Annotated in this window: 55 protein-coding genes and 1 tRNA gene (2 of these 56 running past the window's edge); 19 read left to right on the top strand and 37 right to left on the bottom strand. The window is 70.2% G+C overall.

All coding sequences use genetic code 11. The features are described from left to right. Both LNW72_RS27345 and LNW72_RS27340 read left to right on the top strand, forming a co-directional pair. A protein-coding gene (locus LNW72_RS27345; protein ID WP_250980333.1) for an AIM24 family protein crosses the window boundary here: on the top strand, positions 1-316 show its final stretch. It extends 473 nt beyond the left edge of the window; 316 of the gene's 789 nt are visible here — the last part of the coding sequence; the start codon falls outside the window, past its left edge; it ends in the stop codon at positions 314-316. 92 nt (positions 317-408) lie between these two features. Continuing rightward, entirely contained in the window at positions 409-882 is a 474-nt protein-coding gene (locus LNW72_RS27340; protein ID WP_250977776.1) for a MarR family transcriptional regulator, read from the top strand. A 167-nt stretch (positions 883-1,049) separates the two neighbouring features. Here LNW72_RS27340 and meaB read toward each other — a convergent pair whose 3' ends face one another. Both meaB and LNW72_RS27330 read right to left on the bottom strand, forming a co-directional pair. After that, complete coding sequence (gene meaB, locus LNW72_RS27335) at positions 1,050-2,003, bottom strand: methylmalonyl Co-A mutase-associated GTPase MeaB (RefSeq protein ID WP_250977775.1); 954 nt, start codon at positions 2,001-2,003, stop codon at positions 1,050-1,052. 70 nt (positions 2,004-2,073) lie between these two features. Beyond that, positions 2,074-3,249, bottom strand: coding sequence for an acetyl-CoA C-acetyltransferase (locus LNW72_RS27330; protein ID WP_250980332.1), 1,176 nt, complete (start codon positions 3,247-3,249; stop codon positions 2,074-2,076). Between the two features lie 163 nt (positions 3,250-3,412). Here LNW72_RS27330 and mce point away from each other — a divergent pair, with 163 nt between their 5' ends. The 7 genes from mce to LNW72_RS27295 all read left to right on the top strand — a co-directional run bounded on the left by mce (position 3,413) and on the right by LNW72_RS27295 (position 12,837). Further along, entirely contained in the window at positions 3,413-3,841 is a 429-nt protein-coding gene (gene mce / locus LNW72_RS27325) for a methylmalonyl-CoA epimerase (protein ID WP_138357147.1), read from the top strand. 175 nt (positions 3,842-4,016) lie between these two features. Next, complete coding sequence (scy, locus tag LNW72_RS27320) at positions 4,017-7,568, top strand: polarized growth protein Scy (RefSeq protein ID WP_374117334.1); 3,552 nt, start codon at positions 4,017-4,019, stop codon at positions 7,566-7,568. 103 nt (positions 7,569-7,671) lie between these two features. Beyond that, complete coding sequence (locus LNW72_RS27315; protein ID WP_138357149.1) at positions 7,672-8,610, top strand: cellulose-binding protein; 939 nt, start codon at positions 7,672-7,674, stop codon at positions 8,608-8,610. A gap of 114 nt (positions 8,611-8,724) precedes the next feature. Continuing rightward, positions 8,725-9,744, top strand: coding sequence for an ABC transporter ATP-binding protein (locus LNW72_RS27310; RefSeq protein WP_250977774.1), 1,020 nt, complete (start codon positions 8,725-8,727; stop codon positions 9,742-9,744). A gap of 2 nt (positions 9,745-9,746) precedes the next feature. Further along, positions 9,747-10,517, top strand: a complete 771-nt coding sequence (locus LNW72_RS27305; RefSeq protein WP_250977773.1) for an ABC transporter permease — start codon at positions 9,747-9,749, stop codon at positions 10,515-10,517. Positions 10,518-10,627: 110 nt separating this feature from the next. Beyond that, positions 10,628-11,947 (top strand): ATP-binding cassette domain-containing protein, encoded by a 1,320-nt coding sequence (locus LNW72_RS27300; protein WP_250977772.1) that lies wholly within the window; start codon positions 10,628-10,630, stop codon positions 11,945-11,947. After that, a complete protein-coding gene (locus tag LNW72_RS27295; RefSeq protein ID WP_250989641.1) occupies positions 11,944-12,837 on the top strand; it encodes an ABC transporter permease in 894 nt (297 codons plus the stop codon). The genes LNW72_RS27300 and LNW72_RS27295 overlap by 4 nt, the downstream gene beginning before the upstream one ends. An 11-nt stretch (positions 12,838-12,848) precedes the next feature. Here LNW72_RS27295 and LNW72_RS27290 read toward each other — a convergent pair whose 3' ends face one another. Beyond that, positions 12,849-13,175, bottom strand: coding sequence for an ATP/GTP-binding protein (locus LNW72_RS27290; RefSeq protein ID WP_250977771.1), 327 nt, complete (start codon positions 13,173-13,175; stop codon positions 12,849-12,851). Between the two features lie 195 nt (positions 13,176-13,370). Here LNW72_RS27290 and LNW72_RS27285 point away from each other — a divergent pair, with 195 nt between their 5' ends. Continuing rightward, positions 13,371-14,399 carry an LLM class flavin-dependent oxidoreductase gene (locus tag LNW72_RS27285; RefSeq protein ID WP_250977770.1) on the top strand — a complete coding sequence of 343 codons (1,029 nt, stop codon included), beginning with the start codon at positions 13,371-13,373 and terminating at the stop codon, positions 14,397-14,399. Between the two features lie 39 nt (positions 14,400-14,438). Here the strand turns inward: LNW72_RS27285 and LNW72_RS27280 are convergent, their stop codons facing one another. Beyond that, on the bottom strand, positions 14,439-14,831 hold the full coding sequence (locus LNW72_RS27280) for an SCO5389 family protein (RefSeq protein ID WP_138357354.1): 393 nt from the start codon (positions 14,829-14,831) through the stop codon (positions 14,439-14,441). A gap of 224 nt (positions 14,832-15,055) precedes the next feature. On the opposite strand from LNW72_RS27280, the gene nucS reads away from it, so the two are divergent. Continuing rightward, positions 15,056-15,718, top strand: coding sequence for an endonuclease NucS (nucS, locus tag LNW72_RS27275; protein ID WP_198357678.1), 663 nt, complete (start codon positions 15,056-15,058; stop codon positions 15,716-15,718). Between the two features lie 85 nt (positions 15,719-15,803). Here nucS and LNW72_RS27270 read toward each other — a convergent pair whose 3' ends face one another. The 4 genes from LNW72_RS27270 to LNW72_RS27255 form a co-directional block, all read right to left on the bottom strand. Continuing rightward, a complete protein-coding gene (locus tag LNW72_RS27270; RefSeq protein WP_250977769.1) occupies positions 15,804-18,245 on the bottom strand; it encodes an ATP-binding protein in 2,442 nt (813 codons plus the stop codon). 171 nt (positions 18,246-18,416) lie between these two features. After that, entirely contained in the window at positions 18,417-18,716 is a 300-nt protein-coding gene (locus tag LNW72_RS27265; RefSeq protein WP_138355950.1) for an STAS domain-containing protein, read from the bottom strand. A gap of 130 nt (positions 18,717-18,846) precedes the next feature. Further along, positions 18,847-19,695 (bottom strand): 3-hydroxyacyl-CoA dehydrogenase family protein, encoded by an 849-nt coding sequence (locus LNW72_RS27260; protein ID WP_250977768.1) that lies wholly within the window; start codon positions 19,693-19,695, stop codon positions 18,847-18,849. Positions 19,696-19,775: 80 nt separating this feature from the next. Further along, a complete protein-coding gene (locus tag LNW72_RS27255; RefSeq protein WP_250977767.1) occupies positions 19,776-19,913 on the bottom strand; it encodes a hypothetical protein in 138 nt (45 codons plus the stop codon). 110 nt (positions 19,914-20,023) lie between these two features. Here LNW72_RS27255 and LNW72_RS27250 point away from each other — a divergent pair, with 110 nt between their 5' ends. Continuing rightward, positions 20,024-20,596 (top strand): cob(I)yrinic acid a,c-diamide adenosyltransferase, encoded by a 573-nt coding sequence (locus LNW72_RS27250; protein WP_250977766.1) that lies wholly within the window; start codon positions 20,024-20,026, stop codon positions 20,594-20,596. Between the two features lie 39 nt (positions 20,597-20,635). Here LNW72_RS27250 and LNW72_RS27245 read toward each other — a convergent pair whose 3' ends face one another. Then, positions 20,636-21,187, bottom strand: a complete 552-nt coding sequence (locus LNW72_RS27245) for a hypothetical protein (protein ID WP_250977765.1) — start codon at positions 21,185-21,187, stop codon at positions 20,636-20,638. A gap of 154 nt (positions 21,188-21,341) precedes the next feature. On the opposite strand from LNW72_RS27245, the gene LNW72_RS27240 reads away from it, so the two are divergent. The 3 genes from LNW72_RS27240 (at position 21,342) to LNW72_RS27230 (ending at position 25,375) form a co-directional block, all read left to right on the top strand. Beyond that, positions 21,342-22,553, top strand: coding sequence for a histidine kinase (locus LNW72_RS27240; protein ID WP_250977764.1), 1,212 nt, complete (start codon positions 21,342-21,344; stop codon positions 22,551-22,553). After that, complete coding sequence (locus LNW72_RS27235; RefSeq protein ID WP_250977763.1) at positions 22,550-23,200, top strand: response regulator transcription factor; 651 nt, start codon at positions 22,550-22,552, stop codon at positions 23,198-23,200. Before LNW72_RS27240 ends, LNW72_RS27235 begins: the two co-directional genes overlap by 4 nt. Positions 23,201-23,350: 150 nt before the next feature. After that, positions 23,351-25,375, top strand: a complete 2,025-nt coding sequence (locus LNW72_RS27230) for a glycoside hydrolase family 18 chitinase (protein WP_250977762.1) — start codon at positions 23,351-23,353, stop codon at positions 25,373-25,375. A gap of 111 nt (positions 25,376-25,486) precedes the next feature. Here the strand turns inward: LNW72_RS27230 and LNW72_RS27225 are convergent, their stop codons facing one another. The 20 genes from LNW72_RS27225 to thrB form a co-directional block, all read right to left on the bottom strand. Next, positions 25,487-25,939 (bottom strand): DUF2550 domain-containing protein, encoded by a 453-nt coding sequence (locus LNW72_RS27225; protein ID WP_250977761.1) that lies wholly within the window; start codon positions 25,937-25,939, stop codon positions 25,487-25,489. Between the two features lie 97 nt (positions 25,940-26,036). Next, entirely contained in the window at positions 26,037-26,411 is a 375-nt protein-coding gene (locus LNW72_RS27220; RefSeq protein WP_187145018.1) for a F0F1 ATP synthase subunit epsilon, read from the bottom strand. Between the two features lie 164 nt (positions 26,412-26,575). Continuing rightward, positions 26,576-28,018: a F0F1 ATP synthase subunit beta gene (gene atpD / locus LNW72_RS27215; protein ID WP_164293367.1), complete on the bottom strand. Its 1,443-nt coding sequence runs from the start codon at positions 28,016-28,018 to the stop codon at positions 26,576-26,578. Between the two features lie 5 nt (positions 28,019-28,023). Then, positions 28,024-28,950 carry a F0F1 ATP synthase subunit gamma gene (locus tag LNW72_RS27210; RefSeq protein ID WP_250977760.1) on the bottom strand — a complete coding sequence of 309 codons (927 nt, stop codon included), beginning with the start codon at positions 28,948-28,950 and terminating at the stop codon, positions 28,024-28,026. A 2-nt stretch (positions 28,951-28,952) separates the two neighbouring features. Further along, complete coding sequence (atpA, locus tag LNW72_RS27205) at positions 28,953-30,524, bottom strand: F0F1 ATP synthase subunit alpha (protein ID WP_250977759.1); 1,572 nt, start codon at positions 30,522-30,524, stop codon at positions 28,953-28,955. 123 nt (positions 30,525-30,647) lie between these two features. Further along, positions 30,648-31,463, bottom strand: a complete 816-nt coding sequence (locus LNW72_RS27200) for a F0F1 ATP synthase subunit delta (RefSeq protein ID WP_250977758.1) — start codon at positions 31,461-31,463, stop codon at positions 30,648-30,650. Further along, positions 31,460-32,005 carry a F0F1 ATP synthase subunit B gene (locus tag LNW72_RS27195; RefSeq protein ID WP_250977757.1) on the bottom strand — a complete coding sequence of 182 codons (546 nt, stop codon included), beginning with the start codon at positions 32,003-32,005 and terminating at the stop codon, positions 31,460-31,462. Before LNW72_RS27195 ends, LNW72_RS27200 begins: the two co-directional genes overlap by 4 nt. 36 nt (positions 32,006-32,041) lie before the next feature. After that, a complete protein-coding gene (locus tag LNW72_RS27190; protein ID WP_018535366.1) occupies positions 32,042-32,293 on the bottom strand; it encodes an ATP synthase subunit C in 252 nt (83 codons plus the stop codon). A 76-nt stretch (positions 32,294-32,369) separates the two neighbouring features. Next, positions 32,370-33,179 carry a F0F1 ATP synthase subunit A gene (atpB, locus tag LNW72_RS27185; RefSeq protein WP_250977756.1) on the bottom strand — a complete coding sequence of 270 codons (810 nt, stop codon included), beginning with the start codon at positions 33,177-33,179 and terminating at the stop codon, positions 32,370-32,372. Between the two features lie 222 nt (positions 33,180-33,401). Further along, the gene (locus tag LNW72_RS27180; protein ID WP_250977755.1) at positions 33,402-33,815 is read right to left on the bottom strand and encodes a hypothetical protein; all 414 of its coding nucleotides are present in this window, start codon (positions 33,813-33,815) and stop codon (positions 33,402-33,404) included. 261 nt (positions 33,816-34,076) lie between these two features. Next, positions 34,077-35,381, bottom strand: a complete 1,305-nt coding sequence (locus LNW72_RS27175; protein ID WP_138355968.1) for an MraY family glycosyltransferase — start codon at positions 35,379-35,381, stop codon at positions 34,077-34,079. A gap of 160 nt (positions 35,382-35,541) precedes the next feature. After that, on the bottom strand, positions 35,542-36,843 hold the full coding sequence (gene glyA / locus LNW72_RS27170) for a serine hydroxymethyltransferase (protein WP_250977754.1): 1,302 nt from the start codon (positions 36,841-36,843) through the stop codon (positions 35,542-35,544). A 127-nt stretch (positions 36,844-36,970) separates the two neighbouring features. After that, positions 36,971-37,609, bottom strand: a complete 639-nt coding sequence (locus LNW72_RS27165) for a protein-tyrosine-phosphatase (RefSeq protein ID WP_138355970.1) — start codon at positions 37,607-37,609, stop codon at positions 36,971-36,973. Beyond that, positions 37,606-38,253 carry an L-threonylcarbamoyladenylate synthase gene (locus LNW72_RS27160; protein ID WP_138355971.1) on the bottom strand — a complete coding sequence of 216 codons (648 nt, stop codon included), beginning with the start codon at positions 38,251-38,253 and terminating at the stop codon, positions 37,606-37,608. The genes LNW72_RS27165 and LNW72_RS27160 overlap by 4 nt, the downstream gene beginning before the upstream one ends. A gap of 151 nt (positions 38,254-38,404) precedes the next feature. Then, complete coding sequence (gene prmC, locus LNW72_RS27155) at positions 38,405-39,250, bottom strand: peptide chain release factor N(5)-glutamine methyltransferase (RefSeq protein ID WP_250977753.1); 846 nt, start codon at positions 39,248-39,250, stop codon at positions 38,405-38,407. A gap of 56 nt (positions 39,251-39,306) precedes the next feature. Next, a complete protein-coding gene (gene prfA, locus LNW72_RS27150) occupies positions 39,307-40,395 on the bottom strand; it encodes a peptide chain release factor 1 (RefSeq protein WP_250977752.1) in 1,089 nt (362 codons plus the stop codon). Between the two features lie 108 nt (positions 40,396-40,503). Beyond that, entirely contained in the window at positions 40,504-40,731 is a 228-nt protein-coding gene (gene rpmE / locus LNW72_RS27145) for a 50S ribosomal protein L31 (RefSeq protein ID WP_138355974.1), read from the bottom strand. A gap of 201 nt (positions 40,732-40,932) precedes the next feature. Continuing rightward, positions 40,933-42,054, bottom strand: coding sequence for an LCP family protein (locus tag LNW72_RS27140; protein WP_250977751.1), 1,122 nt, complete (start codon positions 42,052-42,054; stop codon positions 40,933-40,935). Between the two features lie 232 nt (positions 42,055-42,286). Next, positions 42,287-44,389, bottom strand: a complete 2,103-nt coding sequence (rho, locus tag LNW72_RS27135; protein WP_250977750.1) for a transcription termination factor Rho — start codon at positions 44,387-44,389, stop codon at positions 42,287-42,289. A 373-nt stretch (positions 44,390-44,762) separates the two neighbouring features. Then, positions 44,763-45,686 (bottom strand): homoserine kinase, encoded by a 924-nt coding sequence (thrB, locus tag LNW72_RS27130; RefSeq protein WP_138355997.1) that lies wholly within the window; start codon positions 45,684-45,686, stop codon positions 44,763-44,765. 18 nt (positions 45,687-45,704) lie between these two features. On the opposite strand from thrB, the gene LNW72_RS27125 reads away from it, so the two are divergent. After that, positions 45,705-45,980, top strand: a complete 276-nt coding sequence (locus LNW72_RS27125; protein WP_250977749.1) for a hypothetical protein — start codon at positions 45,705-45,707, stop codon at positions 45,978-45,980. A 46-nt stretch (positions 45,981-46,026) separates the two neighbouring features. On the opposite strand, the gene thrC is transcribed toward LNW72_RS27125, so the two are convergent. The 5 genes from thrC to LNW72_RS27100 form a co-directional block, all read right to left on the bottom strand. Then, a complete protein-coding gene (gene thrC / locus LNW72_RS27120) occupies positions 46,027-47,118 on the bottom strand; it encodes a threonine synthase (protein ID WP_250977748.1) in 1,092 nt (363 codons plus the stop codon). Between the two features lie 6 nt (positions 47,119-47,124). Continuing rightward, the gene (locus LNW72_RS27115) at positions 47,125-48,417 is read right to left on the bottom strand and encodes a homoserine dehydrogenase (RefSeq protein ID WP_250977747.1); all 1,293 of its coding nucleotides are present in this window, start codon (positions 48,415-48,417) and stop codon (positions 47,125-47,127) included. A 112-nt stretch (positions 48,418-48,529) separates the two neighbouring features. Beyond that, entirely contained in the window at positions 48,530-49,921 is a 1,392-nt protein-coding gene (lysA, locus tag LNW72_RS27110; protein WP_250977746.1) for a diaminopimelate decarboxylase, read from the bottom strand. A gap of 14 nt (positions 49,922-49,935) precedes the next feature. Further along, positions 49,936-50,949, bottom strand: a complete 1,014-nt coding sequence (gene nrtL, locus LNW72_RS27105; RefSeq protein ID WP_250977745.1) for an ArgS-related anticodon-binding protein NrtL — start codon at positions 50,947-50,949, stop codon at positions 49,936-49,938. Between the two features lie 124 nt (positions 50,950-51,073). Then, entirely contained in the window at positions 51,074-51,532 is a 459-nt protein-coding gene (locus tag LNW72_RS27100) for a response regulator (protein WP_250980330.1), read from the bottom strand. 231 nt (positions 51,533-51,763) lie between these two features. Here LNW72_RS27100 and LNW72_RS27095 point away from each other — a divergent pair. Then, a tRNA-Arg gene (locus tag LNW72_RS27095) sits at positions 51,764-51,835 on the top strand. Between the two features lie 161 nt (positions 51,836-51,996). On the opposite strand, the gene LNW72_RS27090 is transcribed toward LNW72_RS27095, so the two are convergent. Continuing rightward, a complete protein-coding gene (locus tag LNW72_RS27090) occupies positions 51,997-52,284 on the bottom strand; it encodes a hypothetical protein (RefSeq protein ID WP_374117333.1) in 288 nt (95 codons plus the stop codon). A gap of 103 nt (positions 52,285-52,387) precedes the next feature. Between LNW72_RS27090 and LNW72_RS27085 the strand changes: the two genes are divergently transcribed. Continuing rightward, positions 52,388-52,669 (top strand): hypothetical protein, encoded by a 282-nt coding sequence (locus LNW72_RS27085; protein ID WP_250977744.1) that lies wholly within the window; start codon positions 52,388-52,390, stop codon positions 52,667-52,669. Positions 52,670-52,952: 283 nt separating this feature from the next. After that, positions 52,953-53,513 carry a DUF4231 domain-containing protein gene (locus LNW72_RS27080; RefSeq protein ID WP_250977743.1) on the top strand — a complete coding sequence of 187 codons (561 nt, stop codon included), beginning with the start codon at positions 52,953-52,955 and terminating at the stop codon, positions 53,511-53,513. Positions 53,514-53,552: 39 nt separating this feature from the next. Here the strand turns inward: LNW72_RS27080 and LNW72_RS27075 are convergent, their stop codons facing one another. Then, the gene (locus LNW72_RS27075) at positions 53,553-55,187 is read right to left on the bottom strand and encodes a hypothetical protein (RefSeq protein ID WP_250977742.1); all 1,635 of its coding nucleotides are present in this window, start codon (positions 55,185-55,187) and stop codon (positions 53,553-53,555) included. A gap of 139 nt (positions 55,188-55,326) precedes the next feature. Continuing rightward, positions 55,327-56,321, bottom strand: the 3' portion of a protein-coding gene (gene ahcY, locus LNW72_RS27070; RefSeq protein WP_250977741.1) for an adenosylhomocysteinase. Its footprint extends 451 nt past the window's final position; only the last 995 of its 1,446 coding nucleotides appear in the window; its start codon lies off the right edge, out of view; the stop codon is at positions 55,327-55,329.

Genomic DNA, 56,321 nt, shown 5'->3' with positions numbered 1-56,321 from the left:
CTGGGCGGACTGCCCCTCCCCCTGCCACCACTACGACCACGGCTACATGCGCGGCGTCCTCGGCGGCCTGCGGGCGCTCACCGGGATCGGCGGGACCTCGGGCGAGGAGCACCAGTTCGAGTTCGTGGGGGCAGGACAGGTGCTGCTGCAGTCCACCGAGGTCCTGATGCCGGAGACGGCGACCGGCGGCGTGCCGGCCTCCGCCGGGCCCGGCGTGCCGGGCGCGGGGGTGCCGGGGGCACCGGGCGGCCAGCAGGGACAGGTGCCGCGGCTGCCCGGTCAGCTGGGCGATCTGCAGCGGCGCTTCGGGCTCTGAGGGGTGTGGCCGGAGGGCGTTCGTTCCGGGCTGTGACCGGTTGACTACGGGGCCCGTTCATACGGTTTTCAACTACCTGTAGAATTCAACCCATGGAGACTGAGAACGGCACCAAGTGGCTCACCGAGGACGAGCAGCGCGCCTGGCGCACACATCTCGACGTCAGCCGACTGCTGATGCACCAGCTGGAGCGTGACCTGCAGCCGTTCGGCCTCACCAACAACGACTACGAGATCCTGGTCAATCTCTCGGAGTCCGACGACCGGCGCATGCGGATGAGCGATCTCGCACGCGTCACTCTCCAGTCCAAGAGCCGGCTCTCCCACCAGATCACCCGGATGGAGAGCACCGGCCTGGTCCGCCGGGAGAACTGCGAGTCCGACCGGCGCGGGCTGTACGCCGTGCTCACGGAGCTCGGCTGGGACACGATGCGGAAGGTCGCGCCGCACCACGTGGCATCGGTCCGGGAGAACTTCATCGGGCTGCTGCCGGCGGAGGACCTGGCGGCGCTGCACAAGGCGCTGCTGCCGATCGCGGAACACTTGCGCTCGGCGCGCGGCCGGTAGTTCCTGACGGTGGCTGGACGGGTCGGGGCCGGGCTCTCCGGCGCGGGGTTCCGAAATCGACTATTTACGGGCCTGGCGGCCCACAAATAGCTCGGCAGCATTTCGGAACCCCGCGCCTGCGATCCCGGCCCCTCGCGTCACTGCCCCGTTGAGGTGACGGTGGGGCCCTACGCCTGCGTGACGCTCTCGATCAGTTCGTCCGCCGCGGTGTACGGATCCAGGCGGCCCGTGATGATCCGTTCCGCCAGGGCGTCGAGCCGCTGATCGCCGTGCAGGTCGCCGATCCGCTCGCGCAGGGCGGTGACCGCGATGTTCTCCACCTCGTTGGCGGCACGCCGGCGGCGGCGGGCGTCCAGGACGCCGTGCTCCTCCATCCAGGCGCGGTGCTTCTCCAGAGCCTCGACGACCTCGTCGATGCCCTCGCTGCGGGCCGCGACCGTCTTCACGATCGGCGGGCGCCAGTCCCCCGGGCCGCGCGACTCGCCCAGCCCGAGCATGTGGTTCAGCTCGCGCGCGGTGGAGTCGGCGCCGTCCCGGTCGGCCTTGTTGACCACGTAGACATCGCCGATCTCCAGGATCCCGGCCTTCGCGGCCTGGATCCCGTCGCCCATGCCCGGCGCCAGCAGCACCACGCAGGTGTCCGCCTGGGCGGCGATCTCCACCTCGGACTGCCCGACGCCGACCGTCTCGACGAGGATCACCTCGCAGCCGGCCGCGTCGAGCACCCGGATCGCCTGCGGCGCCGACCAGGCGAGGCCCCCGAGGTGGCCGCGGGTCGCCATCGAGCGGATGTAGACGCCGGGGTCGGAGGCGTGCTCCGACATCCGCACCCGGTCACCGAGCAGCGCGCCGCCGGAGAACGGCGAGGACGGGTCCACCGCCAGTACTCCGACCCGCTTGCCGCGCTTGCGGTACGCGGTGACCAGCGCGGACGTGGAGGTGGACTTGCCGACGCCCGGCGAGCCCGTCAGGCCGACCACGTACGCACCGCCGGACAGCGGCGCGAGCGCGGCCATCACCTCCCGGAGCTGCGGGGACGCCCCCTCCACCAGCGAGATCAGCCGGGCCACGGCCCGCGGCCTGCCCTCCCGCGCCTGCTCGACCAGCGTGGCGACGTCCATCGCTTCGCGCTCCTTCTTCTTTGGGGCTCGGTTCGCCGCCGGTGGGTGGTGCCGGTTGCGCCTTCTCCGGCTACTTGCCGGGGACGCGGATGATCAGGGCGTCGCCCTGGCCGCCTCCGCCGCAGAGCGCCGCGGCGCCCGTTCCGCCGCCGCGCCGCTTGAGCTCCAGCGCGAGGTGCAGGACGACCCGCGCCCCGGACATCCCGATCGGGTGACCCAGGGCGATCGCACCACCGTTGACGTTCACCTTTTCAGGTGTCACGCCGAGGTCCTTCATCGACTGCACGGCGACCGCGGCGAACGCCTCGTTGATCTCGATCAGGTCCAGATCCTGCACGGTCAGACCGTCCTTGGCCAGCGCGTGCGCGATGGCGTTGGAGGGCTGGGACTGCAGCGAGTTGTCCGGGCCCGCGACGTTGCCGTGCGCGCCGATCTCGGCGATCCACTCCAGGCCCAGCTCCTCGGCCTTCGCCTTGCTCATGACGACCACCGCGGCGGCGCCGTCGGAGATCTGCGAGGAGGTGCCGGCGGTGATCGTGCCGTCCTTGGCGAAGGCGGGGCGGAGCTTGCCGAGCGATTCCGTGGTGGTCTCGGGGCGGATGCCCTCGTCCTTGCTGAAGATCACCGGGTCGCCCTTGCGCTGCGGGATCTCGACGGGGGTGATCTCGGCCTCGAACAGGCCGTTCTTCTGCGCGGCGGCGGCGCGCTGGTGGGACTGGGCCGCGATCTCGTCCTGGGCCGCACGCCCGATGCCGAGGCGGGTGTTGTGCTTCTCGGTCGACTCCCCCATCGGAATGTTCTCGAAGGAGTCGGTGAGGCCGTCGTAGGCCATCGCGTCGAGCATCTCGATCGCGCCGTACTTGAAGCCCTCACGGGACTTCGGCAGCAGGTGCGGGGCGTTGGTCATCGACTCCTGGCCGCCGGCGACGACGATGTCGAACTCGCCGGCGCGGATCAGCTGGTCGGCGAGGGCGATCGCGTCAAGGCCGGAAAGGCAGACCTTGTTGATCGTCAGGGCCGGGACGTTCATCGGGATGCCGCCCTTGACGGCGGCCTGGCGGGCCGGGATCTGGCCGGCGCCGGCCTGCAGCACCTGGCCCATGATGACGTACTGCACCTGGTCGCCGCCGATCCCCGCGCGGTCCAGCGCCGCCTTGATCGCGACGCCCCCGAGGTCGGCGCCGCTAAAGGATCGCAAGGATCCGAGCAGCCTTCCCATGGGAGTTCTGGCACCTGCGACGATCACGGACGTACGTGGCTGGCTCATGGTGCGGCCCCTTCAGCAGAGGAAGAGAGAAGTTAACGAGGGTTACCGTCAATGTACTGAGCGGTAAGCGCGCGGTCATCGGGCGGAACGTGTGATCGCGCGCACGTTGCGTTACCGGGTCAGGTAGCGGTGCACTGTTCCCATGCTGACTCGCATCGACCACATCGGTATCGCGTGCTTCGATCTCGACGCCACCGTCGAGTTCTACCGCGCCACGTACGGCTTCGAGGTCCACCACTCCGAGGTGAACGAGGAGCAGGGCGTACGGGAGGCCATGCTCAAGATCAACGAGACCTCCGACGGCGGCGCCTCCTACCTCCAGCTCCTGGAACCGACCCGCGAGGACTCCGCGGTCGGCAAATGGCTGGCAAAGAACGGCGAGGGCGTGCACCACATCGCCTTCGGCACCGCGGACGTGGACGGCGACGCCGCGGACATCGCGGGCAAGGGCGTCCGCGTGCTCTACGAAGAGCCGCGAATCGGCTCCATGGGGTCACGGATCACGTTCCTGCACCCCAAGGACTGCCATGGTGTCCTCACCGAGCTGGTCACCGCCGCCAAGGACCACTGACCCCAGCCCCCCTTGGGCCGGTAGAGTGGCCCAGCCGACGGGTGGGCGTGGGGTACCGGCCCGCTCCACGGCGTGGATCAGACACACTTCTCCGTAGGGCTCTGTGCAAACAGGGCTCCGGAGAGTCTCACCCGGTTGGCGGGTGAGAACGCCAGGGGACGGATGGGACCGCGGAGTGCGGGGCAACGACCGCTACGAGGCCGACGATCACCTCTCGCTGTTCGAAGCTGAGATGGAGCGGCTTCGCACCGAGCGGGGTAAGGCCGTCGAGCACGCCGACGACCTGGGCTACCAGGTCGAGGTTCTGCGCGCCAAACTTCACGAGGCACGCCGCAATCTCGCCGCCCGCCCCGCCTACGACAACATCGGCCACCAGGCCGACCAGCTGCTGCGCAACGCCCAGATCCAGGCGGACCAGCTGCGCACCGACGCGGAGCGCGAGCTGCGCGAGGCGCGCGCCGCCACCCAGCGCCTGCTGCAGGAACAGGCCGAGCGGCAGTCCCGCTTCGAGGCCGAATGGCATGCCGAGGCCGTCGCCCGGCGCCGTCAGCTCGACGAGGAGCTGGGCGAGCGCCGGGCCACCGTCGAGACCCACGTCAACGAGAACGTGGCCTGGGCCGAGCAGCTGCGGGCCCGCAGCGAGTCCCAGGCCCGCCGGCTGCTGGACGAGACCCGCGCCGAGTCCGAGACGGCGCTCGCCGCCGCCCGCGCCGAGGCGACCCGGATCGCCGAGCAGACCCGCGAGCGGCTCACCGCCGAGGCGGAGTCAGCGAAGTCCGAGGCCGAGCAGCTGCTGCGGCGGGCCAGGACCGACGCGGAACGGCTGCTGAACGCGGCCTCCAACCAGGCGCAGGAAGCCAGCAGCCAGGCCGAACAGCTGCGGACGTCCACCCTCAGCGAGTCCGACGCGGCCCGCCAGGAGGCCACCGAGCTCACCCGGCTCGCCCAGGAGCGGATGCGCGAGGCCGACGATTCGCTGCGCGAGGCCCGCGCGGAGGCCGACCGGCTGCGTGAGGAGGCCAACACGGCCGCCTCGAAGCGGCTGTCCACGGCCGAGGCCGAGAACGAGCAGCGCACCCGTACCGCCCGCGCCGAGATCGCCCGCATGGTGACGGAGGCGACCAAGGAGTCGGAGGCCGCCAAGGCCGAGGCCGAGCAGGTCCGCGCCGACGCGGTCGCCGAAGCCGAGCGGGTCCGTGCCGAGGCCCAGGAGACGGCGCGGTCCGCCGCGTCCGAGGACGCCGCGGCGCAGCTGGCCCAGGCGGCCAGGAGCGCCGAGGAGGTGCTGACGAAGGCGTCCCAGGACGCCCAGTCCACCACCCGGGCGGCCGCCGAGGAGGCCGAGCGGATCCGCGGCGAGGCCGAGGCGGAGGCCGAGCGGCTGCGCGGCCAGGCCGAGGCGTCGGCGCAGGAGCTGCGCGGCGCCGCGCAGGACGACACCGAGGAGTACCGGGCCAAGACCGTCGAGCTGCAGGAGGAGGCGCGCAGGCTGCGCGGCGAGGCCGAGCAGCTGCGGGCCGACGCGGTCGCCGAGGGCGAGCGGATCCGCGGTGAGGCCCGCCGTGAGGCCGTCCAGCAGATCGAGGAGGCCGCCAGGACCGCCGAGGGCCTGCTGGCCAAGGCGAAGGCGGACGGCGACGAGATGCGCCAGGGCGCGTCCACCGAGTCCGACCGGATGCGGGCCGAGTCCACCGAGCGTGCCTCCGCGCTGAACAAGAAGGCCGAGGAGGCCCTGGAGCGGGCCCGCGCCGAGGCCGACGTGCTGCGCGGCGAGGCCGAGCAGCAGGCCGGCCAGGTCAAGGAGGACGCCGAGGCCGAGGTGCTGCGGCAGCGCGGCGAGGCCGAGCAGACCGTGCTGCGGCTGCGTGCCGACGCCGAAGCGGACCTGGTGCGGCTGCGCGAGGAGGCCGAGCAGCGCGTCACCACCGCCGAGCAGGCGCTGCGCGACGCCCGCGGCGAGGCCGAGCGGCTGCGCCGCGAGGCCGCCGACGAGGCGGAACGGCTGCGGAACGAGACCGCGGAGCGGGTCCGGGTCCTCCAGGAGCAGGCCGAGGCCGAAACGGTACGGCTGCGTGACGAGGCCGCGGCCGACGCGTCGCAGACCCGCGCCGAGGCCGAGACGATCGCGGTGCGGCTGCGTACCGACGCCGCGACCGAGGTCGAACAGCTGCGCGCCGAGGCGCAGGAGACCGCGGACCGGCTGCGCGCGGAGGCCGCCGCGGCCGCCGAGCGGACCGGCACCGAGGCCGCCGAGGCGCTGGCCGCCGCCCAGGAGGAGGCGGCCCGCCGCCGCCGCGAGGCCGAGGAACTGCTCGCCGCCGCGCGCGGCGAGGCCGACCAGGAGCGGTCCCAGGCCCGCCGCGAGAGCGAGGAACTGCTCGCGTCGGCCCGTACCCGGGTCCAGGAGGCCGGGGTCGAGGCCGACCGGCTGGTCGCCGAGGCCGAGTCGCGGGCCACCGAACTGGTCGCCGCCGCCGAGCAGACCGCTCAGCAGGTCCGTGACGCCGTCGCGCATCTGCACGAGCAGGCCGACGAGGAGATCGCCGGACTGCGGTCCGCCGCCGAGCACGCCGCCGACCGGCTGCGTACCGAGGCCCAGGGCGAGGCCGACCGGCTGCACGCGGACGCCAACTCCGAACGGGAGCGGGCCGCCGAGGACGCCGCGCGGGTCCGCCGCGACGCCAAGGAGGAGACGGACGCCGCCAAGTCACTGGCGGAGCGCACCGTTTCCGAGGCGATCGAGGAGTCCGAGCAGCTGCGCACGGAGTCCCGTGACGACGCCAACCGCCGCCGTACCGAGGCCGCGGGCCAGGCCGACCAGCTGATCACCAAGGCCCGTGAGGAGGCCGAACGTCTCGGCATCCTGGCCAAGGACGCGCTGGACACCGCCGAGCGCGAGTCGGAGGCGACCCGCGCGGAGGCCGACCGGATCCGCGACGAGGCCCGCGAGGCCGCCAACCGCCGCCGCAGCGAGGCCGCCGAGCAGGCGGACGAGCTGATCGCGAAGGCGCAGGCCGAGGCGGTGCGGATCGGGGCGGCCGCCGAGGAGCAGTCCGACACGATGGTCGGCGCCGCCCGCACCGAGGCCGAACGGATCTTCGCCGAGGCGACGCTGGAGTGCAACGGACTGGTCGAGCGGGCCCGTACGGACGCGGACACCCTGCTCGGCGAGGCGCGCCGGGACGCCACGTCGATAAGGGAACGCACCGAGGAACTGCGCAACCGCGTCGAGTCCGAGGTCGAGGAGCTGCACGAGCGGGCCCGCAAGGAATCCTCCGAGCAGATGCGGACGGCCGGCGAGCGCGTCGACAAGCTGGTCGCGGCCGCCACCGAGCAGCTCACCGAGGCCGAGGCGAAGGCCGAGGAGCTCAAGTCCACGGCCTCGTCCGAGGCGAGCAAGGTACGGATCGCCGCCGTGAAGAAGGCCGAGGGGCTGCTCAAGGAGGCCGAGCAGAAGAAGGCCGACGCGGATCGGGATGCGGAGCGGGTCAAGGGGGAGGCCCGGGCCGAGGCGGAGCGTACGGTCACCGAGGGCAAGCGCGAGTTGGAGATCCTGGTGCGCCGCCGACAGGACATCAATGCCGAGATCTCCCGTGTCCAGGACGTCCTGGAGGCGTTGGAGTCATTCGAGACCCCAGGAGCCGGGAAGAACGCGGTGACCGCCGGTGCGGGGGCCGGAACCACCCGTTCGGGGGGCAAGCGCAACGACGATGCTCCACTCGATTGAGCGGACATTCTCCATACCTAATAGGCAATGGCTCGGTGACACGCCGTCCGGGCCCCTAGGATTCCCCCTATCACCTCACCCGGTCTGAATTGACAGGAACCCCATGAGTGACACCTCCTCCCCCTTCGGCTTCGAACTCGTTCGGCGCGGATATGACCGCGGTCAGGTGGACGACCGCATCACCAAGCTCGTCGCCGACCGTGATAGCGCACTGACCCGGATCACCGCGCTGGAGAAGCGCATCGAGGAGCTACACCTCGAGACCCAGAACGCGCAGGCGCAGGTCAACGACGCCGAGCCGTCGTACGCCGGCCTCGGTGCTCGCGTCGAGAAGATCCTCCGCCTCGCCGAGGAGGAGGCGAAGGACCTTCGTGAGGAGGCCCGCCGCGCGGCCGAGCAGCACCGCGAGCTCGCCGAGTCCGCCGCCAACCAGGTGCGCAACGACGCCGAGACCTTCGCCGCGGACCGCAAGTCCAAGGCCGAGGACGAGGGCGCCCGGATCGTCGACAAGGCGAAGTCCGACTCCACGCAGCTGCGTGGCGAGGCCCAGAAGGACGCCCAGGCCAAGCGCGAGGAGGCCGACGCCCTCTTCGAGGAGACCCGTGCCAAGGCCGCCCAGGCCGCAGCCGACTTCGAGACGAACCTGGCCAAGCGCCGCGAGCAGTCCGAGCGTGACCTGGCGTCGCGTCAGGCCAAGGCCGAGAAGCGCCTGGCGGAGATCGAGCACCGCGCCGAGCAGCTCCGCCTGGAGGCCGAGAAGCTCCGTACCGACGCCGAGCGCCGCGCCCGCCAGACGGTGGAGACGGCCCAGCGCCAGTCCGAGGACATCGTCGCGGACGCGAACGCGAAGGCCGACCGGATCCGCAGCGAGTCCGAGCGCGAGCTGGCGGCGCTCACCAACCGCCGCGACAGCATCAACGCCCAGCTGACCAACGTCCGCGAGATGCTGGCCACCCTCACCGGTGCGGCGGTGGCCGCCGCCACCGGCCCGGCCGACGAGGAGCCGATCTCCCGCGGCGTCCCGGCGCAGCAGAGCAGGTAACACCACAAAGCGGGCACACCCCTCCCGCTGATCCCCCATCACCAGAAGCCCCCGTCCTCCTCGGATGGGGGTTTTTGGCGTGACGGAGGCCCGGTCGGACATTACGTTGGGACAATGATTGAACTGCAGGGGCTCACCAAGCGGTACGGGGACAAGACCGCTGTCGACCACCTCACGTTCACCGTGCGCCCCGGCGTGGTGACCGGCTTCCTCGGGCCGAACGGGGCGGGCAAGTCCACCACCATGCGGATGATGCTGGATCTGGACAACCCGACCGCGGGCGATGTGCGCATCGACGGCAAGCACTACCGGGAGCTCAGCGAGCCGTTCAAGTACATCGGCGCCCTCCTGGACGCGAAGGCCATCCACGGCGGCCGCACCGCGTACAACCATCTGCTGTGCCTCGCGCAGTCCAACCGCATTCCGGCCTCCCGGGTCGACGAGGTGCTGGAGACCGTCGGCCTGTCCTCGGTCGCGAAGAAGCGGTCCAAGGGCTTCTCGCTCGGCATGGGCCAGCGGCTCGGCATCGCGGGCGCCCTGCTCGGCGACCCCGAGATCCTGATGTTCGACGAGCCGGTCAACGGGCTCGACCCCGAGGGCATCCACTGGATCCGCAACCTGATGAAGGATCTGGCCGCCCAGGGGCGTACGGTCTTCGTCTCCAGCCACCTGATGAGCGAGATGGCGCTGACCGCCGAGCACCTGGTCGTCATCGGCCAGGGCCGGCTGCTCGCGGACACCTCGATGGCCGACTTCATCGCGACGAACTCCCGCTCGTACGTCCGGGTCAGGACCCCTGATCCGGAGCGGCTGCGGGACGCGCTGGCCGCCGCGCAGATCACCCCGGTGGTCACCGGCGACGGCTCCTTCGAGATCGAGGGCGGCGATCCGGCGCGGATCGGCGAGCTGGCCGCGAAGCACCAGCTGACCCTGCACGAGCTGAGCCCGCAGCGGGCCTCACTGGAAGAAGCCTTCATGCAGCTCACCGCCGACTCGGTGGAATACCACGCGGGCGGGCACCTCGCCGGTGACCCGGCCGGTGCGGTACCCGTCACGGACCCCGCCGCCCCGCAGTGGGGCGCCGGCTGGTCCGGCGGCAAGGACAGCACCCCCAGCACCGGAAAGGAGTCCTGACCATGGCGGCTCCCGGCGCGGTCCTGCAGTCGGAATGGACCAAGATCAGGACGGTACGGTCCACGGTGTGGACGCTGGCGCTGGCGTTCATCGTCACCGTCGCGCTCAGCGCGGTCATCTGTCTGGTCATCAAGAGCACCTTCAGCGACATGTCGGAGGGCGACCGGGCCACCTTCGACCCGACGAGCTCCAGCTTCGCGGGGATGGCACTCGGTCAGCTCGCGCTGATCGTGTTCGGTGTCCTGGTGATCGCCAGCGAGTACAGCTCGGGCATGATCCGCACCTCCCTCGCGGCGGTCCCGCAGCGCGCCTCGTTCTACTTCTCCAAGGTCGTCGTCGCCGGGGCGCTCGCGCTGGTGGTCGGCATGGCCACCAGCTTCATCTCGTTCTTCCTCGGCCAGGCGCTCCTCGGCAGCCACAAGGTGACGATCAGCGACCCGGGCGTGCTGCGCGCGGTGTTCGGCACCGGGCTCTACATGACGTTCCTGGTGCTGTTCTGCGTGGGCGTCGCGACGATGCTGCGCAGTCCGATGCTCGGCCTGGGCATCCTGATGCCGTTCTTCTTCCTCATCTCACCGATCCTGTCGGCGGTGCCGAAGGTGAAGACGGTGGCGAAGTACTTCCCCGACCAGGCCGGCCAGCAGATCATGCGCGTGGTGCAGGAGGACAACCCGGCACCGTACGGCCCGTGGGCCGGGCTGGGAATCATGGCGGTCTGGGTCGCCGCCGCCCTCATCGGCGGCTACGTGGTCCTGAAGAACCGCGACGCGTGAGCGATACCGGCAGGGGTACCGGAAGTACACCCCTGCTGGAACCGTTCATGCCCCTGTAGCCTCCTAAACCTCACGGGGGCACGTGCCCCGGTTGAAGGCGAGGGGCAAGCATGATCGAGGCAACGGGCCTCACCAAGCGCTACGGCGCGAAGACGGCTGTGTACAACCTGTCGTTCCAGGTCCGATCGGGCGCCGTGACCGGCTTCCTCGGACCCAACGGCTCGGGCAAGTCCACCACCATGCGGATGATCCTGGGCCTGGACGACCCGTCGGCGGGCCGTGTCACCATCGGCGGCCAGCCGTACCGGCAGCTGACCAACGCCCCCCGCAGAGTCGGTGCGCTCCTCGACGCCAAGGCCGTGCACGGCGGCCGCAGCGCGCGCCAGCACCTGCTGTGCCTGGCGCAGCTGTCCGGCATTCCGGCCCGCCGGGTGGACGAAGTACTGGGCGTCGTCGGGCTGCAGGACGTCGCGTCGCGCCGCTCCAAGGGCTTCTCGCTCGGCATGGGCCAGCGGCTCGGCATAGCGGGCGCCCTGCTCGGCGACCCCGAGGTGCTGCTCTTCGACGAACCGGTGAACGGCCTGGACCCCGAGGGCATCCTCTGGGTCCGCAACCTCATGCGGAAGCTCGCCGCCGAGGGCCGCACGGTCTTCGTGTCGAGCCACCTGATGAGCGAGATGGCGCTGACCGCCGACCACTTGATCGTGATCGGCCGCGGGCAGCTGCTCGCCGACATGAGCGTCAAGGACTTCATCGCCCGCAACTCGACCGCGCACGCCACGGTCCGCACCCCCGACGACGCCGGGATGCGCGAGAAGCTGTCGAAGGCGCTCAGCGAGGCCGGCGGCCTCGTGCAGCCCGAGCAGGACGGCGCCCTGCGCGTCACCGGCCTGGAGCTGCCGCGGATCAGCGACCTCGCGCACGAGATCGACGTCCGCCTCTGGGAACTGTCGCCGCACCAGGCCTCGCTGGAAGAGGCGTACATGCGGATGACCAGTGGCGCGGTGGACTACCGCTCCACCCAGGACCCGCGCCAGGGGCTGCAGCAGCCCGCCCCGCACCCGCAGCAGGGCTACCAGCAGGCCGGTTACCCGCCGCAGGGCCAGTACCCACAGGGCGGTTACCCGCCGGCCGGTTACCAGCAGCAGGCGCCCGCCGGCTGGGGTCAGCCGCCGGTGCAGCAGGCACCGCAGCAGCAGTACGCCCAGCCGCCGGCGCAGCCCTACGCGCAGCCGTACGGCCAGCAGCCCGCGGGACCACCGCCGCAGCCGTACGCGGCGACCACCGCGGTACCCGCGCAGCCGCCGGTCGTGCCTGCCGCCCCGGTCGCCCCGGCTCCGCCGGCCGCGCCCGCCGCGCCCGCCGCGCCCCCCGTGGTTCCGCCCACCGCTCCCAGCCTCAACAAGTCCGACAGCGAGGACGCCCGATGACCGCCCCCGTCCCCGCCCCCGGCGCTCCCTACGCGTACACCCAGCAGTACACGTCGCCGATCCCGGTGCAGAACACCACGCTCGCGCACGCGCTGAAGTCCGAGTGGACGAAGATCCGCACGGTGCGCTCCACCGTGTGGACGATCAGCGTGATGCTCGCCGTCGTCATCGGCATCGGCCTGCTGGTGACCATGGCGATGAGCAGCAGCGACTACGTCGGGGCGCCGCTGCTCAGCGGCGGCCTGTTCGGGCTGATGCTCGGCCAGCTCGCGGTGATCACCCTCGGCGTCCTGGTGGTGACCTCCGAGTACAGCACCGGCATGATCCGTACGACGTTCACCGCCTGCCCGAGCCGTTCCCGGGTGCTCACCGCCAAGGCGATCGTCTTCTTCGGCCTGTCGTTCGTGACGACGACCGCGGCCTGCGGCATCACCGCGCTCATCAACTCCGCGGCCCTGTCGGACCAGAAGGTCCCGTCCTCCGCCTACGAGGACTCGGTGATGCGGGATTCGATCGAGGCCGGCAAGGTCGTCGCCCACGGCGGCCAGTGGCTGGGCGCCACCGTCGGCGCCGGTCTGTTCGTGGCGCTGCTCGGTCTGCTCTCACTGGCGATCGGCACCCTGCTGCGGCACTCGGCGGGCGCGATCACGGCCATGATGGGCGTGGTGCTGCTGCCGCTGATCCTCGCGCTCTTCATGTTCGCCGAGAGCATGCACTCGCTGCGCGACTTCCTGATCAAGTACTCGGCGCTCAACGGGCTCGCGTCCATGTACCGGATCCCGATGGACGGCGGCACCAGTACCGGCTGGCCGGGCCTCGGGCTGCTGGCGATCATCACGGCGATCGCCCTGGCCGGCGCCTACGCGGTACTGGCCAAGCGCGACGTCTGACCGCACTTTCTTCAGTAGCGCGGTGCGTTACGGGACCGCTGCACCCTCGTGGTGCGGCGGTCCTTCGCGTTCCAGCACGCCCGGTGCCAGTGCCTGCGGTCGTCGACACCGCCGCCGTACTCCGGCCAGGCCACCAAGTGGCCGACGGCGGGCGGAATCTCCTGGTCGCAACCCGGGCACCGGTAGCTCTTGCCCGCGGCACTTCCGGCGATCGGCCGGACCGACCACTCCTCGCCCTGCCAGGTCTCGGTACGCTCGGGACCGCGGCCCGTGCCCGATTCCCCGGGACGGTCGGCGGGGCTGTCACCACCGCGCGGGTGGTTTCGACGCGGCGACATGGGACACCTCGCGGTTCGGTCGGATCGGGGCGGCTCGTCCCAGAATACGCGGCGGGTCACGGGGCGGACGTTCCTCCGATCGCGCCCCCACCCGCCCCCGTCCGACATCCGTTGCCGAAAATCATGAAATCGCTGCGGCAGGCCGTGCCTTTGGCACGTGTCAAGCGTTAGTGCCTGTAGAGGAGGGAGTGACCGATGCGTGTTGGGACTTTTGTTCTCGCGGCTCAGTTCCCCGGCCAGGGCCAGGGTGAGGTGCTGCACCGGGCGGTACGGTCGGCCGAGCTGGCCGAGTCCGCGGGGGTGGACACCGTATGGCTGGCCGAGCACCATTTCGTTCCGTACGGAGTCTGCCCGTCCGCGGTGACGCTCGCTGCGTTTCTGCTGGGTCGCACCAGCACCATCGGGGTCGGCACGGCGGTCAGCGTGTTGCCGACCGCCCATCCGGTGGCGCTCGGCGAGCAGGCCGCACTGCTGCACATAGCCTCCGGCGGCCGTTTCACCCTCGGCGTCGGGCGCGGCGGCCCCTGGGTGGACCTGGAGGTCTTCGGCGCCGGCCTCGAAGCCTTCGAGCACGGCTTCCCGGAATCGCTGGACCTGCTGATGCGCTGGCTGCGCGAGCCCCGGGTCGGGGCGGACGGACCGCGCTATTCGTTCCGCGAGGTGCCCGTCGTACCGCGCCCGGACGAGCTCGACGAGCCGGGCCCGCCGGTCGTGGTCGCCTGCACCTCACCGAACTCCGTCCGGCTGGCCGCGGAACGCGGTCTCCCGATGCTGCTCGGGATGCACTGCGGCGACGAGGAGAAGGCCGGGATGGTCGAGCTCTGGCAGCTCACAGCGCGGGCGGCGGGGCTCTCCCCCGAAGTCATCGCGGCGGCCGGGGCCGAGCATGTGTCGGCGGGCGTCGTCCAGATCGCGGACAGCCGCGCGGACGCGGTCGAGGCACTGGTGAAGGCGATGCCCGGCTGGCTGCAACGCGGCCTGGCCGCCCATCAGACCGTGGACGGCAGCGCCCGCGCGATGCGGAACCCGCTCAGCTACACGGAGTTGCTCTGCGATCTCCACCCGGTGGGTACCGCCCAGCTCTGCGCCGACCGGCTGGCGGCCACCTCCGAGCGGACGGGCATCACCCGCTTCGCGCTGCTGGTGGAGGGCTCGGGAGATCTGGCTGTCACCGAGGAGAACGTCATGCGACTGGGCAGCGACGTGCTCCCGCAATTGGCCTGAACCGGAGGCGGGAGCACGTGGACCGCTGTCACATGAGGATCAGCAGTCCCTGAACTCCGGTGACTGGTTGAGCAGTTGGGAGCGCACGGACGTGAACTTTCCGTAACTCCCGTCAACGGCCGGGTCGAGCGGGAAGACCGCTACCCGGTGGCAGTTCTGGAACGCGAGTCGGACCCCGAAATGGCGCTGCAGGGCACCGCGTATCGCGTCACTCGCCAGCGCGCGCAGCAGCTGACCGCGCGCCTGTTCGTCCGGCGGCGGCACCTGGTTGTCGGCGAAGGAACCACCGTCAACCTTGAGTTGCGCCACCAGTGAACTGATCATCTCCCATGCGTACGGCAGGGATGTCCGGACGCAGTCGACGAATTCCTTCTCGTCGACCTCGCCTCGCTCGGCCTGTTCGAGGAGGGCCGGTGAGACGTCGAGCGACATGGGTACTCCTCTCGTGACCCCGCAATGTGCGGAGCCAGACGGACATGGACCGGAAACCGGCCGAGCTTCTCCCGCACGACGGCTTCCACATACAACGGTAGGCGGCACGGTCCTGGCGCACCAGGAGGTAGCGCCCACAACCGGCCATTTTTCAACAGTCGCCCGGACCCTCCCCTTGAGGGCGAATCGCGCACGGGGCGGGGCGTCGAGTAGCGTTGCCCACCATGCGCCTCGTCATTGCCCGCTGCTCCGTGGACTACGCGGGCAAGCTCTCCGCCCACCTTCCGTCGGCGACCCGTCTGCTCCTCGTGAAGGCCGACGGTTCGGTCTCCATCCACGCCGACGACCGCGCCTACAAGCCGCTCAACTGGATGTCCCCGCCGTGCACGCTCAAGGTGGGCGACGACGGTGTCTGGACGGTGGTCAACAAGGCCGGTGAGCAGCTGATCATCACCATCGAGGAGGTCCTCCACGACTCCTCGCACGAGCTCGGGATCGACCCCGGCCTCATCAAGGACGGCGTCGAGGCCCACCTCCAGGAACTGCTCGCGGACCGCATGGAAGTACTGGGTGCGGGCTGGACCCTGATCCGGCGCGAGTACATGACGGCGATCGGGCCGGTCGACATCCTGTGCCGGGACGCCGAAGGCGTCACGGTCGCGGTCGAGCTCAAGCGGCGCGGCGACATCGACGGCGTCGAGCAGCTCACCCGCTACCTCGAGCTGCTGAACCGCGACCCGCACCTCGCCCCGGTGAAGGGCGTCTTCGCCGCCCAGGAAATCAAGCCCCAGGCCCGCGTCCTGGCCACCGACCGCGGCATCGGCTGCGTCGTCCTCGACTACGACGCGATGCGCGGCATCGAGGACGACAAACTCCGCCTGTTCTGATCGCAGGCCGTTCCGCTCACGAGCGGATCGCGCTAGGCGCGCTGAGCCCCGACCTGGGAGTTACTACCGGGCCGGGGCTTTCGCGTTACGGAGTGGTGCCGTTGCCGCCGGTCGTCGGCGGATCCGTGGTGGGCGGCGGAGTCGTCGTGGGCGGCGGAGTCGTCGTCGGCGGATCCGTGGTGGGTGGCGGTGTCGTATGCGTCGGCGGGGTCGTGTGCGTCGGCGAGCCTGAGCCGCCGCCTGTCGTGCCCGGCTTGGTCGACGGCGTGTGTCCCGGCGTCGAGGACGTCTGACCGCCGTTGCCCGGCACCGACGACGCGCCGCCGGAGGTCGCAGGCTGCGTGGTCGGCGCCGTGCCCGTCGTCGGCGTGCCCGGTTTCGTTGAGGTGGTGCCGTCCGTCGTCTGCTGGTCGGCGGGGAGGCCTGCGTTCTGGTCGTCCGGCTGGGCGGACTCGACGGGCTTCACGTTGTTCGGCACGTTGCGGTTCTCGCTGCTGCCCGCCGAGGTGCCGAGCGTGACGACGGTGCCGATGATCGCCGCGAGTGCGGCGCCCGCGCCCGCGGCGAGGAGGTTGCGGCGGGAGTTGCCGAAGACGGTCCGTGCGGTCCTGCGGGCCGGCAGGCCGCCCGCGGTGAGCCGCTTGCTGATGACCGTGACGGGCGGGTCGTAGGAATCGCGGCCGGGAGCGGCGGACGCCGCGAGGTGCGAGTCCGGGCCCGCGCCGGGTATCTCCAGGCCGGCGCCGGGCAGCGTGAGCGCCACGGAGCCGCTGGAACGGTCGTTGACGAGCGCGAGGGTCCGTCGGCCCACCAGGGTGCCCTGGCGGTCGGCGAGCGCCCCGCGCAGGGCTATGGAAGCCTCCAGCTCGGCCCGGGCCCGGTCGAGGCCGCCGGTGCAGAGCGCCAGGACGCCCAACTCGTGATGGAAGTACGCCTCTTCGGCCACTTCGCCGGCCAGCCGGGCTGATTCCTGCCCGATCCGCAGCGCCCGCTCCCAGGCGCTCCAGTGCAGTGCGCCGGCGAACGCGGGGGCCGCGGTGCGGGCGAGGAGGACGGCGTTGCTGGGGTGTCCGGCGTCGCGGCAGGCGGCCATCGCGGCGAGGATCGCCTCGGCCTCGGTGGCGGCCCGTTCCGGGGCGACCGAGGGGTGGCCCGCCCACCAGGCGTAGTGCTGGGCCGCGGCGAGAGCGAGGGCGGTGTCCTCCGACTCCGTGGAGAGTCCCACGGACAGCTGCTGACGCACCCCGGCGGCGAGCCGGTAGTGCGAGGCGACGGGGACGGCGAGGCCGCAGGCGGCTATCTCGCCGAGCGCGGCGTCACCGTGGGTGTCGCCCACGAGCGCGGGCAGGTGCGAGGGGTGCGGGCATTCGCCGTCGAGCGCGACGGCGAAGTCCAGCGCCTGCTGGGCCGCCTCGCTCAGCCGGGACGCGAGCAGTTCGGCGGGCGCGGCGCTCTCGGCGAGCGACGGCAGCGGTATGCGGCCAGCGGGCTCGGCGTCGAACGGGCCGGTGTCCTCGGGCCCTGAGCCCGAGGTCCAGACGGAGTCGTCCCACTCCTGCTCGGCCTCGATCGGGTTGCGCAGGACGTCGCGCTGCCGCAGCAGCGCACCGGCCTGGAAGAAGCGCAGCGGCAGACCCTCGGACTCGAACCAGAGGTCTGCTGCCCAGGCGGCCTCCTCCTCGTCGAGCGGGCGCTCCACGACGTGCTCCAGCAGGGCCAGGCACGCGACGCGGGTGAGGCCGGGCAGGAAGACCTCTTCGATCAGCGAGTCGGGCGCGGGGGCGGCGACGTCCGGGGTCGCGGTGATCAGAAAGGCGCACTCCGGCACGGCGTTCAGCAGCTCTTCGAGCGCGGTGCCGCCGAATTCCAGGTCGTCGAGGACGACGATCGCGCCGACGTCGCTGAGCAGCTCCAGGAGCCGCGGACGGTCGGGGCGGTATCCGTCGGCCTCGTAGACGAGGGCGAAGAGGTCCTGCAGCAGGTCGGCGGAGGTGCGGCGGTAGCCGGACAGCCGCAGTATCCCGTCGGGCGCCAGGTCGGCGCAGGCGTCGGCGACGACGTCCAGCAGCGAGCTGCGGCCGGCGCCGGAGGGGCCGGTGACCCGGACCGAGCGGCCTCGGGCGAGCAGCCGGACGAGCCGCTCCCGTTCCTCTTCGCGCTCCAGCAGGGGCAGCTCGGGCGCCCGCGGGCCCGGGGGCAGCTGCGGTCGGCGGTCCTTGGCCTGCCGCAGCCGGTCCTGCGGGGTGCGGCGCGCGGGCGCGCGCCGCTCCTCCGGCGGGCACTGCGCGACCTCGCTGCCGTCCACCGGGTTGATGGTGAGCAGGAAGTCGCCGGCGACCACCTGGACGACCCGGGCGGGGCCGGGGCGACCCGGGTCCCCTTCGGGCCACAGGGTCTCCCCGCCGAAGACGGGGGCAGGCTCGCGCGGCGGGCGCGGTATGCGCGCCAGCGCCATGGTCTCGTCGGCGGCACCCGTCTCGGGCTCTGGTGCCGCGAGATCGTCTGGTCGACCGGAGTGTGGGTCCATTGTTTCCGCCCCCCATATGCGTCGCGTACGGGGTCGTGTCGGACCACCGTAGTCCGCTTAGTCGGACCGGTCCGGTTCCCCTCCTCGACCCACCGTGTGGCAGGCCGGAAACCGAACTCTAAAGCCCCGGACAGTATTGCCGAAGGGCAGGGGCGTTGCGCTCCCCTTACATCACCTTTCAGCCTCGATCGCCAGGATTCGGTGCAGTCGTGTGGCTACGAGCAGCCGCTGCATCTGTGGCGGAACGCCCCGCAGCACGAGCCGTCGGTTGACCCGGCCCGCCCTTCGGTGCGCTCCCATGATCACGCCCAGGCCCGCGGCGTCCCACGAATCCAGTGCTGTCAGGTCCAGCACAAGATCGCCGCAACCGGAGTCCACGGCGGTGTGCAGGACGGTACGGGCGTCCGCCGCGCTGCGGACGTCGAGACGGCCTCCGACGACCAGCTCGGCATGGTCGCCCTGGATATGCATAAATCGCTCCCGGTGGAGTGATGGTGTGATGGGTTCCGCGATGGCTCACCACAACTGACGGTTCGTCGCATATAAACGTTGCCGTCTGTGAGCGAACCGATACCGAATTCACTCCTGGGAGTGAAAAGGGTTAGTACGTGTAGAAGCCCTGTCCGCTCTTCCGGCCCAGGTCGCCGGCGTCGACCATGCGGCGCATGATCTCCGGTGCGGCGAACTTCTCGTCCTGCGACTCGGCGTAGATGTTGCCGGTGGCGTGCAGCAGGATGTCGACGCCGGTCATGTCCGCGGTGGTCAGGGGACCCATCGCGTGGCCGAAGCCGAGCTTGCAGGCGATGTCGATGTCCTCGGCCGACGCGACCCCGGACTCGTAGAGCTTGGCCGCCTCGACGACGAGCGCCGAGATCAGCCGGGTGGTGACGAAGCCCGCCACGTCGCGGTTGACGACGATGCAGGTCTTGCCGATCTCCTCGGCGAAGGCCTTGGCGGCGGCCAGCGTCTCGTCACTGGTCTTGTAGCCGCGCACGAGTTCGCACAGCTGCATCAGCGGTACCGGCGAGAAGAAGTGGGTGCCGACGACGCGCTCCGGGCGCTCCGTGACCGCCGCGATCTTGGTGATCGGGATGGCGGAGGTGTTGGAGGCGAGGATGGCGTCCTGTCGGGCGATCTTGTCGAGCGCCCGGAAGATCTCCTGCTTGACCTCGATCTTCTCGAACACCGCCTCGACGACGATGTCGGCGTCGGCGACGGCTTCCAGCTCGGTGGTGGTGGTGATCCGGGCGAGCGCCGCCTCGGCGTCCTCGGCGGTCATCTTCCCCTTGGCGACGAACTTCCCGTACGAGGCCTGGATGCCGCCCAGACCGCGGGCGAGCGCCTCGTCCGTGACGTCACGCAGCACCACGTCGTAACCGGCTGCCGCCGATACCTGAGCGATGCCGGAGCCCATGAGACCGGCTCCGATGACGGCGAGCTTCTTCGCCACGACACACACCTTTACGTTCGGGGATTCTGGCCGGACCTTAGCGCCCGCTCACACCCCCGCGCAGTAGGAAGAGAGGCGGGTCACTCTGTGTCTTTCGTCGCATAGTTGAGGATCTCGTCGCTCAGCAGGGCTTCCATGGCGTCCAGTTTGACCAGGACCGCCCGCGAGACCTCGTTGGGCTCGCCGCCGTCGGCCATCGCGCGGCCGATGCCGCGCATCACCGTGTTCTGCAGCCAGGCGATCTGACCGGCTACCAGGTCCGACCGGTGTCCGTGACGGTGGGCACACGGGTCTTCACCAGGGCCGGTGCGTGACTACGCTCGGCCGTATGGTCAATCTGACGCGCATCTACACCCGCACCGGGGACACCGGCACGACCGCCCTCGGCGACATGAGCCGCACCGCCAAGACCGACGTGCGAATCTCGGCCTACGCGGACACCAACGAGGCGAACGCCGCCATCGGGGTGGCCATCGCGCTGGGCTCGCTCCCGGCGGAGGTCTCCGCGGTCCTCACCCGAGTGCAGAACGATCTCTTCGATGTCGGTGCGGACCTCGCCACGCCGGTGGCCGAGGACCCCAAGTACCCGCCGCTGCGCGTCGAGCAGTCGTACATCGACAAGCTGGAGGGCGACTGCGACCGCTTCCTGGAGGAGCTGGAGAAGCTCCGCAGCTTCATCCTGCCCGGCGGGACCGCGGGGGCGGCCCTGCTGCACGCCGCCTGCACGGTGGTCCGGCGCGCGGAGCGCTCGACGTGGGTGGCGCTGGAGCAGTACGGCGAGATCATGAACCCGCTCACCGCGACGTACCTCAACCGGCTGTCGGACCTGCTGTTCATCCTGGCGCGGACGGCCAACAAGGAGCTCGGCGACGTGCTGTGGGTGCCGGGCGGCGAGCGCTGACGGGCGCCGCTTCCCGAAGGACGGGCCGTCCGGTAGCGCTCAGGCCCGCCGGACGGCGGCCGGCTCGCGCTTCGGCCAGATCGTGTAGCCGGCGGCGATGACCAGGTTGATGCCGGTGATCATCGCCATCCGCAGTTGCCACTGTGTCAGCGCGTCCGTCCGGTCCGCGTCGCCGACCGCCCATTCGGCCGCCTGCAGCAGCACCACGGCGATGACCGCCGCGAGCGCGGTGCGGGCGAGCATCCGCCACTCGTGGACGGCGCGTGCCCTGCCGTACTTCGGCGCTCCGGCCGGCTTCGGTCCGCCGGCGAAGCGGTGGGCGAAGTGGCCGTCGGCCCACCGCACCATGGAGTGGCCGTAGGCGATGGAGAAGCCGATGTAGGCGGCGGCCAGCCCGTGCTTCCCGTCGGCGGTGGCGCCCGCGCGCAGGTCAAGGACGGTGGCGGCGAGCAGCACCACGTCCACCAGCGGCACGCAGGCCAGGACCACCGCACCGGCCTTGGGCCGCCGCAACGGGTAGCGCAGGACGAGCCCGGCGGCCAGCACCAGCCAGAAGCCGATCTCGCACGCGACGATCACGGTGATGATCATTGCCTGATACCTCTCCCTCGGTTTCCTCCAGCCTCGCGGGCGTCCCGCCCGGTTGCGTCGTCGCGCCTGACGATCCGCGTCTGCATCCTTCGATGTACCGGCCTACGACCGGCAGACGACGCCCGGACCCCCCGCGGCGTGCTGTGATGGACGCATGCCGCTCGCCCTCCCCCGCCCGCACCGGACCGATGTGCGGATCGCCGTCGCCGGGCTGCTCGGCGGGCTGGTGATGTGGTCGTTCGGCCTCTTCACGCATTCGGGCCGGGGGCATGTGATCCCGCCCTACGGAACGCTGTTGCCGCTGACGCTCATGGCGGGGTGCGAGCTGCTGCGCCGTACCGCGCCGGCCGTGGCGATCATCACCGGTGTGGTGGCCCTGACCGCCGACATGATCCTGGGGTCCCTGCTGGTCACGGTGCTGATGTTCACCGACATCGTCTACGCGGCCGTGCTGTACGGCCCGAAGCGGATGACCCGGTCGGTGCCCGCCGTGAGCATCGTCATGACGACGGCGATCACCATCACCCTGGCGCTGACCCAGCGCAACGCGCAGGCGCTGTCCGGCGGCCTGATCTGCGCACTGATCTCGGTGGCCCCGGCCTGGAGCGGGATCATCGTCCGGCAGCACCGCGACACCGCGGACGCGGCGACGCTGCAGGCCGAGCAGACGACGCTGCTGGCCGAGCTGGACCGGCAGCAGGCGGTGACGGCGGAGCGCGCCCGGATGGCGCGGGAGCTGCACGACATGGTCGCCAACCACCTCTCCGCGATCGCCATCCACTCCACGGCCGCGCTGTCGATCGACAAGCGCGAGGGCCCGGCCCGTGACGCGCTCGGGGTGATCCGGGAGAACAGCGTCCAGGGGCTGTCCGAGATGCGCCGGCTGATCGGGCTGCTCCGGGACACCGAGGGGGACGCGGCGCCGGCCGCCGCGCCCACGCTGAAGGCGCTGGACGCGCTGCTGGGGCACGCCCGCGCCGGCGGCGCCGAGAGCGGCCAGACGTTCGCGCTGCGGGACGACCGCCCGCACGACGCTCCCCCGCTGTCGACTCCCGTCGAGCTGGCGGCGTACCGGATCGTGCAGGAGTCGCTGACCAACGCGCTCAAGCACGCGGCGCCCGGCGAGGTCCTGGTCGTGCTGGAGCAGGACGAACAGGCCCTCACCGGCACCGTCAGCAGCCCGTTCGGCGACCGGGACGGTCCGCGCGCGCCCGGGTCCGGTTCGGGGCTGATCGGTATGCGGGAGCGGGCGGAGCTGCTCGGCGGCTCCTTCGAGGCGGGCCTGGAGCAGGCCGCTGACGGTGACGGCAAGGTGTGGCGGGTGCGGGCGGTACTGCCCGTCGACTGCGGGGGAAGAGCCGGATGATCCGTGTGGTGGTGGCCGAGGACCAGAGTGCCGTGCGCGCCGGGCTGGTGATGATCCTGCGCTCCGCCCCCGACATCGAGGTGGTCGGCGAGGCGGCCGACGGCGAGGAAGCGGTGCTGCTGGCCCGCGAACTGCGGCCTGACGTGGTGCTGATGGACATCCAGATGCCACGTCTCGACGGTGTCGAGGCGACCCGGCGGGTGGTCGCCGAGCAGCTCGCGGACGTCCTGGTGCTGACCACCTTCGACCTGGACGAGTACGTCTTCGGAGCGCTGCGCGCGGGCGCCGCCGGCTTCCTGCTCAAGGACACCGACGCGGAGCGGCTGCTGGAGGGGGTGCGGCTGGTGGCGCGCGGCGACGGGATGATCGCCCCGGCGGTCACCCGGCGGCTCATCGAAGCGTTCGCCGGGCAGCCGGTGAAGCGGTCCGCCGACCCCGCCGTTCTGGACGTACTGACCCCGCGCGAGCGCGAGGTGCTGGCGTGTCTCGGCAGCGGGCAGTCGAACGCCGAGATCGCGGTGCGGCTGGAGATGGCTGAGGCGACGACGAAGACGCACGTCAGCCGGATCCTGGGGAAGCTGGAGATGCGCAGCCGGGTCCAAGCGGCGGTACTGGCACAGGAGTTGGGTATGGTCCAGACCTCTTGACCTATGGTCCAGACCTTTCTACGCTCACCCACACAACAGATGGTGAGCGGACCATGACAATCACGCGATGATCCACCGTCGGAATGACTGTCGGGCGTGCTCTCCGGGCGGCGCAGGTTCCCCCCTTCCCCCCAACCTCGAGGAGCACCCTTGAGAACAGGAACCGCACAGCTCTTCCGGCGCAGATCAGCCGCGGTCGCCACCGCGCTGCTGCTCCCGCTGGCCGCGATCGTCGGTCTGGCCACCCAGGCGAGCGCGGCCGCGTCCGCCACCGCGACCTACGCCAAATCGTCCGACTGGGGCACCGGGTTCGGTGCCGGCTGGACCATCAAGAACACCGGTACGACGACGATCACCTCCTGGACCGTCGAATGGGACTACCCCACCGGCACCTCGGTCACCTCCTTCTGGGACGCGACCGTCACCCACACCGCCAACCACTGGACCGCCAAGAACGTGGGCTGGAACGGCACCCTCGCCCCCGGCGCCAGCGCCAGCTTCGGCTTCAACGGCGCGGGCTCCGGCAGCCCGAGCGGCTGCAAGGTCAACGGCGGTTCCTGTGACGGCGGTACGGTGCCACCGGGCGACAACCCGCCATCCGCCCCCGGCGCCCCCACGGCCAGCGGCATCACCAACACCTCCGCCACCCTCTCCTGGACGGCGGCGACCGACGACAAGGGCGTCAAGAACTACGACGTCATCCGCGACGGCAACACCGTGGCGACCGTCACCGGCCTCACCTACACCAACACCGGTCTGACCGCGGGCACCGACTACGTCTACACCGTCAAGGCCCGCGACACCATCGACCAGACCGGCCCGGCGAGCAACGCGGCCATCGTGCACACCACCGGCGGAGGCGGCGGCGACCCGGGCGGCACGTACGCCAAGGTCGGCTACTTCGTGCAGTGGGGCATCTACGGCCGCGGCTACACCGTGAAGTCCCTGGTCAGCACGGGCGCGGCGGCGAAGCTCACGCACATCAACTACGCCTTCTCCAACATCGACCCGGCCAACCTGACCTGCATGAACGGCGTCACCAAGGCCACCACCAGCAACCCGGAGGACCCCAACCAGGGGGACGGCGCCGGTGACTCCTGGGCGGACTACGAGAAGGGCTTCAGCGCCGGCGAGTCCGTCAACGGCAGCACCGACACCTGGGACCAGCCGCTGGCCGGCAACTTCAACCAGATCAAGCAGCTCAAGGCCAAGTACCCGAACCTCAAGGTCAACATCTCGATCGGCGGCTGGACCTACAGCAAGTACTTCTCGGACGCCGCAAAGACCGCGGCCTCCCGGCAGAAGTTCGTGCAGTCCTGCATCGACATGTACCTCAAGGGCAACCTGCCCGTCAGCAACGGACGCGGCGGCCCCGGCTCCGCGGCCGGTGTCTTCGACGGCGTCGACATCGACTGGGAGTGGCCCGGCTCGCCCGACGGGCACCCCGGCAACCACTACTCCACCGCGGACAAGGCCAACCTCACCGCGCTGCTGGCCGAGTTCCGCACCCAGATGAACGCGCTCACCACGACCACCGGGAAGAAGTACCTGCTCACCGCGTTCACCCCGGCCGACCCGGCCAAGGTCGACCTCGGCTGGGACATCAGCGCCAACGGCATCTTCAAGTCGATGGACTTCGCCAACGTCCAGGGGTACGACTTCCACGGCTCCGGCAGCGACAACAGCTGGGAACCGCTCCGCACCGGCCACCAGGCCAACCTCTATCCCGACACCCAGGACCCGTACACCACCCACTTCAGCGTCGAGGGCGCCGTCAACAAATACCTCGGCGCCGGCGTCAGCCCCCGCCAGCTCACCATCGGCCTCGCCTTCTACGGGCGCGGCTGGCAGCAGGTCACCGACGGTGGCGCGCACGGTGAATGGCAGGCGGCCAACGGGGCCGCGCCCGGCCAGTTCCCCGAGGAGTCCGGCACCCGCGGCTACAGCAACCTGATCGCCTCGGTCGGCGGCCTCACCGTCTACCACGACGAGCAGTCCGTGGCGACGTACGGCTACACCGGCGCCAACGGCCAGTGGTGGAGTTTCGACGACACCTGGTCGATCGGCAAGAAGAGCGCCTGGATCAAGTCCAAGAACCTGCTCGGCGCGATGATCTGGGAGATGTCCGGTGACACCGGAACCCTCATGACGTCCGTGGACAGCGGGCTCAAGTAGAAGCCCCCCGGCCGGGGCCCGACACGCCGCCCGTCGTCCCCGGCCGGGGACAGCCAGAAGCCCTCGACTGCCGTGCACGGCGGTCGAGGGCTTCTCACGTAGGACAGGGGCTTACGCCACATTCACTCTCTGGCCAGGCGGTGCGGCTTCCAGCCAGGCCAGGAAGCCCGTCAGGGCGTCCTCGCTCATCGCCAGCTCCAGCCGGGTGCCGCGGTGCGCGCACAGCAGCACGGTGGCGTCGGAGAGCAGTGCCAGCTCCTCCTGGCCCTGCGGGGGCCGGCGGCTGAGCACCTCGATCGCGGGACGGTCCAGCACGCGCCGCGGCCGCGGCGAGTACGAGAAGACCCGGAACCACTCGATCCGGTCACCGCTGTAGCGGGCCACACCGTAGACCCAGCCCTTGCCGGTGGACTCGACCTCTTCCCCGTCGGCCGGGGCCGGTCGCAGACTGCAGTCGAAGGTGCCGCCGGGGCGCTGGATCAGCCGCCGGCGGAGCCCGAAGACGAACAGTCCCAGCAGCGCCGCCGCCACAATCCCGCCACACACCTGAAAAGCGAGGATCACGCCCACCGACCTCCTCGCCTAGGAATGGCTACCGCCCTTACTGTGCCGGAGCCGCGGACCGCCCCATGGGCTGTCCGCGGCATCCAGGTATATCCGCTCAGTGACCGCTCGAAACGGCGGCCAGCCGGACCTCGGCACGCCTTTCGGCGGCTGCGTCGGTGTCGGCCTTGGAACGCTCCAGAGCCCGCTCGGCACGCGCGACGTCGATCTCGTCGGCGAGCTCCGCGATCTCGGCGAGCACCGAGAGCTTGTTGTCGGCGAAGGAGAGGAATCCACCGTGTACGGCGGCGACCACGGTCCCACCGTCGCTCGTACGGATCGTCACGGGACCGGACAGCAGCACACCCAGCAGCGGCTGGTGTCCCGGCATGACGCCGATGTCACCGGACGGCGTGCGCGCGATGACCATGGTGGCTTCGCCGGACCAGACACTGCGGTCCGCTGCGACCAGCTCGACGTGCAGCTCAGCCAAGACGGCTCCTCGGTTCGGCACCCACCGCTTCCGGCGGGTGTTGGGTCAAAGAATAGTGGAGGTTTCCCCGGCGTTACCGCCAGGGACCCGCTCCCGCGGGTGCGCAGGGGGTGAAAGGTGCTGTCGTACGCACCGTCCACCCCCCGCGCGTCGTGCCGCCGGACTCAGCTGACGCCGAGCTCCTTGGCGTTGCGCACCAGGTCCTCGATACCGCCGCACATGAAGAACGCCTGCTCGGGGAAGTGGTCGTAGTCACCGTCGGCGATGGCGTTGAACGCCGTGATCGACTCTTCGAGCGACACGTCGGAGCCGTCCACACCGGTGAACTGCTTCGCCACGTGGGTGTTCTGCGACAGGAAGCGCTCGATCCGACGGGCGCGGAAGACGGTGAGCTTGTCTTCTTCACCCAGCTCGTCGATGCCGAGGATCGCGATGATGTCCTGGAGGTCCTTGTACTTCTGCAGGATGCCCTTGACGCGCATGGCGCAGTCGTAGTGGTCCTGCGCGATGTAGCGCGGGTCCAGGATCCGGGACGTCGAGTCCAGCGGGTCGACCGCCGGGTAGATGCCCTTCTCCGAGATCGGACGCGACAGAACGGTCGTCGCGTCCAAGTGGGCGAAGGTCGTCGCCGGGGCCGGGTCGGTCAGGTCGTCCGCGGGGACGTAGATCGCCTGCATCGAGGTGATCGAGTGACCGCGGGTCGACGTGATGCGCTCCTGGAGGATGCCCATCTCGTCGGCCAGGTTCGGCTGGTAACCCACCGCGGACGGCATACGGCCGAGCAGGGTGGACACCTCCGAGCCCGCCTGGGTGTACCGGAAGATGTTGTCGATGAAGAAGAGCACGTCCTGGCCCTGAACATCGCGGAAGTACTCCGCCATGGTCAGACCGGCGAGCGCCACACGGAGACGGGTGCCCGGGGGCTCGTCCATCTGGCCGAAGACCAGCGCGGTCTTGTCGATGACGCCGGACTCGGTCATCTCCTCGATGAGGTCGTTGCCCTCACGGGTACGCTCACCGACACCCGCGAACACCGACACACCGTCGTGGTTGTTGGCGACGCGGTAGATCATTTCCTGGATCAGCACGGTCTTGCCGACACCGGCACCACCGAACAGACCGATCTTGCCGCCCTTGACGTACGGGGTCAGCAGGTCGATGACCTTGACGCCGGTCTCGAACATCTCGGTCTTGGACTCGAGCTGGTCGAAGGCCGGGGCCTTGCGGTGGATCGGCCAGCGCTCCGTGATCTCGACCGTGGACGGGTCCACGTTCAGGATCTCACCGAGGGTGTTGAACACCTTGCCCTTGGTGACGTCGCCGACGGGGACGGTGATGCCCGAGCCCGTGTTGGTCACCGGGGACTGGCGCACCAGACCGTCGGTGGGCTGCATCGAGATGGTGCGGACCAGGCCGTCACCCAGGTGCTGGGCGACTTCCAGGGTCAGCGTCTTCAGCTTGCCGTCCTCGGCCGGGTCAGCGACCGTGACGTGCAGAGCGTTGTAGATCTCCGGCATCGCGTCGACGGGGAATTCCACGTCGACGACCGGGCCGATGACCCGAGCGACGCGGCCAGTAGCCGTGGCCGTTTCAACAGTGGTGGTCATAGTGGTTAGTCACTCCCCGCGCTAGCGTCGGCGAGGGCGCTCGCGCCACCGACGATCTCGCTGATTTCCTGGGTGATTTCGGCCTGGCGGGCCGCGTTGGCAAGCCGGGAGAGCTTCTTGACGAGGTCTCCGGCGTTGTCGGTCGCCGACTTCATCGCACGACGACGGGCAGCGTGCTCGGAAGCGGCGGCCTGCAGAAGCGCGTTGTAGATACGGCTCTCGACGTACCGCGGCAGCAGGGCGTCGAGGACGCCCTCAGCCGACGGCTCGAAGTCGTACAGCGGCAGGATCTCTCCCTTGCCGTGCGACTCCTCCTGCGCCTCCAGCGCCTCCGCGTCGAGGCTGAGCGGCAGCAGCCGGTTGTCCACCGGCGACTGCAGCATCATCGAGACGAACTCGGTGAACACGATGTGGATCTCGTCCACACCGCCCTCGGCCGTGTCCTGCTGCACCGCCGCGATCAGCGGTGCGGCGATCGCCTTGGCGTCCCCGTAGGACGGCTGGTCGGTGAAGCCCGTCCAGGACTCCACGACCTTCCGCTCACGGAAGTTGTAGTACGCGACGGCCTTACGGCCGACGAGGTACGAGTCGACCTCCTTGCCCTCCGAGCGAAGCCGCTCGGCGAGCCGGTCCGCAGCCTTGATCGCGTTGGACGAGTACCCGCCGGCCAGGCCGCGGTCGCTCGTGATGAGCAGAACCGCGACCCGGGTGGGCGACTCGACCTCGGTGGTCAGGGCGTGCTTGGTGTTGGAGCCCGTGGCGACCGCGGTCACCGCGCGGGTGAGCTCGGTCGCGTACGGACCCGATGCCGCCACCTGACGCTGCGCCTTGACGATGCGCGAGGCGGCGATCATCTCCATCGCCTTGGTGATCTTCTTGGTCGCGGTTACCGACTTGATGCGACGCTTGTAGACCCTGAGCTGGGCTCCCATGCTCAGCCCTCACCCAGGAGCTTGCCGTCCGACGTCTCAAACTGCTGCTTGAAGGTGGCAACGGACTCGGCAAGCGCCTGCAGCGTGTCGTCGGACATCTTCGCGCCCTCGACGATGCTGTTCATCAGGCCCTTGTGCTCGCGGCCCATGTAGTCGAGGAGCTCCCGCTCGAAGCGGCGGATGTCCTCGACCGGGACGTCGTCCATCTTGCCGGTGGTGCCGGCCCAGATGGAGACGACCTGGTCCTCGACCGAGTACGGCGCGTACTGGCCCTGCTTCAGCAGCTCGACCATGCGCTTGCCGCGCTCCAGCTGGTTCTTGGACGCCGCGTCCAGGTCGGAACCGAAGGCGGCGAACGCCTCCAGCTCGCGGTACTGGGCGAGGTCCACGCGCAGTCGGCCGGACACCTGGCGCATGGCCTTGTGCTGCGCGCTGCCGCCGACTCGCGAGACCGAGATACCGACGTTCAGCGCCGGGCGCTGGCCCGCGTTGAACAGGTCGGACTCCAGGAAGCACTGGCCGTCGGTGATGGAGATGACGTTGGTCGGAATGAACGCCGACACGTCGTTCGCCTTGGTCTCGACGATCGGCAGACCGGTCATCGAACCCGCGCCCATGGCGTCCGAGAGCTTCGCGCAACGCTCGAGGAGACGGGAGTGCAGGTAGAAGACGTCACCCGGGTACGCCTCGCGGCCCGGCGGGCGGCGGAGCAGCAGGGAGACGGCGCGGTAGGCGTCGGCCTGCTTCGACAGGTCGTCGAAGACGATCAGGACGTGCTTGCCCTGGTACATCCAGTGCTGGCCGATGGCCGAACCGGTGTACGGGGCGAGGTACTTGAAGCCGGCCGGGTCGGACGCCGGAGCCGCGACGATCGTCGTGTACTCGAGAGCGCCCGCCTCCTCCAGCGCACCGCGCACGGACGCGATGGTGGAGCCCTTCTGGCCGATGGCGACGTAGATGCAGCGGACCTGCTTCTTCGGGTCGCCGGAACGCCAGTTGTCACGCTGGTTGATGATCGTGTCGACGGCCAGGGCGGTCTTGCCCGTCTGGCGGTCGCCGATGATCAGCTGACGCTGACCGCGGCCGATCGGCACCATCGCGTCGACGGCCTTGAGGCCGGTCTGCATCGGCTCGTGCACCGACTTACGCACCATGACGCCGGGAGCCTGCAGCTCCAGGGCGCGCCGGGCGTCCGTCTCGATCTCGCCGAGGCCGTCGATCGGGTTGCCGAGCGGGTCGACGACCCGGCCCAGGTAACCCTCGCCGACCGCGACGGACAGGACCTCTCCGGTGCGTCGCACCGGCTGGCCCTCCTCGATACCGCTGAACTCGCCGAGGACGATCGCGCCGATCTCGCGCTCTTCGAGGTTCAGCGCGAGACCGAGGGTCCCGTCCTCGAACTTCAGCAGTTCGTTCGCCATGGCCGAGGGAAGACCCTCGACCTTCGCGATGCCGTCACCGGCCTCGCTGACCGTGCCGACCTCCTCGCGCGAGGCGGCGTCCGGCTGGTACGACTGGACAAAGGTCTCCAGCGCGTCCCGGATCTCCTCCGGCCGGATCGTGAGCTCCGCCATCTGGGTTCCCTGCTCTCCTTGTTGGGCCCGAAGTTTCCTGCGGGTGCCTGGGGTCGTCCCCGGCAGGCACCTCGCTACGGCCCAACTCGGGCCGCGGTCATGCTCTTGAGTTGGTGGCTGGTCTCAGCCGGCCATCCGCCGGGCCGCCTCTTCGAGGCGGTCGGCGATGGTGCCGTTGATGACCTCTTCGCCTACGCGCACCGTGATCCCGCCGAGGACCGTCGGGTCCACGTCGAGGTTCAGGTGCACCTGCCGGCCGTACAGCTTGGCCAGCGCGGCGCCGAGGCGCTGCTTCTGCTGGTCGGTCAGCGGTACGGCCGAGACCACCACCGCGACCATCCGATTACGGCGGGCGGCTGCCAGCTTGGACAGGGCTTCGAGCCCTGCTTCCAGGCTACGTCCCCGCGGGTGGGTGACAAGCCGGGCGACCAGTCGCTCGGTGACCGGGCTGACCCGGCCGTCGAGCAGTGAGCGCAGCAGCTCGGCCTTGGCCGAGGTCGCGGCGACCTTGTCGGTCAGCGCGGCCCGCAGCTCGCTGCTGCCGGAGACGATCCGGCCGAAGCGGAACAGCTCGTCCTCGACGTCGTCGAGAGCGCCCACGCGCTGGGCGGCGACCAGGTCGGCGGCGTAGGAAAGCTCCTCCACCGCGTCCGTCAGGTCACGCGACCGGGACCAGCGGGAGCGGACCAGGCCCGACACGAGGTCGAGGGTCTCTCCGCCGATCTGGCCGCCGAGCAGCTGCTCGGCCAGTCCCGCCTTGGCCTCGCCGGTCTTCGCCGGGTCGGTCAGGGCACGCCGCAGCGATCCCTCACGGTCGAGCAGCCCCGTGACGGAGGCCAGCTCTTCCCCGAGCTTCGCCGCGTCGACGGACGTGTTGTCCGTCAGCGCGTCGAGCTGCTCGCGTCCGGCGGCCAGTGCCTCGCGGCTCGCGCCGTTCATCGCGTGGCCTCGGCCTTCTCCTCGAGCTCGTCGAGGAAGCGGTCGATGGTGCGGCTCTGCCGGGCGGTGTCCTCGAGGGACTCGCCGACGAGCTTGCCGGCCAGGTCGGTGGCGAGCTTGCCCACGTCCTGGCGCAGCGCCTGCGCGGCGGCCTTGCGGTCGGCCGCGATCTGCGCGTGGCCGGCCGTGACGATGTCCTCGCGCTGCCGCTGGCCTTCCGCGCGCATCTCGGCGATGAGCGCGGCGCCCTGCTCCTGCGCCTCCTGGCGCAGTCGCGCGGCTTCGTGCCGGGCCTCGGAGAGCTGCTCGCGGTACTGCTCGAGCGTCTGCTGCGCCTCGGCCTGGGTGGCCTCGGCCTTCTCCATGCCGCCTTCGATGGCCTCGCGGCGCTCGTCCAGAACCTTGTTGATGTTCGGGAGGAGCTTCTTGGCGAGGAAGCCGAAGACGATGGCGAAGGCGATCAGGCCGATGATGAGCTCGGGGATCGGCGGGATGAGGGGGTTTTCCGCCTCCTCGGCCGCCATCTGTACCAGGGCGATCACATCAGTGCCTTCCGTCGAAAGGATCTAGTGCCGTAATCAGCTGGTCGGGTAGACGAACGGCATGACCAGACCGATGAGGGCGAGCGCCTCACAGAAGGCGAAGCCGAGGATCTGGTTGGCACGGATCAGGCCGGCAGCCTCAGGCTGACGGGCAAGGGCCTGGGTGCCGTTACCGAAGATGATGCCGACGCCGACACCGGGGCCGATGGCGGCGAGGCCGTAGCCGATCGAGCCGAGGTTGCCCTTGATTTCGACGCCAGCGGCGAGGGTCTGCGCGAGAGCGGACATGCCGGTTCTTCCTTCTCTTTCACGGACCGGTGGGGGTTGGCCACCGGACATCTGTTGGACGGGGAGGCGCGGGTGCTCAGTGGTGCTCGGCGAGCGCGCCCTGTACATAGGTGGCGGCCAGCAGCACGAACACGTACGCCTGGACGGCCTGGATGAAGAGCTCGAAGGCGGTCATCACGATCGTCAGCACGAAGGAGACGCCCGCGTAGGCGATGCCGATTCCGTTCAGCAGGTACCAGCTGGCGATGGTGAACATCAGCAGCAGGAGGTGACCGGCGAACATGTTGGCGAAGAGCCGGACCGCGTGGGTGAACGGCCGCACGATCACGTTGGAGAGGAACTCCAGGAACATGACCAGCGGGAGGACCGGGCCGAGCGACTTGTCGTAACCGGTGAGGTTCTTGAAGCCGCCGACGAAACCGTGCTTCCTGAAGGTCAGCGTCATCCATGTGACGTAGACGATCAGGGCCATGGCGGCCGGGAAGGAGATGATCGAGGTCACGGGGAACTGGGCGATCGGAATGATCGACCAGATATTCATGATCCAGACCATGAAGAACAGGGTGACCATCAGCGGGACGTACTTCTCGCCCTGCTTCTTGCCGAGCGTCTCGTAGACGATCCCGCGGCGGACGAAGTCGTAGCCCGCCTCGCCGACCATCTGCAGCTTGCCCGGGACGACCTTCGCGCGGCCGAAGGCCGCCCAGAAGAAGCCGACGATGACGACGGTGCTCAGCAGAGCCAGCAGCATCGGCTTGTTGAAGTCATGGCCGCCGATGGTGAACATCGGGTCGAACACGAAGGAATTCAGGCCGGGAGCCGGGAAGCCGCACCCGTCAAAGATGTGGCAGTTGGTCTCGAAGGCGAGAACCTGGTCAGCACTCACCGCGAGCTCCTTCAGCGTGGCGCATGGGTACGGCAACCTCGATGTGTCGGCGCGGCGTACAGCCACGGAACGGCACTGGACTGGTCTGGCAGAAATGGGGGCGGCTCATCGGCTCGACGCCGAGAGACTGTGCAGGCGGCTCCGCCACCCGCGCCAGCTGTGCCGCAGTTGAGACCGGACGATAGCAAATGAGCGGAGACGTCTTTACACCGGCCCTACGGTTCACGACGTGGACCCGGCGGAGTCAGGCTCGACGTACAGGATCTTCGCCTTCATATGGGCTCGGGCCTGTGCGGCGATCCAGACGAGGGTCGTACCGAGAAGCGCGAAGGCGAAGGCCCGCTGGTTGAACAGCGAGGTGTTCTTGAACACCGCGAGGACCACCGCGAGCAACAGGATCTGGGTCGTGTACAGCGCCAGCCCCATCATCTGGAACAGCGCCGGGTACGACTTCGCCACTCGCTGCAGAACCAACAGGCCGATCGACATGAACGCGATCACCACGAACGTGCCGAAAGCGGCGCCGAGCGCTCCCTTGCCACCGGCGACCACGCTGCTGACAACGACGGCGATGACACCGGCGGCGGCGGCAGGGACAGCACAGTTGAGGAACGTTCGGACGTCGTTGGACTGCATGGTGGCAGCTCCTCCGGCGGGAGTTGGGGGAAAGCGGCTGGTCGTCGGAGACGAGCGTAGACCCGGACCGAGGACGTGCCTCACGCCGGAAGACCGTCGCACTAGGGTCTTTCGGCTTGTTTCCCGGGTTTCGTGAACGGTATCACAAAGTATTTGATGCGGTCTTTACCTTGTAAGTGTGCTGCCTGTCACACGGAAGGAGTAGTTGGCGTGTCGTCCCGCTGACGTCCAACTCGGCGTCTGGTAGAGGCGAACAGCCGATTACCTGCGGCTGTCGACCGGGCGTCGGTCGGGCAGCCGGGAGCGGTCGCCGATCGCCGTCGAACCGTGCACGCCGGCCGCTCCGCCGGCGCGGATCAGCTGCTCGGCGGCGAGCTGCGCGGCCTGCGTGGTGCGGCGCTTGCGGCGGTAGCGGGGCGGCACGAACGCCTCGGCCCAGCGCGGCGCGCGCGGCCGGAACCGCGGCAGCAGCAGCACGACCAGGCCGACGGCGCTGAGGACCATGATCACCAGCACGATCCACAGGCTGGAGGAGTTGAGCGAGAACGCGACCGCGCCGAACGCGATCAGCGCCGACCAGAAGTACATGATCAACACGGCCCGGCTGTGCGAGTGTCCGATCTCCAGCAGCCGGTGGTGCAGATGGCCGCGGTCGGCGGCGAACGGCGACTGCCCGTTCCAGGTGCGGCGCACGATGGCCAGCACCAGGTCCGCGGCCGGGATCGCGATCAGCGTGAGCGGCAGCAGCAGCGGCATGTAGACCGGCACCATGAAGTGCACGGTCTCGCGGGTGGACCCCGTCATGTCGGTGATGGCGTCCGGGTCCACCTGGCCGGTGATGGAGATCGCGGACGAGGCGAGGACCAGACCGATCAGCATCGAGCCGGAGTCGCCCATGAAGATCCGGGCCGGGTGCAGGTTGTGCGGCAGGAAGCCCAGGCACATCCCGATGAGGATGGCGCTGAACAGCGTCGCGGGGGCGGCCGCCTCGACGCCGTAGCCGTACCACATGCGGTACGCGTACATGAAGAACGCGATGGCGGCGATGGCGACCATGCCGGACGCCAGGCCGTCGAGGCCGTCAACGAAGTTGACGGCGTTGATGGTGATCACGACCAGCGCGACGGTGAGCAGCGTGGACTGGATCGGCGACAGGGAGACGGTGCCCACACCGGGGACCGGCAGCCACAGGATCGTCAGACCCTGCAGCACCATGACGCCCGCGGCGATCATCTGGGCGCCGAGCTTGATCAGCGCGTCCACGCCCCACTTGTCGTCCAGCACGCCCAGCAGCCAGATCAGGCCCGCTCCGGAGAGCAGCGCCCGCGGCTCGTTCGACAGCTCGAAGACACTGCTGAGGTTCCACAGATGGGAGGAGACCAGCAGACCCGCGCACAGCCCGCCGAACATCGCGATCCCGCCGAGCCTCGGTGTCGGCTCCCGGTGCACGTCCCGCTCACGGATCTCCGGCATGGCGCCGGCCGCGATCGCGAACTTCCGCACCGGGCCCGTCAGCAGATACGTGACGGCGGCGGTCACACAAAGCGTCAGCAGATACTCGCGCACAGGGCTGCCTCCGGCAGGGTCGGCCGGACGAAGCGGTGCTTCAGGGGCGTCGGGCAGGTCCTCACAGCGTCACACCTTAGTGGCGTCGTACTCCCAGCTGCGAACATCTGCGAAGACTCACAGATACCGGCCCGTGGTTCCACCGCCTCCGGAAGACCGGTCACGCCGGATACGGCGGGAAGCCTCCGACGAACTGCGCGACCTCGGGCGCGAGCCCCTGCTCCTCGCGCAGCGCTCGGGCGATCAGCGGCGCGACCTGCGACATCTCCGGTTCCGCCATGCCCTGGGTGGTCACCGCGGCGGTACCGATCCGGATGCCGGACGCGATGTCGGACGGCTGCGGATCGTACGGGAGCGCGTACTTGTCGAGGACGATTCCGGCGGCGGCGCAGCGTCCTCTCGCCTGTACTCCGGTGACACCCAGCGGAGTGACGTCGGCGGTGATCAGATGGGTGTCGGTCCCGCCGGTGGTGATCGTCATCCCCTCGGCGGCGAGCGCGTCGGCCAGCAGCCGCGCGTTGGCGACGACCTGGTGCGCGTACGCGGCGAACGCCGGGGTCGCGGCCTCGGCGAAGGCCGCCGCCTTCGCGGCGATGGAGTGCAGATGCGGGCCGCCCTGCGAGAACGGGAAGACCGCCCGGTCGATGCGCTGGGCGAGGTCCGCGCCGCAGAGGATCAGCCCGCCGCGCGGTCCGCGCAGCACCTTGTGGGTGGTGGCGCACACCACGTCCGCGTACGGCACGGGGCTGGGCGCGGCGCCGCCGGCGACCAGGCCCAGGGTGTGCGCCGCGTCCACGATCAGATACGCGTCGACCTCGTCGGCGATCTCCCGGAACGTCCGGTAGTCGATGTGCCGGGGGTACGCGATGGCACCGCACACGATCGCCTTGGGGCGGTGCTCCCGGGCCAGTGCCCGTACCTGGTCGTAGTCGATCAGTCCGCCGCCGTCCGGGGCACCGGGCGGCGTCACCCCGTAGCCGACGAAGCGGAACCAGCGGCCGGAGAAGTTCGCCTGCGAGCCGTGCGTGAGGTGGCCGCCGTGCGGCAGCGCCATCGCGAGCACCTTGTCACCGGGGACCAGCAGCGCCGCGTACGCGGCCAGGACGGCCGACGAGCCGGAGTACGGCTGCACGTTGGCGTGCGCGGCGCCGAACAGGCCGGTGGCGCGCTCCACCGCCAGCCGCTCCGCCACATCGACCAGTTCGCACCCGGAATGGTGCCGGCGGGAGGGATAGCCCTCGGCGTACTTGTTGGCGAGCGGCGAGCCCAGCGCGGCCAGGACGGCGGACGAGGTGAAGTTCTCCCCCGCGATCAACTGCAGTGTGGTGCTCTGCCGTTCCAGCTCGGCGAGCAGCACACCCGCCAGCTCCGGGTCCTGCCGCCGCAGCGCGTCGAAGTCCGGATGCCACGTCTGGGCGGCGGGCCGCAGCGGGGTCTGTGAGGTTTTTTCGGCGACCGGCATGGCTGGACTCCCGCAGGAGGGTCGGGTTACTGCACCCAACTGTAGGGGCGCCGCCGCCGCGGCGCCCGGCGAGCGGAGCAACACGTGCCGGATCCGGCCGCACCCGGCCTGCCGGTGGCTCGGGGTCCTACCGGGGGGTCGGGGTACGGATTCCGGTCAGCGCGGTGACGACCGGGTCGAGGGAACTATGGATCTCCTCGCCGATGCTGCGGAAGAACCCGATCGGGGCGCCGTAGGGGTCGTAGACCTCGTCGGCCTCGGCGCTCGGGGCCAGCAGCCAGCCGCGCAGCGCGGCGGCGGCACGCACCAGCGCGCGGGCGCGGTCCGACACGCTGCCCTCGGGGAGGGTCGCGGGGTCTATGGCCCGCACCAGCCGGGTGAACTCCTTCAGCGTGAAGGTGCGCAGCCCCGCCGCGTGCCCCATCGAGATGACCTGCGCGCGGTGGTCGCGGGTCGCGGTCAGCACCAGGTCGGCGTCGATGACGTGGTCGTCGAGCAGCTCACGGCCGATGAACCCGGACGCGTCGGCGCCGTACTCGGTGAGGACGGCGGCGGCGTGCGCCTCCATGGGCGCGCCTTCGTGCCCCCAGGTGCCGGCGGACTCGACGAGGATCCCGTCGGCACCGTCGCCGAGGCGCAGCGTCAGCTCATGACGGGTCAGCCGCTCGGCGATCGGCGAGCGGCAGACATTGCCGGTGCAGACGTGGAGGATGCGGAAGCGGTCATCGCGCTGACCCGGTATGCCACGCCTTTCGGGCGCGGTCAATTGCGCTCCTCCAGGTCGGGTACGACCTCTCGGAGCTGGTCGGCGCTGATCGCGCCGGCCCGCAGCAGCACCGGGATCTTGCCGGTCACGTCGACGATGGACGACGGGACGGTGGCGGGCGTCGGCCCGGCGTCCAGGTACACCGCGACGGAGTCGCCGAGCATCTCCTGGGCGGCGTCGCAGTCCTCGGGGGAACGGTGCCCGGTCAGATTGGCGCTGGACACCGCGAGCGGGCCGGTGGCGGTCAGCAGTTCGATCGCGACGGGGTGCAGCGGCATCCGGACCGCGACGGTGCCGCGGGTGTCGCCGAGGTCCCAGTTCAGGGACGGCTGGTGCTTGGCGACGAGGGTGAGCGCGCCGGGCCAGAAGGCGTCGACGAGCTCCCAGGCCTGCTCGGAGAAGTCCGTGACGAGGCCGTGCAGCGTGTTCGGGGAGCCGACCAGCACCGGGGAGGGCATGTTGCGGCCCCGGCCCTTGGCCTCCAGCAGATCGCCGACGGCCTGGGCGTCGAACGCGTCCGCGCCGATGCCGTACAGGGTGTCGGTGGGCAGCACGACGAGCTCACCACGCTTGATGGCGGACGTCGCTTCGCGCAGTCCGGCGGCGCGGTCGGTCGCGTCCGAGCAGTCGTAACGCCGTGCCATTAGCTGACCTCCAGGCTGTGCGCCGCTGCGGCGCCGTGCGTGCAGTTGACCCGCGTCATCATGGCGTCGCCTTGCGCGCCGTCGTGCTGTTTTCTCCCGGGGGACGACCCCCGTACCCCCGGCACCAGGCTGCCGGCGCGAGCCACCGTCATCATGGCGTCGCCTTGCGCGCCGTCGTGAAGCGGGGCCGGTTGTTCAGATCGGGGTGGTCGGCGGCGTCGGCCCAGCCGGCGTCCTCCTTGAAGATCCACGGAACCTGACCGCCCTGGGAGTCCGCGTGCTCGATCACCACGACGCCGCCCGGCCGCAGCAGCCGGTGCGCCGTGCGCTCGATGCCGCGGATGGTGTCGAGGCCGTCCTCACCCGAGAAGAGGGCCAGTTCGGGGTCGTGGTCACGCGCCTCGGGCTGCACATATTCCCACTCGGTGAGCGGGATGTACGGCGGATTGCTGATGACGAGGTCCACCTGGCCGTTGAGCTCGGGGAACGCGGTGAGCGCGTCGCCGTGCTCCAGCTGGACCTTGCTTCCTTCGATGTTCTTGCGGGCCCATTCCAGGGCCGCTTCCGACAGCTCCACGGCGTGCACGCGGGACCGCGGCACCTCCTGGGCCAGGGCCAGCGCGATGGCGCCGGATCCGGTGCAGAGATCGACGATGAGCGGCTCGGCCACGTCCATGGCCCGTACGGCGTCTATCGCCCAGCCGACGACCGACTCCGTCTCCGGGCGGGGGACGAAGACGCCCGGCCCGACCTGGAGCTCCAGATACCGGAAGAAGGCGCGCCCGGTGATGTGCTGGAGCGGTTCACGCGCCTCGCGGCGGGCGACCGCCTCCCAGTAGCGGGCGTCGAATTCGGAGTCGGCGACCGAGTGCAGCTCGCCGCGCTTGACGCCGTGCACGTACGCGGCCAGTTCCTCCGCGTCGAAACGCGGGGACGGCACGCCGGCGTCGGCCAGCCGCTGGGCGGCCTGCGCCACCTCGGCGAGCAGCACGTTCACTGATTGCCCTCCTGTTAGCTCGCGCTGTGGCTGGTCAGCCGGCGCTTCGGCTGGTGTCAGCCGGCGTCGCCGGCCGCGGCCAGCTTGGCGGCGGAGTCGGCATCGACACACGCCTGGATCATCGCGTCGAGGTCCCCGTCGAGGACCTGGTCCAAGTTGTACGCCTTGAAGCCGACGCGGTGGTCCGAGATGCGGTTCTCGGGGTAGTTGTACGTCCGGATCCGCTCGGAGCGGTCCACCGTGCGGACCTGGCTGCGGCGCGCGTCGGAGGCCTCCTGGTCGGCTTCCTCCTGCGCGGCGGCGAGCAGCCTGGAACGCAGGATACGCATCGCCGACTCCTTGTTCTGGAGCTGGCTCTTCTCGTTCTGGCAGGAGACCACCAGACCGGACGGCAGGTGCGTGATGCGGACCGCCGAGTCGGTGGTGTTGACGGACTGGCCGCCGGGGCCCGACGAGCGGTACACGTCGATGCGCAGATCGTTCGGGCCGATCTCGACCTCGACCTCCTCGGCCTCGGGCGTGACGAGCACGCCGGCCGCGGAGGTGTGGATCCGGCCCTGCGACTCGGTGGCGGGCACCCGCTGCACGCGGTGCACCCCGCCCTCGTACTTCAGCCGCGCCCAGACGCCCTGGCCGGGCTCGGTGGCACCGTTGCCGCCCTTGGTCTTCACCGCGACCTGGACGTCCTTGTAGCCGCCGAGGTCGGACTCGTTCGCCTCGATGAGCTCGGTCTTCCAGCCGACGCGCTCGGCGTACCGCAGGTACATCCGCAGCAGGTCGCCGGCGAACAGCGCGGACTCCTCGCCGCCCTCTCCGGCCTTGACCTCGAGGATGACGTCCTTCTCGTCGTGCGGGTCGCGCGGTACGAGCAGCAGCCGCAGTTTCTCGGTCAGCTCGGCGCGCTGCTTGTCCAGCACCTTGAGCTCGGCCGCGAAGTCCGGATCGTCCTGGGCGAACTCACGGGCGGTCTCGATGTCCTCGCCGGTGAGCTTCCAGGAGCGGTAGGTGCCGATGATCGGCGTCAGTTCGGCGTAGCGCTTGTTGAGCTTGCGGGCATTGGCCTGATCCGCGTGCACCGCGGGATCGGCGAGCCGCTTCTCGAGGTCGGCGTGCTCGCCGATCAGTTCCTCGACTGCCTCGAACATTGCTGTGCCTCTCCTGAACAACCCTGGACTGCTATCGGTACCGGACGACAAAGCGCCGGTCCGGTCCCCCGAGGTGTCGGGAGACCGAGAACCGGCGCTTTCGGGTCGCTACTTCTGGGCGGACCCGGCGGCCTTCTTGCCGAAGCGGGCCTCGAAGCGGGCCACGCGGCCACCGGTGTCGAGGATCTTCTGCTTGCCCGTGTAGAACGGGTGGCACGCGGAGCAGACGTCGGCGCGAATCACGCCGCTCTTCTCGGTGCTGCGGGTCGTGAACGACGCGCCACAGGTGCAGGTGACCTGGGTCTCGACGTACTCGGGGTGGATTTCGCGCTTCAAGGGATGCTCCTAGGTTCGGGAGGGCGCCGGGTCGTGGAGCGGGTTTGCGTCACGTGAACCGGGGCCAGCGGTCCAGTCTGCCAGCACCGGCCGCATCTCCCAAAACGAGAGGCGGCCGGATTTCATTCCCGACGGCCCCGCAGGGTCCGGAAAAGGCCCGGAACCGGTGCGGGAGCCCGTTCGAGGGGTTCGGGAACGGCTTCAGGAACCGGTTCCGACGACGCCCTTGGCATCGGTCTCGTCGGCGGCCGAGCCCTTGGTGGCGGCGGCCGGTATCGGCAGGTCCGCCTTGAGCGCCTGCCAGACCAGCGCGGCCTGCGCGTCCATGGGCTCGACGCGGTTCTCGTCGCTCTTCGCGTACTGCACCGGCAGCGTCACCATGGTGATGTTCTCGGACTTGAGGCCCTTGAGGCTCCCCGCCAGGCCCTTCAGGCCGCTGACGGAGGCCAGGTCCGAGTCGGTCGTGATGGCCTTGGTGGCCTTGTCCGCGACCTTGTAGAGCTGCGTGGGGCTCGAGAGCACGCCCAGACCGTTCACCCGGTCCATGAGCGCCTTCATGAACGCCTGCTGCAGCTGTATGCGGCCCAGGTCGCTGCCGTCGGCCACGCCGTGCCGGGTGCGGACCAGGCCGAGCGACTGCTCGCCGTTGAGGGTGTGGGTGCCGGCCGCCAGGTCCAGGTGGCTGTTCTTGTCGTGGATCGCCTTGCTGGTGGTGACGGGAACCCCGCCCAGGGCGTCGATCAGGCCCTTGAAGCCGGTGAAGTCGACCTCGATGTAGTGGTCCATGCGGATACCGGTCATGGACTCGACGGTCTTGACCGCGCACGCGGGGCCACCGACCGAGTACGACTCGTTGAACATCACCTTGTTCACCTCGGGCGAGGTGCCGCCGCCGGTCTTGGCGCACTCCGGGCGGGTGATCAGGGTGTCGCGCGGGATGCTCACCACGCTGGCCCTCTTGTGGCCCTCGTAGAGGTGCACGATCATCGCGGTGTCGGAGCGGGCGCTGCCCTCGTCCGTGCCGTACTTGTCGTTCGCGCCGGCGCGGGAGTCGGAACCGAGGACGAGTATGTCCTCCGAGCCGTTGTCGACCTGCTCGGGCCGGTCGTCACCGAGCGCCTGGTTGATGTTGACGCCCTTGATGTTGCCGTTGAGCTTGAAGTACAGGTAACCGGCGCCCGCACCGCCCACCACGACCAGTCCCGCGACGGCCCAGACGGCTATTCGCAGCAGGCGGCGGCGCGGGGCCGTCCGCCGGCGGCGGCCGGAGGCGTGCTTGGAGCCGCCGTTCGTCCCCCGCGTATCGCTCGTGTCGTCCGCCATGGCCTCTCTCAGTCCTCGTCCGTCGTCGGTGTGCTGCTACCCCCAGCTGTGTCGCTCAGGCGTGGCTTGTCTTGTATGTCAGACGGCGAACCGCCCGACGTGGTTCCTGGCGAGTGTGCACGCCGAACATGAGAACGGGCTCCCAGGGACCCCTTCCGGGGAGCCTGAGAGCCCGTTCTGAGCCTCCTGAGGCCCTTCTGTGACATACGTCTCGGAAGGTCCCGAGCCCGGGTCAGTCGTTGCTGTTGCCCGGGGTCGTCTTGGCGATCTGCATCAGGAACTCGGCGTTCGACTTCGTCTGCTTCATCTTGTCCAGCAGCAGCTCGATCGCCTGCTGGGAGTCGAGCGCGTGCAGCACCCGGCGGAGCTTCCAGACGATCGCGAGCTCGTCGCGGTCGAGCAGGATCTCTTCCTTACGGGTACCGGACGGGTCGACGTCCACCGCGGGGAAGATGCGCTTGTCGGCGAGCTTGCGGTCGAGCTTGAGCTCCATGTTGCCGGTGCCCTTGAACTCCTCGAAGATCACCTCGTCCATGCGCGAGCCGGTCTCGACCAGCGCGGTGGCCAGGATGGTCAGCGAGCCGCCGTCCTCGATGTTGCGCGCCGCACCGAAGAACCGCTTCGGCGGGTAGAGCGCGGTCGAGTCGACACCACCGGACAGGATGCGGCCGGAGGCCGGCGCCGCGAGGTTGTACGCACGGCCCAGACGGGTGATCGAGTCCAGCAGGACGACCACGTCGTGACCCAGCTCGACGAGACGCTTGGCGCGCTCGATGGCCAGCTCGGCGACGGTGGTGTGGTCCTCGGCGGGACGGTCGAAGGTCGAGGAGATGACCTCGCCCTTCACCGACCGCTGCATGTCGGTGACCTCTTCCGGACGCTCGTCGACCAGGACGACCATCAGGTGGCACTCGGGGTTGTTGACGGTGATCGCGTTGGCGATCGCCTGCATGATCATGGTCTTACCGGTCTTCGGCGGGGCCACGATCAGACCACGCTGGCCCTTGCCGATCGGCGCGACCAGATCGATGATCCGGGTCGTCAGCACACCCGGGTCGGTCTCCAGGCGGAGCCGGTCCTGCGGGTACAGCGGGGTCAGCTTCTGGAACTCCGGACGGCCGCGGCCGGAGTCCGCCGCCATGCCGTTCGCCGAGTCCAGCCGGACCAGCGCGTTGAACTTCTCGCGGCGCTCGCCGTCCTTGGGCTGGCGGACGGCGCCGGTGACGTGGTCACCCTTGCGCAGGCCGTTCTTGCGGACCTGGGCGAGCGAGACGTACACGTCGTTCGGACCCGGCAGGTAGCCGGACGTCCTGATGAACGCGTAGTTGTCGAGAATGTCCAGGATGCCCGCGACGGGGATCAGCACGTCGTCGTCGTTGACCGTCGGCTCGTTGCCGAACTGCTGCTGCTCCTCGCGGCGGTTGCTGCCCCGCCCGCGGCGGTCGCGGTAACGGCCCCGACGGCGGCCGCGGCCGTCACCGAACTCGTCGTCGTCCTGCGCGTTCTGACCCTGGCTCTGGTCGCGGCCCTGACCCTGTGCGCCCTGGCTCTGGCTCTGGTCGCGGCCCTGGCCCTGGCCCTGGTTCTGGCCGCCCTGGCTCTGGCCCTGCGGGCTCTGGCCCTGGCCGCCGCCCTGGTTGCCGCGGTTCTGGCGGTTGCCGCCCTCCGCGCCGCCGCCCGCGGGGGCGGCGCCGTTCTCGTCGCCACGGTTGTTGCGGCGCTCGCGCTGCCGCTCCTGGCGCTCGCGGCGGTCGTTCTGCCGGTCGCCGCGCTGGCCGCGCTGGCGGTCCTGGCGCTCCTCGCCGGCCGCGGTCTTGCCGTCGGCGGCGGGCTTGCCCTCGGCAGCGTCCACAGCGGCCTCGGCGCGCTCGCCGGCACGCTCGTTCCTGGCGGCCTTGGGCTGCTCACCGGCGGGCTGGCCGGGAATGTCGATCTGCTTCGCCTCGGACGGCGCGGCGGCGGCCGGAGCCGCGACAGCGGGCTCCGAGCTCTCCACCGTGCGGGCCCGGGAGGTCGCCCGGCGCTTCGGCTTCTCGGCGGCGGGCTCGGCGGTCGCCGTCCCGGCCACCGCGGCGGCCTTGGGAGCGCTGGTGGCCGCACCCTTGCCGGCCTGCGTCTCCTTGATCGTGTCGATCAGCTGGCTCTTGCGCATCCGCGCGGTGCCCTTGATACCGAGACCGGAGGCAAGCTGCTGCAGCTCTGCCAGGACCATGCCGTCGAGGCCGGTCCCCGACCGGCGGCGCTTGGGGGCAGCACCGGTGGCAGGCGCGGCAGCGGCGTCCGGAGCGGGCGCGGCGTCTGCACGCACGCCCATCAGATCGGTGGTGTCGCTCACGAAGGGTCCTTCCCTGGAGCGGACGTCGGCCTGTCTGGCTCGGCGACCGGTTGTGCTGTCCGGATCTGGGCGTTTCCGCTGCTCAGAGCCGGGGCGATGGTCCGCCTGATGGCGGCAGAAATACCTACATGGTTCCGGCGCGAAGGTTAAAGGAGATAATTCGCGCCGACTCCGGAGCGTGCTCGACACTGCTTAGGCAGGATGCTCAGGCAGTGTGGGAGGCTCCCGGAAGAGTGGCGGTCCCCAGAAGGGACACAGATCACTTCTGCGTGCACTTCGGCACCATTCGTATGCATGGGCCGTCGAGTGCAGGCTTGACATTAACACTACCGGATCCAACAAACATTCCCCCTCTCTCCAACCGGCAATCGTGTCACTGCCCCACTGCTAGGGGCAGTACACAGGCCCCTGCCGCGTCGAGGGCCAGACGGTTCGCCGCCCACCCCTCGCCCGCGAGCCGGGAGACTTTGTCCGCGGCGCCTTCCTCGGTGAGCGCGAGGACCGTGGGCCCCGCTCCCGAGATGACCGAAGGGACGCCGTCGGCCCGCAGCCGGTTCACCAGAGCCACACTTTCGGGCATGGCGGGAGCACGGTAGTCCTGGTGCAGCCGGTCCTCGGTGGCGGGCAGCAGCAGCTCGGGGCGGCGGGTGAGCGCCTCCACCAGCAGCGCCGCGCGGCCCGCGTTGACCGCGGCGTCCACATGCGGGACGGTGCGCGGCAGGAGGCCGCGGGCGACCTCGGTCAGTACCGGCTTGGACGGTACGAACACCACCGGGACGACGGAGGCCGCCGGATCCATCCGGATCGCCCGGGCGGCACCGGACTCGGTCCAGGCGAGGGTGAAGCCGCCGAGCAGACAGGCGGCGACGTTGTCGGGGTGGCCTTCGATCTCGGTGGCCAGTTCCAGCAGTGCGGCGTCGTCGAGACGCTCGGGGCCGCCTATCGTCACGGCGCGGGCGGCCATGATCCCGGCGCAGATCGCGGCGGACGAGGAGCCCAGGCCGCGGCCGTGCGGGATGCGGTTGGCGCAGACCACTTCCAGACCGCGCGGCTGTCCGCCGAGCAGATCGAAGGCGGTCCGCATCGAGCGCACGACCAGGTGCTTCTCGTCGCGGGCCAGGTTCTCGGCGCCCTCGCCGGCGATGTCGACATGCAGCCCGGAGTCGGCGACCCGGACCACGACGTCGTCGTACAGGCCCAGCGCCAGGCCGAAGGCGTCAAAGCCGGGGCCGAGGTTGGCGCTGGTCGCGGGGACGCGCACTCGGACCGCGGCGGCGCGGAACGCGGGACCGGCCATCGTTCGACGATTCTCCTTGTGCTGGTGCTTGTTCTTGTGCAGCTGGTGCGTGTTGTGCTGGTGCTCGTTGTGCTGGTGCGTGCTGTGCTGGTGCTCGTTCTGGTGCTTGTGCTGTGCGGAAGGGCGGTTCTTGCCCCGGAATGCCAGCCATCGGCGGTGTACGGCGGGGCTGCGGTGTGCGGCAGGAGCGGCAATGCCTGTGGCATGAGCCGGATCGGCGCACTGCGGCGCCGCTGGGGTCAGCCTATCGAAGGAAGGTTCTGCTGCGACATAGGGCGCACGAACAGCGCGTGATGCGTGTCGCGAGCTTCTTCGTGCGCCCCTTCACCACGGCGCCGCGTCAGACCAGCCCGAGCTTCTCGGCCGCGGCGTCGGCGTCGACCGCCACGGTGACCGGCTGGGGCGCGCCGGCGACCGCCCAGTCCGGGTCCTTGAGGCCGTTGCCGGTCACGGTGCAGACGATCCGCTGGCCCGGGTCGACCTTGCCCTCTTCGAGCGCCTTGAGCAGACCGGCGACCGAAGCGGCCGAGGCGGGCTCCACGAAGACGCCCTCCTTGGCGGCCAACAGCCGGTACGCGGAGAGGATCTGACGGTCGGTCACCGCTTCGATCAGACCGCCGGACTCGTCCCGCGCCTCCTCGGCGAACTGCCAGGAGGCCGGGTTGCCGATCCGGATCGCGGTCGCGATGGTCTGCGGGCTGCGCACCGGAGCGCCGTTGACGATCGGCGCGGAACCGGACGCCTGGAAGCCCCACATGCGCGGCTTGCGGGTGGAGATCCCGTCGGCCGCGTACTCGCGGTAGCCGCGCCAGTACGCCGTGATGTTGCCCGCGTTGCCCACCGGAAGCAGGTGAATGTCGGGCGCGTCGCCGAGCGCGTCGACGATCTCGAACGCCGCGGTCTTCTGGCCCTCGATACGTACCGGGTTGACCGAATTGACCAGCGCCACCGGGTACTTCTCCGACAGTCCGCGGGCCAGCTCCAGGCAGTCGTCGAAGTTGCCGTCGACCTGCAGGATCTTCGCGCCGTGGATCAGCGCCTGGCCCATCTTGCCGAGTGCGATCTTGCCCTGCGGCACCAGGACGGCGCAGACCATTCCGGCGCGCACCGCGTAGGCGGCCGCCGAGGCGGAGGTGTTGCCGGTGGAGGCGCAGATGACGGCCTTGGCACCCTCCTCCTTGGCCCGGGTGATCGCCATGGTCATCCCGCGGTCCTTGAAGGAGCCGGTGGGGTTGGCGCCCTCGACCTTGAGGAACACGTCGCAGCCGGTCAGCTCGGAGAGCAGCTGGGCGGGAACGAGCGGGGTGCCACCCTCCAGGAGCGTGACGACCGGGGAGTCCGCCGAGACCGGCAGCCGGCTGCGGTACTCCTCGATGATGCCGCGCCACTGGTGGGTGCCGGACATTCGGGGGTGGTCGGTGACAGCGTTCATAGTGGGTTACTCCCCTTCCACGCGCATGATGCTGGCGACACCGCGCACGGTGTCGAGCTTCCGCAGTGCTCCGACGGTCGCCGACAGGGCGGCGTCGGGCGCACGGTGAGTGACGACGACGAGGGACGCTTCGCCGTCCTTGCCCTGCTGGCGGACCGTGTCGATCGACACGTCGTGTTCCGCGAAAACGGTGGCGACCTGGGCGAGAACGCCCGGTTTGTCCGCCACGTCAAGGCTGATGTGGTAGCGGGTGACCACATCGCCCATCGGGCTCACCGGCAGTTGCGTGTACGCGGACTCGCCGGCGCCTGTGGTGCCTGCCAGTTTGTTGCGGCAGGCGGCCACGAGGTCGCCGAGTACGGCGGAGGCGGTGGGTGCGCCGCCCGCGCCGGGACCGTAGAACATGAGCTGACCCGCGGCCTCCGCCTCGACGAAGACCGCGTTGTACGCCTCACGGACGCTCGCCAGCGGGTGGCTGAGCGGGATCATCGCCGGATGGACCCGGGCGGTGACGGACCTGCCGTCGACGGTGCGCTCGCAGATGGCCAGCAGCTTGACCGTGCAGCCCATCCGCTTGGCGGACGCGATATCGGCGGCGGTGACCTCGGTGAGGCCCTCGCGGTACACATCGTCCATGGTCACGCGGGTGTGGAAGGCGATCCCGGCCAGGATCGCGGCCTTGGCGGCGGCGTCGAAGCCCTCCACGTCGGCGGTCGGGTCGGCCTCGGCGTAGCCGAGCGCGGTGGCCTCGTCGAGCGCCTCGGAGTAGCCGGCGCCGCTGGAGTCCATCTTGTCGAGGATGAAGTTCGTCGTGCCGTTGACGATGCCCATCACCCGGTTGATCTTGTCGCCGGCCAGCGACTCGCGCAGCGGGCGGATCAGCGGGATGGCACCGGCCACGGCGGCCTCGTAGTAGAGGTCGACCTTGTGCGCGGCGGCGGCGGCGTGCAGCGTCGCGCCGTCCGCGGCGAGCAGCGCCTTGTTGGCGCTGACCACGGACGCGCCGTGCTCGAAGGCGGTGGTGATGAGGGTGCGGACCGGCTCGATGCCGCCGATCACCTCGATCACGACGTCGATGTCACCCCGTTTGACCAGGGCGGTGGCGTCGGTGGTGAGCAGCTCGGCGGGCACTCCGGCGCGCACCCGGTTGGGGCGCCGCACCGCGATGCCGGCCAGCTCGACCGGGGCTCCGATCCGCGCGGCGAGATCGGCGCCCTGCGTCGTCATGATGCGCGTCACCTCTGAGCCGACCACACCACAGCCCAGCAGCGCCACCTTCAGCGGACGCGTACGCATCATCCGACCTCGTTTCTCACAGCTCTCGGGGTGGGACCAGTCTCACGCACCGGACGCGAGAATCCATCTCGTGTCCGGTGTGTGAGATCAGCCCCGCTATTTTTGAGATTTCACGTCAGCCGACGTCAAGACGCAGGAGATCGTCCTCCGTCTCACGTCGCACGATCACCCGCGCCCCGCCATCATTCACGGCCACCACGGGCGGCCGCAGAGCATGGTTGTAATTGCTCGCCATGGAACGGCAGTACGCACCGGTCGCCGGAACGGCGAGCAGATCGCCCGGCGCGAGGTCGGCGGGCAGGAACGCGTCCTTGACGACGATGTCGCCGGACTCGCAGTGCTTGCCGACGACCCGCGCGAGCATCGGCTCGGCGGTGGACGTCCTGGACACCAGGGAGACGCTGTACTCGGCGTCGTACAGCGCGGTGCGGATGTTGTCCGACATTCCGCCGTCCACGCTCACATACGTCCGCAGCCCCTCCAGCGGCTTCACGGTGCCCACCTCGTACAGCGTGAACGCCGTCGGGCCGACGATCGCCCGGCCCGGCTCCACGGACAGCCGCGGCACGCCCAGCCGGTTCGCCTCGCACTCGCGGGTGACGATCTCCCGCAGCGCCCTGGCGATGTCGTGCGGCTCGGCCGGATCGTCCTCCGAGGTGTACGCGATGCCGAGGCCGCCGCCCAGGTCGATCTCGGGCAGCTCCACGCCGTGCTCGTCACGGACCTCGGCGAGCAGCGACACCACGCGGCGCGCGGCGACCTCGAAGCCGGCCATGTCGAAGATCTGCGAGCCGATGTGCGAGTGGATGCCGACCAGGTCCAGCGCGTCGAGCTTCAGCACCCGGCGCACCGCCTCGGCCGCCTGCCCGCCGGCGAGCGCCAGCCCGAACTTCTGGTCCTCGTGCGCCGTCGCGATGAACTCGTGGGTGTGCGCCTCGACCCCGACGGTCACCCGGATCTGCACCCGCTGGCGCTTGCCGAGCCGCTCGGCGACGTGCGCGACCCGGACGATCTCCTGGAACGAGTCCAGGACGATCCGCCCGACACCCACCTCGATGGCGCGCTCGATCTCCTCCAGCGACTTGTTGTTGCCGTGCAGCGCGATGCGGTCGGCCGGCATCCCCGCCGACAGCGCCACCGCCAGCTCGCCGCCGGAACACACGTCGAGGTTGAGGCCCTCCTCGAACAGCCACTTCACGACCGCCCGCGACAGGAACGCCTTCCCCGCGTAGAACACGTCCGCGCCCTCGCCGAACGCGTCACGCCAGGCGTGGCAGCGAGCCCGGAAGTCCTTCTCGTCGAGGAAGTAGGCGGGGGTGCCGAACTCCTCGGCGAGATCGCGTACGTCCAGCCCGCCGACCTCGGCCGCACCGTCCGTGTTGCGGGTGACCGTACGGGCCCACACGCGCGGATCGAGGACGTTCAGGTCGGCGGGCGGCGCGGTGTAATGCCCCTCGGGCATGACATCGGCGTAGCGGGGCCCGGCGGGGTGGGCGGATCTACTCACGGGGCTCTGTCTCCTCAGAGGTGTTCTGGCGCGCTGATGCCGAGCAGGTCCAGGCCGCCTGCCAGCACCGTGCCGGTCGCTTCGGCGAGCGACAGCCGGACACGGTGGGCGGCCAAGGGTTTCTCGTCGCCGCGCGGCAGCGGCGGGCACTCGTCGTGGAAGCGGAGGAAAGCGTCGGCGAGCCGTTCCAGATGGCGGGCGACCCGATCGGGGGCGCGGTGCCGGGCAGCGGTCTCTACGACACGGGGGTAGTCGGCGATCAGGCCGAGGAGGTCCGTCTCCGCGGGATGGTGAAACGTACCGTCCGAAGCGTCGGAGGAGGGTTCGATGCCCAGATCGTGGGCGTTGCGGAGCAGCGCCCGGCTGCGGGCGTGCGCGTAACGGACCCGGAAGAGCGGATTGCCGGCGCGCTGCGAGAGCAGGACCGCCGGATCCAGGGACGGCGTGTCGTCGGCCGGGGGGCGCAGGAGCGCCCAGCGGGCGGCGTCGGGGCCGAGGCGCTCGCAGAGCTGGGCGGCGGTGGCGCCGGCGGGGCGGACGGAGACGGGTTCGGGGGGCTCGGCCGAGTCGCCGGCACCGACACTGGCACCGCAGGAACGCAGCAGCCGCTCCAGCACCTCGGCGGTGACCGCCGCGCGGGGCTCCCCGTCATGGACGGGCGTCACGTACGTGCCGGCCAGCGCGTCGCCGTGGCCGTACGCCGCGCCCCGCTCCAGCACCTTGCGCACCACGTCCCCGTAGGCCGCCGCGTCGAGCGTGATGTTCAGGAAGCCGGGGCCCGCGATCACCACCTGAGCGATGCCGGGTTCCGTCGCCAGCCGCTTGCGCAGCACCTCGGCGACCTCCCGCGGCGGGCACCCCGCGGCGCCCGCGAGCTGCAGCGCGACATTCGTCGCGTAGTCGCCGCACCCGGGCCGGGGCGGCCGCTGCACGCTGATCCGGTCCGGCACCGTCACCCGCAGCTCATCGGCCGCGACGGCGCGGCGAACCGTGCTCAGAACAGCACGGGAGAGCTCAGCGGGGGTCACACGGAAAGGGTAGGCGAGGAGGGGGGTACCCATGCGACCGGGTTTCGCCGCCCTCCACTCTTTCGCGAGCGGCCGCGGCAGGTGTCACCCCACTGACAACCTCAGCCACACCCGAGTCGGAACCTCAGCCGCAACCGCTGCCGGGGGCCGCGGCCGCCTGGTCCTCGGTCGGCGCGCCGGCGGACGACTCACCGCCGGGAGCGCCGGGGGCGCCCGGTCCGCCATGGGCCAGCCGCCGCACCATGTTCACCAGATCGGAGGGCTCGAACGGCTTCCCCAGGAACGCGTCCACCCCGGCCGCCACGCCGCGCTCGACCTCGAGCTGGGTGCACGCGCTGACGATCGCGATCCGTATGTCCCGGGTCCGCGCGTCGGACCGCAGCCGGGCCGCCGTCCGCAGTCCGTCGAGCCGCGGCATCACCACATCGAGCGTGATCACATCGGGCTGCACGCGGTGGACGATGTCCAGGCATTCGGCACCATCAGCCGCGGTCACGACCTCGAAGCCCTCCAGCTCGAGATTGACCCTGATCAGCTGCCGGATGACCTTGTTGTCGTCGACCACAAGGACCCGGCCGGACATGCCCGGCACATCTCGAAGAGTAGGCGGGGCCATCGCGATCCGTCCGCGTTTTGCCCACTTCTTCCCCGTGAGAGGGAGCTTTCCGAACCCGCCCCCGCCCACCACACCCCATGCGCTAAAGCCCTCCCCCACGACCCCCACCCCCTTCGGGCCAACACCCCAAAACCCTGTACCCAGGCACCATGCACAAGCTGGTAGGGTTTCACCCGTCACCGCTACTGCGGACGACACGCCCCCGTAGCTCAGGGGATAGAGCATCGGCCTCCGGAGCCGGGTGCGCAGGTTCGAATCCTGCCGGGGGCACCTTGTAAAAGGTGTCCGAGGACCCCGTCCTCAGCGGAAACGCTGGGGACGGGGTCTTCGCGTATCTCCAGCCGTATGCAACCGAACGCCCCCACCCGGAAACGGCGAAGGCCCCCGGACGACTCCAGGGGCCAGGCCGCGACGTTCATCCCACCTGTCACTCACCGGCAGCACGTCGAAGCTCCGGCCACTCCCCCGCGCCGATTGGCGAACAGCCGCCCGTCCTTGGCCGCGCCGAAGGTCTCCGGGTGCGCGCGATAGATGTCCACAAGCTGTGGAGGAATCGGCACAGGCCGGTTCTTCGATCCCCGGTCGTCGTGCGTCGCACCGGTACCCGTCCAGAGCTTCCCGTCGAGCAGCGGGCGGGATGCCCTGGCCGGCCAGGGCAGCACGTTGCCGATCTCGGTCGGCAGCTCACGGGTGTCCGGCCCAGACAGGATGAAGGCCAAGAGCATCGTGGGTGAAGGCGCCGGCTGTTCTGAGCGTCGTGGGCGGTTGGCAGCCTGCCCTTTCCGACCTTCCGGACCGCCTTCCGTCTGGAAGTATGCGGGCATGGGATCCGAGGACCGCCAGGAGCGCCTGCGCCGGGAGCGTGCAGGCGGCGGGGAGAGTTTCCACGATGTCCTGCGACGCGTGGTGCGTCGTCCATCGGTACTGGTGAAGGTATTGGCCGTCGCGCTCCCTCTGGCAGTGGTCGGCATCGTGTTCGTCCCGGCGCCGTTCGCCATTGTGCCCATCGGCCTGGTCGGCATTCCGGTCATGGCCTGGATGATGGGACGAGACCGGAAGGGGTCTCCCTCTCCGTCGGACTGCGACCCCGTCGAAGACCCCTGAGCCGATGGCAATGCGTCTGCGGTGGGCGCTTCGTTCCGTCCGGCTCCCGACTGGTTCCGTCGCCTGCGCATCCGCTGGGAGATCGGCGACGACATCCACGAAGCTTTCCTCAGGCCGGCCTGCTGCCTCAACTCTGGCTCATTGGAATCGACACTGCCCGAGGCCTTCATGCCGGACTACGACGAACGGCTGGAGCAGGCGCGCCAACGGTTGATCGAGACCACGGGCGGGGTGGGGGTGGGGGTGGTTGACTCGGGTGGGGCGTGGGGGTCTACTCCCTGCCATGTCGGAGAGCGATGACAACGCGTCCAGTTCCAGCGGGACTTACGGGGGTTCGGCGGTCGAGCCGATGACGCCGGAGCGGTACCTCGAGACCAGGCTGGCCCAGTATCAGAAGTGGTACGACCGGAAAGCGGTCAGGACCAAGGCCATGCATCTGCGGATGCGGACGCTGTCGGTGGTCGGTGGGGCGCTGGTGCCGGTGCTGGTCAATGTCGATCTGCCGTTCTCGCGGCTCACTGCGACCGTGCTCAGCCTGGTGGTGGTCGTGTCGGTGTCGCTGGAGAGCGTGTACCGGTATCGGGAGCAGTGGAAGAACTACCGGTCGACAGAGCAGCTGCTGGGGCATGAGCGGGTCTATTTCCAGACCAAGGTGGGGCCGTACGCCGGGCTGGCGGACGGGAAGGCGTTCGTCACGCTCGTGGGGCGGGTGGAGAAGGCGATCGCCAATGAGAATTCGGCGACGTTGAACGTCATGACGCTGGGCGGCCAGGTCAACGCGGATCTGCAGATGCCGATCGGCATCCCGGACGCCAGGCGGGAGCAGCCGGATCCTGAGCGGTGACAGTGACGGTGACGGTGACGGTGACGGTGACGGTGACGGTCAGGGCGCCGGGGTGAGGCGGGGGCCGCAGGGGTGGGTGGGGGCCGTGGTGCGGAGGTGGGTGGATCGGGGGATGGCGGGGAGGGTGGTGTGTTGGAGGGCTGTGAGGCGGGCGGGGTCGGGGACGGCGTCGTGGCGGATCCAGTCGCCGGTGTCCGTCCGGGTGGAGAGCGGGACGTAGCCGTGGGCGGTGAGGGCTTCCGGGGTGAGGCCGGAGATGGCCGCCCAGGGGTTGTGGACGTGGATGAAGGTGGGGCGCACGGTGTCGAAGACGTAGGTGCGCAGGCGGGTCGTGTCGTTCGCCGCGTAGGCGTCCGCGATGGCCGGGTCGGTGAGACCCGCGAGATCGGTGACACGGAGGCGGCTCGTCAGGAGGGTGCCGCCGAGGTCGGGGAGCAGGAGGCCGGCGTCGGGCGGGAGGGCGAGCCGGTCGGCGTAGCTGTTGAACAGCCGGCCGTAGCGGTCGGCGACGAAGCACATCGACAGCGTCGGGTCGGCCCGGAACTCCGCCGCGCGGGGCCGCTGTGCCGCCAGTGACAGGACGGATCCGACGAGGAGCGCCGCCGCCAGGACCGCGCGTCCGCGCGGCCGTTCGCGGTCCCAGACGGTGACGGCGGCCAGCGCGCCGGCGAAGGCGGCGAGCGTCCATACCGGGGTCGCGAAACGGTAGAGGGCCATCCAGTCGCGCTGCAGCGTCCCGTAGGCGGTCAGGGCGAGGGCCAGCGGGACGAGTACGGCGAGCAGCGCCCGGCGGCCGGGACCCGGGCGGGCGAGTGCGGCGGCCGTGCAGGCCAGTGCGGCGAGGACCAGGGTCCAGCCGGCGAACGAGAGCAGCTCGGTGGTGTGCGCGAGACCGGCCAGGTCCGGCGCCCGCTGGGCCTTCGCGACCGCGGTGTTGGGGACCCAGCGGCCGAACTCCGCATGTCTCCAGAGCAGATGAGACGCGTAGGGGAGAGCGAAAGCCGCTGTCGACAAAGCGATCGCACGGGCCATGCGCCGGCGGCGCACGAGCAGCAGCGTCGTCAGGGGGTACGCGGCCGCGTAGATGATGCCGTCCGGGCGGGTGAGCGCGGCGAGCAGCGTGAGGAGGCCGGCCGCGACGGCGGTGCCCGGCCGCAGCAGGTCGTCACGGACGGCGGACCGGGCCAGGACGGCCGCGAGGGCGGTGACGGCGAGGCCGTACAGCGGGTTCTCCAGTCCGGAGAACAGCCAGACCACCAGCGAGAAGTTCCCGGCCATCGCCGCACCGGCGAGCAGCGTCACGGCCCACGCCCGCCCCGGCAGCACCGCCCGCGCCGCGAACGAGACCGCGGCCAGCATCCCGATCACGCACAGCAGCGCCAGCGCTTTGGGGAACCACACGAGGTCCGAGACCCCGAACAGCGCCCCGTGGTCGAACAGCCGCAGCCGCCGCCCGGCCACCAGCAGCGCCAGCCACGCCGGGTTGGAGTACCCCTCCACCGGCGGGGCGCCGGCCTGCTGGGCCGGGCCGTACCCCTCGTCGATGCTGCGCGCGTAGGCGTACGTGATGGCCGCGTCGTCGACGGTCCACTGCCCGAGCCGCAGCGCCCGCACCCCGACGAGGACGGCCCCCGCCAGCACCGCGGCCGGATCGGCGAGCGCCCGAAGAGACACAGGGAGGCGGAGGTTGAAGCGCGGCGGCCGGGCCTGCGAGGTTCCGTTCACATGGAGATGAACCCCGCAGCGCCCGTCACGTCACGCTTTCCACCCACCGCTACCGGGTGATTCAACCGGGTGAATCAACCGGGCGCGATCAGTACCGGTAGTGGTCCGCCTTGTACGGGCCCTCGACCGGGACGCCGATGTAGGAGGCCTGCTCCGGGCGCAGGGTGGTGAGTTTGACGCCGAGGGCGTCGAGGTGGAGGCGGGCGACCTTCTCGTCGAGGTGCTTGGGGAGCACGTAGACGCCGATGGGGTAGTCGGCGGTCTTGGTGAAGAGTTCGATCTGGGCGATCGTCTGGTTGGCGAAGCTGTTCGACATCACGAAGGAGGGGTGACCGGTCGCGTTGCCGAGGTTCATCAGGCGGCCCTCGGACAGGACGATGATGGTGTGTCCGTCGGGGAACTTCCAGGTGTGGACCTGGGGCTTGACCTCGTCCTTGACGATGCCGGGGACCTTGGCGAGGCCGGCCATGTCGATCTCGTTGTCGAAGTGGCCGATGTTGCTGACGATGGCCTGGTGCTTCATCCTGGCCATGTCGGCGGCCATGATGATGTCCTTGTTGCCGGTCGTCGTCACGAAGATGTCGCCCTCGGCGACGACCTCCTCCAGGGTCGTGACCTGGTAGCCGTCCATGGCCGCCTGCAGTGCGCAGATCGGGTCGATCTCGGTGATGACGACCCGGGCGCCCTGGCCGCGCAGCGATTCCGCGCAGCCTTTGCCGACGTCGCCGTAGCCGAGGACGACGGCGACCTTGCCGCCGATCAGGACGTCGGTGGCGCGGTTGAGGCCGTCGATGAGCGAGTGGCGGCAGCCGTACTTGTTGTCGAACTTCGACTTGGTGACGGAGTCGTTGACGTTGATCGCGGGGAAGAGCAGACCGCCGTCGCGCTGCATCTCGTAGAGCCGGTGGACGCCGGTCGTGGTCTCCTCGGTGACGCCCTTGATGAGGGCGGCCGCGGTGGTCCACTTGCCGGGGCTCTCCGTCTGGGTGCGGCGCAGCAGGTCGAGGATGTAGCCGTACTCCTCGGAGTCGCCCTCGGCGGAGTCCGGGACGGCGCCGGCCTTCTCGAACTCGACGCCCTTGT

The organism is Streptomyces sp. RKAG293, from assembly GCF_023701745.1.
Taxonomy (GTDB): domain Bacteria; phylum Actinomycetota; class Actinomycetes; order Streptomycetales; family Streptomycetaceae; genus Actinacidiphila.
This window is presented reverse-complemented; position numbering and strand designations above follow the sequence as displayed.

Coding starts and splice junctions, on each gene's coding strand:
- LNW72_RS27340 (WP_250977776.1), top strand. CDS start 409: ATGGAGACTGAGAACGGCACCAAGTGGCTCACCGAGGACGAGCAGCGC.
- meaB (WP_250977775.1), bottom strand. CDS start 2,003: ATGGACGTCGCCACGCTGGTCGAGCAGGCGCGGGAGGGCAGGCCGCGG.
- mce (WP_138357147.1), top strand. CDS start 3,413: ATGCTGACTCGCATCGACCACATCGGTATCGCGTGCTTCGATCTCGAC.
- LNW72_RS27315 (WP_138357149.1), top strand. CDS start 7,672: ATGAGTGACACCTCCTCCCCCTTCGGCTTCGAACTCGTTCGGCGCGGA.
- LNW72_RS27310 (WP_250977774.1), top strand. CDS start 8,725: ATGATTGAACTGCAGGGGCTCACCAAGCGGTACGGGGACAAGACCGCT.
- LNW72_RS27305 (WP_250977773.1), top strand. CDS start 9,747: ATGGCGGCTCCCGGCGCGGTCCTGCAGTCGGAATGGACCAAGATCAGG.
- LNW72_RS27300 (WP_250977772.1), top strand. CDS start 10,628: ATGATCGAGGCAACGGGCCTCACCAAGCGCTACGGCGCGAAGACGGCT.
- LNW72_RS27295 (WP_250989641.1), top strand. CDS start 11,944: ATGACCGCCCCCGTCCCCGCCCCCGGCGCTCCCTACGCGTACACCCAG.
- LNW72_RS27290 (WP_250977771.1), bottom strand. CDS start 13,175: ATGTCGCCGCGTCGAAACCACCCGCGCGGTGGTGACAGCCCCGCCGAC.
- LNW72_RS27285 (WP_250977770.1), top strand. CDS start 13,371: ATGCGTGTTGGGACTTTTGTTCTCGCGGCTCAGTTCCCCGGCCAGGGC.
- LNW72_RS27280 (WP_138357354.1), bottom strand. CDS start 14,831: ATGTCGCTCGACGTCTCACCGGCCCTCCTCGAACAGGCCGAGCGAGGC.
- nucS (WP_198357678.1), top strand. CDS start 15,056: ATGCGCCTCGTCATTGCCCGCTGCTCCGTGGACTACGCGGGCAAGCTC.
- LNW72_RS27270 (WP_250977769.1), bottom strand. CDS start 18,245: ATGGACCCACACTCCGGTCGACCAGACGATCTCGCGGCACCAGAGCCC.
- LNW72_RS27265 (WP_138355950.1), bottom strand. CDS start 18,716: ATGCATATCCAGGGCGACCATGCCGAGCTGGTCGTCGGAGGCCGTCTC.
- LNW72_RS27255 (WP_250977767.1), bottom strand. CDS start 19,913: ATGCGCGGCATCGGCCGCGCGATGGCCGACGGCGGCGAGCCCAACGAG.
- LNW72_RS27250 (WP_250977766.1), top strand. CDS start 20,024: ATGGTCAATCTGACGCGCATCTACACCCGCACCGGGGACACCGGCACG.
- LNW72_RS27245 (WP_250977765.1), bottom strand. CDS start 21,187: ATGATCATCACCGTGATCGTCGCGTGCGAGATCGGCTTCTGGCTGGTG.
- LNW72_RS27240 (WP_250977764.1), top strand. CDS start 21,342: ATGCCGCTCGCCCTCCCCCGCCCGCACCGGACCGATGTGCGGATCGCC.
- LNW72_RS27235 (WP_250977763.1), top strand. CDS start 22,550: ATGATCCGTGTGGTGGTGGCCGAGGACCAGAGTGCCGTGCGCGCCGGG.
- atpD (WP_164293367.1), bottom strand. CDS start 28,018: ATGACCACCACTGTTGAAACGGCCACGGCTACTGGCCGCGTCGCTCGG.
- LNW72_RS27210 (WP_250977760.1), bottom strand. CDS start 28,950: ATGGGAGCCCAGCTCAGGGTCTACAAGCGTCGCATCAAGTCGGTAACC.
- atpA (WP_250977759.1), bottom strand. CDS start 30,524: ATGGCGGAGCTCACGATCCGGCCGGAGGAGATCCGGGACGCGCTGGAG.
- LNW72_RS27200 (WP_250977758.1), bottom strand. CDS start 31,463: ATGAACGGCGCGAGCCGCGAGGCACTGGCCGCCGGACGCGAGCAGCTC.
- LNW72_RS27190 (WP_018535366.1), bottom strand. CDS start 32,293: ATGTCCGCTCTCGCGCAGACCCTCGCCGCTGGCGTCGAAATCAAGGGC.
- LNW72_RS27180 (WP_250977755.1), bottom strand. CDS start 33,815: ATGCAGTCCAACGACGTCCGAACGTTCCTCAACTGTGCTGTCCCTGCC.
- glyA (WP_250977754.1), bottom strand. CDS start 36,843: ATGCCGGTCGCCGAAAAAACCTCACAGACCCCGCTGCGGCCCGCCGCC.
- LNW72_RS27160 (WP_138355971.1), bottom strand. CDS start 38,253: ATGGCACGGCGTTACGACTGCTCGGACGCGACCGACCGCGCCGCCGGA.
- prfA (WP_250977752.1), bottom strand. CDS start 40,395: ATGTTCGAGGCAGTCGAGGAACTGATCGGCGAGCACGCCGACCTCGAG.
- LNW72_RS27140 (WP_250977751.1), bottom strand. CDS start 42,054: ATGGCGGACGACACGAGCGATACGCGGGGGACGAACGGCGGCTCCAAG.
- thrB (WP_138355997.1), bottom strand. CDS start 45,686: ATGGCCGGTCCCGCGTTCCGCGCCGCCGCGGTCCGAGTGCGCGTCCCC.
- thrC (WP_250977748.1), bottom strand. CDS start 47,118: ATGAACGCTGTCACCGACCACCCCCGAATGTCCGGCACCCACCAGTGG.
- LNW72_RS27115 (WP_250977747.1), bottom strand. CDS start 48,417: ATGATGCGTACGCGTCCGCTGAAGGTGGCGCTGCTGGGCTGTGGTGTG.
- LNW72_RS27100 (WP_250980330.1), bottom strand. CDS start 51,532: ATGTCCGGCCGGGTCCTTGTGGTCGACGACAACAAGGTCATCCGGCAG.
- LNW72_RS27085 (WP_250977744.1), top strand. CDS start 52,388: ATGGGATCCGAGGACCGCCAGGAGCGCCTGCGCCGGGAGCGTGCAGGC.
- LNW72_RS27080 (WP_250977743.1), top strand. CDS start 52,953: ATGTCGGAGAGCGATGACAACGCGTCCAGTTCCAGCGGGACTTACGGG.